A 55,851-nucleotide genomic window follows, 5' to 3' on the forward strand; every position below is an offset into this window, starting at 1 on the left:
CCTGACATAGAGAACCTTTACGCGCGGCGTTCCGGCAACGGCCCGCATCTGATGTTTGCCGGCCATACCGATGTCGTGCCGGTGGGCGATGAAACAGCCTGGACGCACCCGCCCTTTGCCGCCGACATCGCCAATGGCGAGATGTTCGGCCGCGGCGCCGTCGACATGAAGGGCGGCATTGCTTGTTTCGTCGCGGCGGTAGGGCGACATATTGCGCAGAAGGGCGGCCCGAAGGGTTCGGTCTCGCTGCTGATAACCGGCGACGAGGAAGGGCCGGCGATCAACGGCACGACGAAACTGCTCGAATGGGCGGCTGTCAAGGGTGAGAAATGGCATGCTGCGATCGTCGGCGAGCCGACCAATCCCGACGCGCTCGGCGATATGATCAAGATCGGCCGGCGCGGCTCGCTCTCCGGCACGGTCGTCGTCAACGGCCGCCAGGGACACGCCGCCTATCCGCAGCTAGCCGACAATCCCGTGCGCGGCCTGGTGACGCTGGTCGACGCCTTGCTTGACCCCGTCTTCGACAACGGAACAAGGGATTTCCAGCCGACCAATCTTGAGGTCACCTCCATCGATGTTGGCAACCCTGCCACCAACGTCATCCCAGCGAAGGCGGCGGCTACCTTCAATATTCGCTTCAACGACACATGGACCGTCGAGACGATCCAAGCCGAGATCCACAACCGCCTCGACCGGGCGGCGAAACGCAAGAAATACCGCGCCGGCAAGAAGACGCCGGTCGACTACGAGATCGTCTGGCGCGACGGGCCGAGCCATGTTTTCCTGACACGCGACGACAGGTTGATCGAGACGCTTGGCGGCTCGATCATGGCGGTGACCGGCAGAGAGCCGGCGCTCTCCACCTCCGGCGGCACCTCCGATGCCCGCTTCATCAAGGATTATTGTCCGGTGGTCGAATTCGGCCTTGTCGGCAAGACCATGCACATGGTCGACGAACGCGTGGCGATTGCCGACCTCGAGACGCTGACGCAGATTTATCTGCGCTTCGTTGAAGACTGGTTTGCGCAGGACATATCCTAGTGATGCTTTCAGCGGATGAAACCTACGCTTCGCTTGCCGGTGCCTGGCGGCTGATGCTCGGCAAGGCCGACGGATTTCGCCTGCTCGACCTTTCGGCGGACGGTTTCTGGAACTCCTTTTTTGCCATCGTCGTCGCGGCGCCGGCACTGATCGTCGGCTGGGTCGGTATTGCCAACGAGATCGGCGATCCCAACGCATTCGTCGGCCGTTTCAGCATGTTGATCCGCCTGGCCACCGTCGATATCGGCGCCTGGGTGCTGCCGCTCATAGGCCTCGCCCTGGTGGCGCCGCGGGTCGGCGTCGGCGGCCGTTTCGTCCATTATGTCGTGGCCAGCAATTGGGCCTCGGCGATCATCGCCTGGATGATGCTGCCATCGGCGTTGATCCGGCTTTTCCTGACGTCGGCCAACGAAGTCTCCGGACTCGTGTCGCTGCTGTTGTTCGCGCTGTCGATGGTCTTGACCTGGCGGATGACCAACGTTGCGATCGGCAGGGGTGCGGCCGCCGGCAGCGCCGTTTTTGCCGGCATGTTCGTGGCGTCGCTGATCGTCCTGTTCGGCCTGCAGGCGCTGCTCGGGATCAGCGTTCCGGATCAGCCAGGCGTCGGATAATCGACGCCGACGAGAAACAGCCCGTCGGGCGGCGCCACCTGACCGCAGGCGGCACGGTCGCGCGCCTCAAGCGCCGCCTTGAGGTCGGCAACAGTCCAGCCGCCTTCGCCGACACGTTTGAGCGAGCCGACCATCGAGCGCACCTGGTTGTGCAGGAATGACCGCGCCGAAGCGCGGACCTCAATGAAATCGCCCGCCCGGCTGACATCCAGCCGGTCGAGCGTGCGGACGGGGCTGGTGGCTTGGCACTGGGTCGAGCGGAAGGTGGTGAAATCATGCCGGCCAAGCAGCACCTTTGCCGCCTCGTGCATGGCACCGGCATCGAGCTGCTTCGGTACCCACCAGATCTTGCCCTTGTCGAGCGCCGCCGGCGCGCGGCGATTGACGATGCGGTAGAGGTAATGGCGGCCGATCGCCGAGAAACGCGCATCGAAGCCATCCGGCACGACGGCGGCCTTCAGGATGGCGATGCGCACCTTGGCCGCTTGCAGATGCGCGTTGACTGCGTCGCGCACCTTGTCGCCGGGCCATGCCTTGATCAGATCGACATGCGCCACCTGAGCGGTCGCATGGACGCCGGCATCGGTGCGGCCGGCGGCGCGCAGCGAAACCTGCTGACCACAGAACTTCTCGATCGCCTGCTCGATCGCCTGCTGCACCGATGGCTGGTTGGCCTGGCGCTGCCAGCCGGCGAAGAGACTGCCGTCATATTCGATGTCGAGGCGAAAACGCGGCATTCCCGGATCGAGGCGAAATCAGGCGGCAAGGGCTGAGCCGAAGGCCGAGGCGTAGACCAGCCTGCCGGTCTCCGGCGCCTCGCCCCAGGCAAGCGCCTGCAGGGCTTCGCCCTGATAGTCGCTGTCGAATTTCGCGGCACGGGCACGGCTGTAGCCGAAACGCCCATAATAGGCCGGATCGCCGAGCACCACGGCGAGCGTCTCGCCGGCAGCTTTCAGGCGGATATGAGCCTCGCGTACCAGGGCACCGCCGATGCCGGTGCCGTGGAACGACGGCTCGACCGCTAGAGGCGCCAGCGCCACCGCCGGGAAACTCTTGCCGCCATTCTGCACGAAGAGCCGTGAAAACAGGATATGGCCGACCACTTGCCCGTCTTCGTCCGCCACCAGTTCGACGACGGCATCACCGCCGGTGACCAGCGCGTCGACCAATCCGGCCTCCGTCTGCTGGCCGAACGCGTGTTCTTCGACAAGGCGGATCGCCTCGCGGTCCCGCGGCGTCGCCGCGCGTATGGACATCATGCTCATGACAATTTCATTCCTTTTTCGAGCTTGGCCCCGCGCAGAAACTCCTGCGCGGCAATGGGCCTTGCGCCCGCACGTTGAACTTCGACCAGCCTGATCGCGCCTGACCCGCAGGCGACCGTCAGACGGTCATCGAGAATTCCTCCCGGTTCGCCGGCGCCTTGCGAGAGCGTCGAGCGAAGCAGTTTCAGCCGTTCCACGCGGCCGCCGATTTCGGCCTCGCACCATGCACCGGGAAAGGGCGACAGGCCGCGAATCTGGTTGTGCACGTCGCCGGCAGGTCGCAGCCAGTCTATGCGAGTCTCCGATTTATCGATTTTCTTGGCGTAGGTCACCCCCACCTCCGCCTGTGTGGTAAATGTCAGCGTATTCCGCTCCAGCCGTTCGAGCGCTTGCACGATCAGCGCAGCACCGAGGACCATCAGCCGGTCGTGCAGATCGCCGGCCGTCATGTCGGGTCCAATGGGACATTTTTCAACCATTGCCACCGGCCCGGTGTCGAGGCCTTCCTCCATCCGCATCACCATAATGCCCGTTTCGGTATCGCCGGCCATGATGGCGCGCTGGATAGGGGCAGCGCCGCGCCAGCGCGGCAACAGCGATGCGTGACCGTTGAGGCAACCGAGCCGCGGCGCCTCGAGAATGGGTTTGGGTAGAAGCAATCCGTAGGCGACGACCACGGCGACGTCGGCGCGCAAGGCGCGGAACGCCTCCTGCTCCGCCTCGCTCTTCAGCGACACCGGCGACCGCACCTCGATGCCAAGCCGCTCCGCCTCGCGCTGCACCGGCGACGGCGTCAGTTCGAGCCCGCGCCGGCCGCCGGCGCGCGGCGGCTGCGTGTAGACGGCCGTCAACCCGTGCCCGGCCCCGGCAATCGCCCGCAGCGTCGGCACGGAGAATTCAGGCGTACCCATGAAGATGACACGCAGGGGCATTTCGTCGACGCCTACCCCACCATCTTGCCCGGCGCCTTGTCCCTGGCGAGCTTCTTGAATTTCTTGACCACCATGTCGCGCTTCAGCTTGGAGATGTGATCGATGAACAGCACGCCGTTGAGGTGGTCGATTTCATGCTGCAGGCAGGTCGCCATCAGCCCCTCGGCCTCGATCTCCTGCAGCTTGCCGTCGCGGTCGAGAAACTTCACCCGCACCGCCGCCGGACGCTCGACCTCGGCATAGTAATCCGGGATCGACAGGCAGCCTTCCTCGTAGACCGAACGCTGGTCGGAGCTTTCGAGGATTTCGGGATTGATGAAGACGTGCGGTGCCGGCGTCTCGTCCTCCTTGGCCAGGTCGATCACCAGCATGCGCAAGGGTTCGCCAACCTGGATCGCCGCGAGGCCGATACCGGGCGCGTCATACATGGTGTCCAGCATGTCGCCGGCCAGTTTGCGCAGATCGCCGTCGACACGCTCGACCGGTTTTGAAACCTGGCGCAGGACGGGATCGGGGAGGATGATAAGCGGCTTGATCGACATGGCGTCTCACCTAAGACCTCGCAGGAAAAGCGTCAACCGGGGCGCCTTCGGGTCGTTCACGTTTTGATCTGTGCCGGCAGACCGAATCATCTATGCTGTCGACATGAACGATCTGGCCACCATCCTGTCCGAACCTGTCGCCCGCCTCGGCGCCACCACGATCACGCTCGGCCAAGCCCTGGGTTTCGGCGCAATGCTGTTCCTCGGCCTGTTCGTGGCGCTCGTCGTTGCGCTCTGGCGATCGGCCAAGGCGCGTGCAGTGGCGGCCGCCGAAGCCGCCGACCACGCCCGCGACGCCGAGGTGCGGATGGCTGGTATCTTGGCAAGCCAGGCGGAAATGCAGGGCCGCATGGGCGCCATCGCCGAAGTGTTCGGGGCGCGCCAGGCGGAACTGACACAGTCGATCGGCCAGCGTCTCGATGCCATGACCGGCCGCCTGGGCCAGACCATGACCGAGCAGACGAGATCGACGCATGAGAGCCTCGCCAAGCTGCAGGAACGGCTGGCGGTCATCGATATCGCGCAAGGCAACATCCAGTCGCTGGCCGGCCAGGTCGTGCAATTGCAGGCGATCCTTTCCAACAAGCAGACGCGCGGCGCCTTCGGCCAGTCGCGCATGGAAGCCATCGTCGCCGACGGATTGCCGCACGGCGCCTATGAATTCCAGGCGACCTTGTCGAATGGCAGCCGGCCCGACTGCCTGGTGAAGATGCCGAACGGCGCACCGTCGCTTGCCATCGACGCAAAGTTTCCGCTCGAGGCGTGGAATGCCATCCGTGCCGCCGAAGGCGCCGACCTGCAGAAGTCCGCTGCACAGGCTTTCCGCCGCGACATCGAGGTGCATGTCCGGGATATTTCCGAAAAATACCTGATCCAGGGCGAGACGCAGGACACCGCCTTCATGTTCGTGCCCTCAGAATCGGTGTTCGCCGAAATCCATGAGAATTTCGAGGCCGTTGTCCAAAAGGCGCATCGATCGCGGATCGTCATCGTCTCGCCATCGCTTTTGATGCTGTCGATCCAGGTCATCCAGGCAATCCTCAAGGATGCCCGCATGCGCGAGCAGGCACACCTGATCCAGGGCGAGGTTATCCGGCTGATGGAAGACGTCTCCCGGCTCGACGAGCGGGTGCGCAAATTGCAGACGCATTTCGGCCAATCGGCCAAGGATATCGACGACATTCTGGTCTCGACATCGAAGGTGACCAGGCGCGGACAAAAGATCGAGGCGCTGGAGTTTGGCGTGCAGCCGGCGGAGGACACCGCTGGTTCGAATGGCAGCGGAGCAAAAGCGGAAAGCAGCCCGCGCGTCGCCGATTCGAAAACCGGGCAGTTGAGGCTAAGGGTCGTCGAAGGCGACGATTGAGAGCTACGCCGGAACCGGAGGCTTCGCCCGGGTCTGGCGCTACTGCTCCTCGATGATGGTTGTGCCTTCGAATTCCGGCAGCCAATGCAGCGCCGAGCGGTGCCAGATCTGCTTTCTCGGCACCAGTTGCTCGCGCTGCCGTGCCGTGCCGACCCTGATACCGTAAACCTTCGGTCCCTCGCCCGCCGACGTGGCGTAGAGATGCGAGCCGCACTCACCGCAAAATGCCTGGGCGCGCTTGGCGCCGCTCGAACCGGTCTTGATGTAGATCTTCGGCGTGCCCTTGGTGATCCTGTAATTGTCCTCGGACGCCGGCACGGTGACGCGAAAGGCCGTTCCGGTTAGCTTCTGACAATCGATGCAGTGACAAATGGTGGTCTTTTCCGGATCGACTTCGGCCTCGTAAGTGATAGCGCCACAATGACACGCGCCGTCGATTTTCATCTTCGTTCCTCCTGGAGCTTTTGCCCGCAATCATAACCGGGACTGCCCGATGGCGCAGCCATTTTCCTCAGGCCGGTTCCCCTCCGGACGCCGCCAAGGCCTTGCTCCGGCGTTCCCAGGTGCCGGTGGTCTGCGGCTTGACGAACAGCCGCGTCACCTCCGGCATCTCCGCTTTCAGCCGCGTCTCGAGGCGCTCGACACAGGTCTCTATCTCCGGCGCCGACAAATGATCCTCGAACTCGATGCTCAAAGCGGCGACGATCTCCTGCGGACCCATATGCAGCGTCAGCACGCCATTTGCCCGTTGCACCGCCGGGTCCTGCTGGACGATGGCCAGCACCTCTGTTTGCACCTCGGGCGAGGCCGGCTCGCCGAGCAGCAGGCTCTTGCTTTCGCGCGCCAGGAAGATCGCGGTCCCGCCCAGGATGAGCGCGATGCCGATCGACGCGGCGCCGTCGAGCTTCGGCATGTCCAGCAGTTCCGCCGCCGATATCCCGGCGAAGGCGACAACGAGGCCGAGAAGTGCCGCGCTGTCCTCGAAGAGTACGGTGTAGACACTCGGATCCTTGCTGAGCTGCACCGCCTCAAGCCAGCCGTGGCTGCCTTTTTGGTGGCGGAATTCCTTCAGCGCCACCAGCCAAGAGGTGCCTTCGAAGAGAAAGGAAAGGCCAAGGACAGCGTAGTTCACCTTGGCGTTGGCGATCGGCTCCGGCGCCATGATGTGCGTCACGCCTTCGTAGAACGATATGCCGGCACCCAGTGCAAAGACGAGGAGCGCGACGATGAAGCTCCAGAAGTACAGCTCGCGGCCATGGCCGAGCGGATGCGTGCGGTCGGCCGGCCGGGAGGCACGGTGCATGCCGTAAAGCAGCAGGCTGCCATTGCCGGTATCGACGAGCGAGTGGACGCCTTCCGAGAGCATTGCCGAGCTGCCCGTGAACAAGGCAGCGGCAAATTTGGTCAGTGCGATCGCAAGATTTCCGGCGAGCGCCGCATAGATCACTTTTTTCGACCCGCCATGCGCCGCCATGGTGTGCTGCCTTGGTTGATGCACCGAGATTGGCGGAGCGCCCGCCCACGCTCCACAGCTCTCACAACGCCCGAAGTGCCCAGTTGTTCACAAGGTCAGTTGTTAAAAAGGGCGGCGCGGGGCTATTCGACGACCTCGTCCGTCCAGACCTTGAAGCCAGCCAGCGCGCCCGGCCCAAAAATGTGGGTCAGCGGCACATCGGCGGCATCGCGTCCGGAGGCAATCAGGATGCGGCCGATGCGCGGCGCGTTATTGCGCGGGTCGAACGCGTGCCAGCGGCCGCCGAGATAGACCTCCATCCAAGCGGCGAAATCCATGTCCGACCACGGCTTTGGCAGGCCGATATCACTGATATAGCCGGTGCAGTAGCGGGTCGGAATGTTCAGGGCGCGGCAGAAGGCAACAGCGAGGTGAGCAAAGTCGCGGCATACACCACTCTGCTCGCGATAGGCCTCGGCGGCGGTGCGCGTCGGCCGTGCATTGAAATAGTTGAAGACGATGTGGTTATGGACGAAGTCGCAGACCGCCTGGACGCGCGGAATGCCGAGCGGGGTGCTGCCGAACAGCCGCCACGCTTCATTCGACAGCACGTCGCTCTCGCAATAACGGCTGGGCAGCAGGAACAGCAGCGTCTCCGATGGCAGATCGCGCACCTCGTGCTGCCACGCCGTCAGCTCGCGCGTCTCGAAGGAGCCGGGGTCGCGGATCACCGCGTCGGTGCCGAACGCAAAGCGCCCGGCCGGCGCAACGAAACGGTTGCACCAATTGCCGAAACTGTCGCGGTAGCTTTCGATCGGCACCGGCGGGTTCGACGTCAGGAAGTCCGGCCGCTCAAGATCGGATGCGCGCGAATAATGGACGTTTAGCATCGCGATCAGCGGTGTTTCCTGCGGGAAGTCGAAGCTCATCTGGCAACCGATGTGGATCCGCATTGTCGTCCTGACCGGCCTGCCTGATCATCAGCCGGCGAAACGCAAGGGCTGATGCTGCAGTGCGAAGAAGACCATGGCACGGACCGCTGCGGTTTACGAGGGAATTAGAAACCGGTTGACAGCCATCGGCCAGGGCGACTGCACGGCAGCGGCCTCTTGCAGTCGAGCGTTTTCTCTTGTTTCACTTCGCCAGACATCAACTGGAGGAACGAATCATGGCTAAGGGTGCGATGAAGGCAGGCAAGGAAGCCCGCAAGCCGAAGAAGGACGCGAAGAAACCCGCTCCGGCGCCGGCCCTGAAGGCACCGCCGGTGAAGGCGATGAAGCTGAAGGACAAGTAGGGCCGCAGCTACCGTTTCGGCTTATTTCGACCGGCCGCAAACGCGGCCGGTATGATTGTTCATTAAGCTCACGCGCATCCCCTATGGATGCGGCGAAGGCAATTTTTGCGCTTTTCAAGAAATCGGCCGGAAGCCATCGAAACGGAGCGTTCCGATGTCGTGGATTTTCCTGTTGTTCGCCGGACTGTTCGAGATCGGCTGGGCGATCGGCCTCAAATACACCGACGGATTCTCGAAGCCGCTGCCGACCGTCCTGACGGTAGCCTCGATGATCGTCAGCCTGACCTTGCTCGGCCTGGCGCTGAAGGCGTTGCCGGTCGGCACCGCTTACGCGGTGTGGACCGGCATCGGCACCGTCGGCACGGCGCTGTTGGGATATGGCTGCTCGGCGAGCCAGCGACGGCGATCAGGCTGGCCTGCATCGCGCTAATCGTCTGCGGCATCATGGGACTGAAGCTCGCGGCTTAGCCGATTCTGACGGACGAGCGCGTTCGGGGCCGCTGCAAGGCGGCCCTGATTCTTGAATTCGGCTGATCAGTGCCGGAAGGCGCTATCGCGCGGAGAAGCCGGGCGGCGTCCTGCCGGTGCGCTGCTTGCGCGCCGCATAGCGTGCGTCACGCTTAGCCTTGCGTTCGGCCTCGTCGGCAAGAAAACGGGCGATCCGCTCGTTCTCTTCAGCTTCCCGGATCTTCGCTTCGGCCTGTGCGGCTTCTTCCGCGGCGATGCGTGCCGCTTCGGCAGCTGCCTCGCGCTCGGCCTTTTCGGCCGCTTCGCGCGCCAGCTTTTCCTGCTTCAGCCTGGCCTTTTCGGCCTCGCGTATCGCGCGGGCCTCGAGGATCGCCTTGCGCTCGGCCTGTCGTGCCAGCACCGCTGGATCATCTGGCGCCGGCTTTGCCTTGAAGCGCTCCAGAAGCGCCTTCTTTGCCTCGTTTGCGGCATTGCGCCGCTCGAAAACGTCTTTTTCCCTATAGATAGCCAAGTCCACTTCCCTGAAGTCAATTTGCGAGGCTTACATACGCGCGAAAACCGAGAGTTCAAGCGCCAAAACGGTATGCCAGCCATGAAATTCTGATCTGTTGCAGCCGGGAGACGCCATTTCGATTGAATTCGGCTGAAACGGACATGCACTGTTCACCATCCGGCCCTCTGGCGGCGCGGCGGGCGGGTCGCTACCTCTAGCGCGAAAAACAAAACGCCAGGATGACACATGATGGAACTCGGTCTCTATACCTTCGCCGACGTCAGCCCGGAAACGGGGCCAGGCGCCATCGGTGCGCATGAGCGGCTGCGCAACCTGATCGAGGAGATCGAACTGGCCGACCAGGTCGGCCTCGACGTGTTTGGGCTGGGCGAGCATCACCGTCCCGATTATGCCGCTTTGGCGCCAGTCGTGGCCCTGGCCGCGGCGGCCGAACGCACCAAGCGCATAAAGCTGACCAGCGCGGTCACCGTGCTTTCCTCCGACGATCCGGTTCGCGTTTTCCAGCAGTTTGCGACGCTCGACCTTTTGTCCGGCGGCCGGGCCGAGATCATGGCCGGGCGCGGTTCGTTCATCGAATCGTTTCCGCTGTTCGGCTACGAACTCGAAGACTATGACGAGCTCTTTGCCGAAAAGCTCGAACTGCTGCTCGCCATCCGCGATCATGTCAAGGTGACCTGGTCGGGCAGTCTGCGCGCGCCGATCAACGACCGCGGCGTCTATCCGCGGCCCTTGCAGGACAAATTGCCGATCTGGATCGCCGTCGGTGGAACACCGCAATCCGTCGCCCGCGCGGGTGTGCTCGGGTTGCCGCTGGCACTGGCGATCATTGGTGGCGAGCCGGCGCGGTTCGCACCGCTGTTCGACATCTACAGGGATGCAGCCAGGCGCGCCGGCAACGATCCGGCAAGCCTTGCCACCAGTCTCAACGTGCACGGCTTCATTGCCGACACCACGGACCAGGCAGCCGACGATTTTTACGGGCCGCAGGCCGAGGTGATGAACCGCATCGGCCGCGAGCGCGGCTGGGGGCCGACATCGCGGGCGCATTTCGACCAATCGCGCGGCCCAAACGGCGCGCTGTTCGTCGGCAATCCAGAACAGGTGGCCGAGAAGATCATTGCCCAGCACAGAATATTCGGCAACGACCGCTTCCTGCTGCAAATGGCGATCGGCACCATGCCGCACGCCAAGGTGATGAAGGCCATCGAACTCTACGGCACCAAAGTGGCGCCGATCGTGCGCCGGGAAACTGCGAAGGCCGTTCCCGCCGTGGCGGCGCCGGTTGCCTGATTCCCGGTCACCTGATTCATTGCCAAGGCCGCGAGGCGGCCTTGCCGGTGACGCCAGCTAACGGAACCTTGAAGCGACAGAGGCGTTTTCGCCAACGGTCTGCACCAATCGCGGTGTGCCGCCGAGGGTCAGAATGAAAGCCGAACCCGACGCTTCGGGCGCAAGCGCTGCCGAAAGCCCGGATCCGCGCGTCGAGGCGCGGGCGGATGCGCATCTGATGCGTTCGCTGCTCGTCGGCATCTTCATCCTCATGGCGATCTACGCGCTTTACTTCGCCCGCGCCTTCTTCATGCCGGTCATTCTGGCTTTCCTGCTGGCGCTGACGCTGACGCCGATCGTTCGCTTCCTGCGCAAGCATGGCATGCCCGATGTCATTTCAGCGACACTGTTGGTGCTGCTTTCGTTCTGCCTCGTCGCCGTCGCGGGATATCTGCTCAGCGGCCCGGTCATCGACCTCATCAACAACACCTCGACGATCGGCCAGCAGCTTACCGAACGGCTGGCACAACTGCGCCGTCCGTTCGAACGGATCGTGGAGATTTCGCGCCAGATCGAGGGCCTGACACAGACATCCCAGGAGCCGGGCGTTCAGAGGGTGGCGACGGCGCCATCCGGTATTCTCTCGCAGGCCGCCGGCAATGTGCTGTCGGCCGGCGCCAGCGTTACCATCGTCTTCGTCCTGTCGCTGTTCCTGCTCGCCTCGGGCACGATGTTCTATGAAAAGATCGTCCAGTCCTTCCCCAGTCTCAGCGAAAAGAAGCGGGCGCTGCGCGTCGTCTACGACGTAGAACGTGAAATCTCGCATTATCTGCTTACTGTCACGGTCATCAATACATGTCTCGGCGTGGTCATCGGGCTCGGCCTGTGGGCGCTCGGCGTGCCCAACGCGCAGGTCTGGGGCGCGGCAGCGGCTCTGCTCAATTTCCTGCCATATATCGGGGCGCTGACCACCATCACGCTGGTTACGATCATCGCGCTGATAAGCTTCGACACGATTTCCTATGCGCTGCTGGCGCCGGCCTTCGTCCTTATGTGCGATGTCGTCGAAGGCCAGTTCGTGACGCCGACGGTGGTCGGCCGCCGTCTCGAAATCAACGCAGTGGCGATCCTCATCGCCATCGCCTTCTGGTCGTGGCTGTGGGGTTTTGTCGGCGCGCTGCTGGCGGTGCCGCTGCTGGTCGTCATCAAGGTGTTCTGCGATCATTTCGACGGTCTCAGCCATGTCGGCAATTTCCTGGCGGCGCAACACACGGCAGCGATCGAGGACGAAGAGATTCCCGAGGTGAAAAAGTAGCGGCTTAAAGGGTCAAAAGCGTCCCCCCGATGGTGCAGATCACGACCTTGCATCGGTCGCACGTCCGTTGTGCCCTCAGCGCTCCATCAACATTTTGAATTTGCCGCCTCGGCAACGGCTTCCTACATCCCTTCGGCCCACAGGAAACCCGCGCCGATGACCGTTCTTTCCGTTCTCGACCTGTCGCCGATCGTCGAAGGCAGCAACGCTTCACAGTCACTCGCCAATTCGCTCGATCTCGCCCGTCATGCCGAGCGGCTGGGTTACCGGCGCTATTGGCTGGCAGAGCACCACAATATGCCGGGCATCGCCAGCGCCGCCACCTCGGTGGTCATTGCCCATGTGGCCGGCGGCACCAATACGATACGCGTCGGCGCCGGCGGCATCATGCTGCCCAATCATTCGCCGCTGGTCATCGCCGAGCAGTTCGGTACGCTTAACGCTCTGCATCCCGGCCGCATCGATCTCGGCCTCGGCCGGGCGCCCGGCACCGACATGGCCACGGCACGGGCGCTGCGCCGTAACCTCGACGCTGGCGCCGACAATTTCCCGCAGGACGTCGTCGAGCTGATGGGCTATTTCCAGCCGGCCGAAGACGGCCAACGCATCCGCGCGGTGCCCGGCGAAGGCGAAAAGGTGCCGATCTGGATTCTCGGTTCCAGCCTCTACGGCGCGCAGCTTGCCGCCATGCTCAGCCTGCCCTACGCCTTCGCCTCGCATTTTGCGCCGGCCGAGCTCGACCATGCTCTGGAGATCTACCGCTCGCGTTTCCAGCCTTCGGAGCAGCTCGACAAGCCTTATGTGATGCTCGGCCTCAACGTCTTCGCCGCTCCTTCCGATGCCGAGGCGCGGCTGTTGTTCACCTCGCTGCAGCAGGCCTTCGTCAATCTGCGCACCGGCCGGCCCGGCCGATTGCCGCCGCCGGTCGAAGGATATGAGCGCGACCTCGATCCAATGGCCAAGACCATGCTCGGCCAAGCGCTTTCCTGCGCCGTCGTCGGCTCCCCGGAAACGGTCAGGCAAGGCATCGAGGCGTTTGTGCGCCGCACAGGGGCCGACGAGCTGATGGTCACAGCGCAGATTTTCGACCATGCGGCGCGGGTGCGCTCGTTCGAGATCCTGGCCGACGCTCACAAATCGCTGTCGGAAGCTGCCTGAGAGTTGGTTCGCCACTTGCCACTGTTGCGGGCAAGGCCGGCCTTAGGCAGGGAACATCGCGAACAGGTGTGCGAAGACATAGCGAACATTTCGCGCGTTTTACGCGGAGGTTTTCGATCCGTCATGCTCGTCCGTTAGCGGGAAACGCGGCGTCCACTAAATAACGATCACCTTGGTGCCGATTGTGGCGCGGTCATAAAGATCGATGATGTCCTGGTTCATGAGGCGAATGCAGCCCGCAGACACGGCTTTGCCGATGGACCACCATTCGGGGCTACCGTGCAGGCGATATCCAGTGTCACCCTTCTCGTTGAAAAGATAAAGCGCCCGCGCACCGAGCGGGTTCACGAGTCCGCCCTCCATATGGGCCGGTATGATGCGGCCTCGCTTCTGCTCGCGTACAATCATGGCGGACGGCGCGCTCCAATCCGGCCATTCGCGCTTCCTCGCAACGTGAGCAGTGCCATGCCACTCGAAGCCCGCCTTGCCGACGCCGATGCCGTAGCGCAGTGCCTGACCGTCTCCTAACACGTAGTAGAGGAACTTCGCTCCTGTATCGACAATGATGGTGCCCGGCGCCTCTTCAGTCGCATAAGGCACTGTCTGCCGACGGAACTTTTGGTCAACCTTGTAGATCGGAACCGGCGGAACGCGAAAACCGGCGTCGGTGAGGCCGCCATAGGCCGAGGGGAAAGTCTTTAATGCGCCGCCGGTGGTGCAGCCGAAGAATGCGACCATCCCAGCAAGTACCAGCCCGATTAGGATCGATCTCACGCGCATGACTCAAGCCGGCGCCCGTGTGGGCGATCAGCCGCATCTCGTCATATTCCTAAACCGACATGCTTCGATTGCCAAGATTTTCCTGACTGTCGGCTGGCTGATTGTTGGCCACTTGGCTCGATCGGCGCCGCGTCCTTCAATTGCTCGGTTTTCGAAAGACGAACGCCCGTAGTGGCTGCGAAGGCCCGGGGTCGGCAGGACAGAGGGAGCGCTGTCCGTCCGGCATTGCAAAGTTTCTGAACAGAGCCCAAGCGCTACGCGCTGACGCTCTGCGCGATCGCACCTGGCGGACGGCATGAATTGCGGATCATCAAGCGTCCCTTGAGCGTCAGTTTGCGCGGCGGCGCATCCCTGTTTCCGGCGAGCCGGTCGAGCAGCAGATTGGCCGCCTGTTCGCCAATCGCCTGCACCGGCTGGGCGACCGTGGTCAATTGCGGCCGGAACACATCCGACCACGGAAAATCGTCGAAGCAGGCGACCGAAATATCCTCCGGACAGGACAGGCCGATATCGCGAATGGCCTTCATGGTGCCGATCACCATCGGGTTGTTGGCCGAAAAGATGGCGCTCGGCCGGTCGTGCAGCGAAAGCAGCTGCATGGTTGCGTTGTAGCCATCGACTTCGTGGAAGTTGCCGAAGCGGACGAGTTCGGTCTCGGCCGGCAGGCCGGCGGCCTGGAGGGCCTCGCGGTATCCCGCCATGCGGTCATGCATCGGCGAGATATCGAACGAGCCGGAGATGTAGCCGATGCGCCGATGGCCGAGATCGATCAGGTAAGTGATGGCGTCGAACACCGCGCGCTGATTGTCGAGAACGACGGCATCGGTGTCGACACCCTGGCAAACACGGTCGAGCAGCACGACCGGCACATTGGCGTCGTCGACAATCCGTTTGAGGATCGCGCCGTCACCGACACGCGCGACGATCAGTCCGTCGACCATGCGGTCGAGCAGCAGCCTGATCTGGTCGTCCTGCGTGTTCAGGTGCTCGTCGGTGCAGCACAGCATGACGGCGTAGCCGGCCCTGTCGAAAGCCTGCTGGATGACCGAAACGACGTCGGTAAAGAACGGATTGGTGATGTGTGGGACGGTGAGCCCGATGGTGCGTGTGGTGCCCATCTTCAGGCTGCGGGCAATGGCGTTGCGCTTGTAGCCGATGTCGCGGATCGCCTGTTCGATGCGCTGGCTGAGCTCGGGGCTGACGGTCGCGGTGCCGTTGATCAGCGCCGATACGGTGGCCACGGAAACACGCGCGGCCTCGGCCACATGAAGCATAGTCGGAGCAGTGAATTTGCGCTGCTTTTTTCGTCCTGACGCTGTCATTTTCGAAACGTTTCACCACTCCACGGTAGCAATACGTACGGAATCTTATGATTTTGCGCAAGAATTGAAATGGAACAATCTCAGGCTCCAGATATTGCCTTGACATGATCGAAACGTTTAGATTAGCGTTTGAGGTGTTCGGTGACGACGGAGGGAGGCCGTCCTTGTCATGCAGCACGGCAATTCCATCCCTGCGCAAGGCGTTATGGCGGACGGCTCGGCTGTCGTACTGAGCGCCGAGCACATCTCCAAGTCCTTCGGCGGTATCGCCGCGCTTGTCGATGTCGGCTTCGAACTGCGGCGCGGCGAGGTCCATGCGCTGATGGGCGAGAACGGCGCCGGCAAGTCGACGCTGATGAAGATCCTGTCCGGCGTCTACACGGATTATAACGGAACGGTCAGTATCGATGGCCACCCGGTGCGCTTTACCGGCGTCCGCGAAGCCGAGCGCGCCGGCATCGCCATCATCCACCAGGAGCTGAACCTCGTCCCCGAACTCAGCGTCGCCGACAACATTTTTCTCGGCCGCGAGAAGCTGATCGCCGGACTGATCGTCGACCGCAAGGCGAGCAGCCGCGCCGCCGGAACGCTCTTGCAAAGGCTCGGCATCGAGCTCGACCCGGATGCGCGCGTCGGTGCCTTGCGCGTCGGCGAACAGCAGCTGGTCGAGATCGCCAAGGCGCTGTCGATGTCGGCGCGCATTCTGATCATGGACGAGCCGACCTCGGCGCTTTCGCCGGCCGAATGCCAGCGGCTGTTCCGCATCATCCGCCAGCTCGCCGACAGCGGCGTGGCGATCGTCTACATTTCGCACCGCATCGACGAGGTTATGCATCTGGCCAGCCGCGTCACCGTGTTTCGCGATGGACGCCACGTCCTGACGCAGGCGATGGACAAGCTCGACGAAGACGCCATAATTTCGGCGATGGTCGGGCGAAACCTGCTTGCTTCCTCCCAGGAACACCGCATTCCCGGTGGCAACACCGTCCTTTCCGTAAGCGAGCTGTCGCTGTCGAAGCCCAATCGCCATGGCTGGCGCACCGTGCTCGACGGCGTCAGCTTCGATCTTGCCGCCGGAGAAATTCTCGGTATCGGCGGATTGCTGGGCTCGGGCCGTACCGAAATCCTGGAAACCATCTTCGGGTCCAGCGGCGGCCGTGCCGGCGGTGAGATCTGGCTCGATGGCGAGGCAGTAGAAATCCGTTCGCCGCGCGACGCACGCCGGCTCGGCATCGCCCTGGTCACCGAAGACCGCAAGACGCAAGGCCTGCATCTCGAGGCCTCGATCACCGACAATGTCGCACTGCCGCTGGTCGGCGCGCTGGCGCGGTTCGGCCTGCGCTCGCTGGCCGGCGAGCAAGGGCTGGCACGGGACGCCGTCAAGGCGCTCGGAATTCGCTGCGAGACCGTCGAGCAGCCGGCCGGCACGCTGTCCGGCGGCAACCAGCAGAAGGTCGTCATCGGTAAATGGCTGGCGACGAGGCCGCGGGTGCTGCTGCTCGACGAGCCGACGCGCGGCATCGATGTCGGTGCCAAGCGGGAAATCTACGATCTCATCTTCAAGCTGGCGCGAGACGGGCTGGCAATCGCCGTCATCAGCTCGGAATTGCCGGAGCTGCTGCATCTTTCCGACCGTATCCTGGTCATGGCCGACGGCCGCCAGACGGGAATCCTGTCCCGCGCGCAAGCCAGCGAGGAGGCCATCATGCGGCTTGCGGCGCCGCGACGGACGATGACGAGGCCTGCCGCATGAGCATTTTGCATATCCTGTCCCGGACGAAGCTCTATTGGGGCCTGATCGCCATCTTCCTGATCGGCGTGCTCGGCTCGCCGATCAGCTCCAAGGGCAACAACATCTTCCTGTCCTACGGCAACCTGCTCGATGTGCTGCGCCAGGTGTCGACCACCGGGCTGATTGCCACCGGCATGACTGCGGTGATCATCACCGGCGGTATCGACCTTTCCGTCGGCTCGCTGATGGCTATCTGCACGGTCGTCTGTGCCATGCTGCTGACGGTCCCCGGCGTGACGCCGGCGGTGGTGCTGGGGGTGCCGACAGTTGCCCTGGCAGCCCTTTGCCTCGGCATTCTCGTCACTCGTTTCATCCTGCTGAACATCGAAAAATCCCGCGCCGGCGCGCAGGCCACGCACGACATCAGGTTGGACAGCGTTCGCGGGCTGGTGACGCCCGGCATTGTCGGGGTGATCCTGTGCAGTCTGGTGCTGTGGTTCCTGCTGCCGCAGGTGGGCTCAAAATTCGGCGTGCTCGGCGTGCTGCTGGTGGCGCCTTGCGTCGGCCTGCTGTTCGGCGCGCTCAACGGCTTCATCATCGTCGCCGGGCGGCTGCAGCCCTTCATCGTGACGCTGGCGATGATGGTCACTGCGCTCGGCATCGCCCGGCTGACAGCCGGCCAGAACAATGCGGTGCTGCCGGTCTACACCGGCTCGAATGCCACCGCCGATTTCGAAATGCTGCGCTCTCTGGTATTCGGCGTGATCCCGATGCCGGGCCTGTTCTTCCTCGGCGCCATCCTGATCTACGGCGCCGTGCTGCGCTTCACCCCGTTCGGCCGCTATGTCTATGCGATCGGCGGCAATGAGGAGGCGGCGCGGCTGTCGGGCATCGCCGCAGGCCGCGTGAAGATCGCCACCTATGCCGTGTCAGGGCTGCTGGCCGGCATCGCGGCGGTGCTCTATGTCGCGCAGTACCGGCAAGGCAAGCCGGACGCCGGCGCCGGGCTGGAGCTCGACGCCATTGCCGCCGTGGTCATCGGCGGCACCAGCCTGATGGGCGGACGCGGCAGCCTCACCGGGACGTTCTGCGGCGTGCTGATCTTCGGGCTGCTCTCCAACATCCTGCAACTGCACAACATCAATTCGAACCTTCAGCTGGTGCTGAAGGGGATGATCATCATCGGTACCGTGCTCGTACAGGAGCGCAGTGCCGGTGATCTTCTCTTCTATCTGCGACTGCCCGGCGGGCAAGCGCACAAGGAAACGGCCGCGGCAAAGCGGCCGTCGCAAGAGACCGCGTCTCTGAATATTGGAGGAAACAAGAAATGAAACGACGTGAATTGTTGAAGCTCGCCGGGCTGACAGCGGCACTCCTGACCACGACCGCCATGCTTGCCGGCGGCGCCCATGCGCAGGACAAGAAGTGGAAGATCGGCTTCTCGCAGGTGACGACCATCGAACCCTGGCGCGCCCAGTTCAACAAGGACATCCTGGCCGAAGCGGCCAAGCATCCGGAAGTCGAGCTGATCATCACCGACGGCGAGGACAAGACCGAGAAGCAGGTCGCCGATGTCGAAAACCTTATCCGTCAGGAGGTCGATGCGCTCTTGGTATCACCGAAAGAATCCGCCGGCCTGACCGGTGTCGTGCAGCAGGCGATCGATGCCAAGATCCCGGTCTTCGTGCTCGACCGCAACGTCGAAACCAACGACTACACGCAGTTCGTCGGCGGCGACAACAAGCTGATCGGCCGGGCTGCCGGTGAATATGCCGTCGAGCTGCTTGGCGGCAAGGGCAAGGCCGCCGGCAACGTCGTCGAGATCTGGGGCGGCATGGGCACCCAGCCGGCACACGACCGCCATGACGGCTTCCATGAATTCACCGATAAGGAGCCAGGCATAAAATACCTGCTCGACCAGCAGTCGGGCGACTGGAAGCAGGACCAGGCCTACAACATCATGGCGACGGCGTTGCGCAACAACGAGAAAATCGATCTTGTCTACGGCCACAATGATCCGATGGCCTATGGCGCCTATCTTGCCGCCAAGGACGTCGGACGTGAGAAGGACATCAAGTTCATCGGCATCGACGGCCTGCCCAATGAAGGCGTGCAGCTGGTCGCCAATGGCGAGCTGACGGCGACGTTCACTTATGTGACGCCGGGCGCCGAAGGGCTGCGGCAGGCGATCAAGTTCCTGAACGGGGAGAAGGTGGAAAAGACCATCACCCTGCCGACGCAGAAGATCACCAAGGAAAATGCCGCCCAGATCCTGAAGGACAACGGCCTCTGAGACGAGGCTTTCCTGCCGGGCGTTCAGCGCCCGGCAGGAACAACAACCAAACGCCGGCAGGCAGCAGATTAAGCCAGCTTGGCCAGCAGCTTCATGAAAATGGCCGCTTCCTTGGCGGAAAGCGGCGCCAGCGTTTCCTGCGTAATCTCACGGGCAAGCGGAATCAGCCGCTCGATCGCGTCGCGCCCCTCGGCGGTCAGATTGACCAGCAGGCGCCGTTTGTCGATTTCGTGTTTGCTAAGTTCGACAAAGCCACGCGCTTTCAGCCGGTCGATGACGCCCTTCACGGTGGCCGCATCCATGGCGATCAGGCTGCCAAGCTGGTTCTGCGAGGTCTCGCCGACGTCGCGCAATTTGGCCAAAGCGGCAAATTGCGGCGGCGTCAGATCGGCGATGTGTGCGGCGAAGATCGAGACATGGCGCTGATGCGCCTTGCGCAGGATGAAGCCGACCTGCTCCTGCAAGCGATAGTCGTTTTCGTCAGGCTCCTCGGCCTCGACCAGCTCGAGCAGATTGTCCTCGGCGCTCACCGCAGCCCATCCCATGCCTTAATGTCCTTGGCCGCCAGCCCACCCATGCGGTCGTGCACGCGCGGGCCGCAGGTCATGGCGAGGCAAAACAGGATCTCGTCGGGACGGGGGCCATCGCTAATGCCGATTTCCATGGCATCGAAATGGCTGCGCACATAGGCGGCGTTGATGTGGCCGAGCGGCACATCGAGCCGCGCGCCGAAGCCGCCGACCTTCTTCGCCGAGGGCACGATCGCCTTGGCGTCGCCGAGCCGTTCGCGCATGGCATAGCCGCCCGGCACATGCCACAGCGCGCCATGCTCCAGCTCGCCCGCCATGCCGACGATGGCGCCCTTGCCGTAACCGTCGATCTGTTTGACGTCGCCGCCCAATGCGGCAATAAGCCTGTCGGAGAGCAGCAGCCCGAGCGGCTTCAAATCCTCCATGGCGCTCTGCAGTTCCTCGACGTAACGGCCGGCGAACGGGTTCTTGACCACAGCCATTGCCGCGGCACGGCGCCGCGGCACCTTCGCCACCGGCCCGCCTTCGTGAAAAATCTCTTCGGTCAGCACGGCGATCTTGCGGATCGGAAACTCAGGCATGAGCAATTTCCCTCTCTAAAACTTTATTGGCGAGCGCCATCGGACCTGCGATGCGCGCCTGACCGCCGAGGAAAAGCGCCGCGGCGGCAATCAGGCCGCGCCGCCGAAACTCCTCGGCAACGGCAAATCCGCCTTCCAGCGCAATAGCGATTTCAGCGGCGGAAAGCAGCCCCACGCCCTGCGTCACCAAACGGTCGCCGAGATCGCTGTCAGGTGCGAGATCGCGCGCCCGTACGCGCCTAACGGCCGGATGACCGGGCAGGTCGACGGCGTTGGCGATCAAGGTCGCGGCGGCATCGGCTTCAGCACCCGTTCGCGCCAGCACCGTGACCGCGTCGGCGATGCCCAGCGAAAAGGAGCGGCCGCGCCAGCCGCTTGTCGCGACACCGCGGATCCCGTCTTCGGGGCGGATCGTGAGACGATCTACCAACCCATGACCTGTCCCGGCAATGGCAAGCGTCATCGACTGCCCGTGGCCGAGATAGATCGCGCTGTCGCCGCCATTGTTGACATAGGCGCGCTCGAGCCGGCGGCCGGCAAGCAGCGCGCCAAGCACTTCGTCGGCTACCGAGCCGGCGACGGCCGCCATCGGTGTGATGAATTGTTTCGCTAGCGGAACGACCGCCGCTTCCATGCGGCGCGCCGTCGGGCCAGCGAAAGCACGTGGCCGCGAGGCGGCCGGGCGCCGCAGTTCGGGCAACTCTTCGACCAGTTCGGGCAGGATTGTCTGGAAGCGCGCCACTGCCTGACGATATGCGGCGCTGCATTCACTCGCCTCGCCGAATGCCTCGACGATCAGGTCGATCGGCCCATGATTGAGGTGAAGCCTCCGGCCGTCCTCGAGCCAATGCGCCTGCGGGCCGTTCATCGCCCGGCCCCGTTTGCGGCCGCGCGACGCAACTGCGCCAGCGGCGGCCAGGGATTGTCACGGGGTGCGGCCGTGCCGCGGCGCGGATTGAGATATTCGCCGCCCTTGGCCAGGATATCGTCGACGCTGCGGATTTCGCCTTCGTAGCCGCCAAGCCTGACATAATCGTCGCGGCGCATGGTGAACTCGATCGGCGCCACCAGCGCCGGGGTCGGCACATAGCCGAAGGCGCCTTCCGGCACGCGGGTGACGTCGACCATCAGCGTGATGCCGCCGCCCGGCCAGACATAGACCGGCGCGCCGCCGACCGTCACATAGGTCGTCAAGCCCTGCACCGAGCGGGTCAGATTGACCGGGTTCTCGGTGACGCCGGCGCGCAGCGAGCCGCCGGCGCCGCCGACGAAAAGCACGGTGCAGAGCGCCGGCTCGCAATTGTCCTCGATCAGTTCGACCGACTTCCGCAGCCGCTCCGGGAACGGTTTCTGGACCGGCTTCAGTTCGTCGTCGAGCTCGTAATAGGCGAATTGCTCGCCGGTGGTCGAGACCATCAGCAGCGACATGCCGGGGCGCGCACCCTTTTTGGCGTTCCATTCACCAAGGATCGACAGCGGGTCGGAAATGCTGGTGCCGCCCCAGCCGAGGCCGGGCTCCGACACCTTGAAATAACGGCCCGGCGTCGAACGGCGGCCGATGATCTTGATGCCGGTATCCTGCCAGCCAAGCACCTTGCCGGCCTGATGCTCGGAGACGACGCCGGTGATGTGGTCATCGACCACCACCACCTCGTCGACAAGGCCGCGCCATTGGGTCGCGAACATGCCTATGGTAGCCGAACCGCAGCCGACGCGCATGCGCTGCTCGAGCTTGCCGTCGATGACCGGCGGCTTGCCGGCTTCGACGATGACGGTGGCGCCGCCGTCGATGACGAGTTCAACCGGTTTGCGGTTGCACAGGGCGAGCATGGCGTCGCAGGTGGCGCGCCCTTCAGCCTTCGAGCCGCCGGTCAAATGATGTACGCCGCCCAGCGACAGCATCTGCGAGCCGTATTCGCCGGTCGTGACATGGCCGATCGCCTCGCCTTGGGCACGGACCGTCGCCGTTTCGGGGCCGATATGACGGTCGGTGTCGATCTTCACCTTGACGCCGCAATAGGAGAAGATGCCCTCGGTGACGACGGTGACCAGATCGACGCCCTCGACCTCCTGGCTGACGATGAAGGGCGCCGGCTTGTAATCGGGATAGGTGGTGCCGGCGCCGATGGCGGTGACGAAGCGGCGGCCGGTGTTGACCAGTTCGCCGTCCCATGCCTCGCCTTCTTCGGCAAAGGGTACGATTGCGGCGCCGGTCTCGGCCGCGTGGTCGAGGATGGTCAGTGGATCCATCCGCACGATCCTGCCGCCAACATTGCCGTAGCGGTCGCAGGCGCCGGTGCGGCCATCGGCGATGTAGCACATGACCGGACAGGCATCGCAGCGGATCTTCTCGGCCACCAGCTTCTCGCCGGGATCGTGTGTCTCGAAGCGTTCGGCAAGCTCGCTCATCGGCGCGCCTCCTTGTCGAGGATGGCGGCGCGGATGCGGGTCGGCGTCGCCGGAATTTTGGTGACCAGCACACCGGTGGCGTGGCGGATGGCGTTGAGGATCGCCGGCGCCGTCGGGATCAGCACATGCTCGCCCAAACCCTTGGCGCCGAAGGGTCCTTCCGGATCCGGAACTTCTATCAGGATGGTCTCGATCGGTGGCACGTCGCCGATCGTCGGGATCAGATAATCGTGCAGGTTTTCGGTGCGGCCGGGGATGAATTCCTCCATCAGCGCCATGCCGATGCCCTGGGCGATGCCACCCTCGATCTGGCCCTCTGCCAGTAAAGGGTTGATGGCCTTGCCGACATCGTGAGCGGCGGTGATTTTTATAAGCTTCACGGTGCCGAGCCTGAGGTCGACCTCCAGTTCGGCGATCTGGGCGCCATAGCCATAGACGGCATAAGGCTTGCCCTGGCCCTTGGCATCGAGCGGCAGCGTCGGCGGGTCGTAGCTTTCCTCGGCGCGGAAGACAAAGCCTTCGGCGTCTACCTTCAGCGAGGAAAGATCGATGCGGCGCGTCGCTTCGCCTTCCCCGATGCTCAGACTTGTGCCGTCCAGCGCAATCGCCGCCTTTTCCGAGACATTGGCGAAACGCAAGATCTCATCGCGCAAGGCGCGGCCGGCCTTTTCGGCGGCCTTGCCGGTGACGAAGGTCTGGCGCGAGGCCGATGTCTTGCCGGCGTCGGGGGTGATCGCCGTGTCGGCGCCTTTCAGCCGCAGCTTTTCAAGCGGAAGACCCAACGCGTCGGCGCAGATCTGCGCGATGACAGTGTTCGAACCTTGCCCGATATCGACCGCCCCCTGATGCAGCACGACTTCGCCCGATGCCGAGATGCCGACCTTGATGGTCGACGGATTGGGCAGCGAGGTGTTGCCGCAGCCGTACCAGCAAGAGGCGACGCCGACGCCGCGTTTTTTTTCGCTGCTGCTACGGGCGTTGAACGCGTCGGCGTCAGTTAGGGCACGCCGCCAATGTGAGCGCAGGGCCTCGAGGCAGTCGGCGATGCCGACGCCCGACTCGAGCCGCTGGCCGGTGACTGTTTCGGATCCGTTCCGAAGGCAGTTCTTCAGGCGAAAGTCGAGCCGATCCATGCCGAGCTTGTCGGCTAGCTCGTCATAGAGGGTCTCCTGCATGATCGTCGCCTGCGGTACGCCGAAACCGCGAAAGGCGCCGGCAATCGGGCCGTTGGTGTGGATGGCGCGGCCTTCGGCGCGATAGTTCGGCGTGGCATAGGGGCCGGAGGCGTGCACCGGCACGCGGTTGGCGACCGTCGGCCCCCAGCTGGCATAGGCGCCGGTGTTGAAATCGCCGGCGAAGATCATGCCGGTGACACGGCCGTCGGCATCGGCGCCGATGCTCGCTCTCATCAGAGCCGGATGGCGCTTGGTGGTCGAGATCATCGATTCGGTGCGGCTGTAGGCGAGCGCCGCCGGCCGGCCGGTTTTCATGGCGACGAGGCCGATGAGCGGTTGCAGCGAGACGTCGAGCTTGGAGCCGAAGCCGCCGCCGGTGGCGGTCGGCACGATGCGCACCTGTTCCGGGGCAAGGCCGAGCACTTTTGCCGTGTCGTCACGGTCCATATAGGGCGCCTGCGTGCAGGCGACGACGACCAGCGTGTCGCCGTCCATGAAGGCATAGCCGGCTTCCGGTTCAATATAGGCGTGCTCGACATAGGAGGTGTCGATGGCGCCGGAAACGACGAAAGCCGCACCGGCGAGCGCGGCTTCGGGGTCGCCACGCTCGACGAAGCCGGAGGTGAGCAGGTTCGAGGGCCGGTTTTCATGGACCAGTTGCGCACCGCCGGCCTGCGCTTCGCCAGTTTCCAGAAAATGCGGCAACTCGGTCCAACTGACAGGGAAATCGGCAAGGTCGAGATCGAGGATAGCCTCGCGTTCGCCGGCGACCAGCGCCACCGCCTCACCGCGAAAGCGCGAAACCCCTTCGGCCAGCGCCGGCTGGTCGGCGAAGGGCGCGATGACGCCGAAACAATTCTTTCCCGGAATGTCGGCGGCGGTGAAGACGCCGGCAATGCCAGGACGGGATTTCACCCAGCTGCCGAGATCGCCAAAAGTGAAAGCGGCATGATAATGCGGCGAGCGGACCACCAGCACCGACAATGCGTCGGCCGGGAATGAATCACCGCCGAATTTTTCGCCGCCAGTGACTTTCGGAAGGCCATCGAGGCGGATCGGGGAGGAGCCGACGGCATGGCCAGAGGATGGCATGCGCTGATCGAGGCCGTCGGCGTGGCGCCAAGCATCCATCACCGCGGCGACGATCTTGCGGTAGCCGGTACAGCGGCAGAGCACGCCGCCCAGCGCATCCTGCGTTTCGGCCTCGCTCGGGCAAGGCGTCCTGTCCAGGAGTGCCGTTGCGGCGACCAGCAGGCCGGGCGTGCAGGCGCCGCATTGCGCTGCGCCATGTCTGAGGAACGAGGCCTGCAGCCCCGACAGCCGGCCATTGGCGAGGCCTTCGACGGTCGTCACCACGGTGCCGGAGGCGGAAGCCGCGGGAATCAGGCAGGCGCAGACCGGCTCGCCGTCGACCAGCACCGTGCAGGCACCGCAGTCGCCGGCATCACAGCCGATCTTAGTGCCGGTCAGCCGCAACTCGTCGCGCAGCACCGCGGACAGCCGCCGCACCGGCGACACACAAACGCTGACGGCGGCGCCGTTGACTTCGAAGGCGATGTCGGCGCGCTCCATGCCCATCAGGCCGCCGCCCTTTCGTCGGGAACAGCGCCCATCGCACCAAGCACGGCGCGGGCGACGATCTCGCGCGCAGCGTCCAGCCGATATTCGGCGCTGCCGCGCACGTCGCCGATCGGCGACAGCTCGTCCATCGGTGCGGATTGGATCGCAGTGGCCAGCGCGTGGCCGACGGGCCGGCCGCGTAGCGCCGCCTCGACACCCGCCAGGCGCCTGGCGACAACCGAGCAGGACCCCACGGCGACGGCCGCGTTCCTGACTATACCATCTTCGACAGCCAGGCGTGCGGCGGCCATGGCGATGGAGATGACGAGATAACGCCGCGCGCCGAGTTTCACGAAGACGGAGCTGCCGGCGGTCGCGGGTTTGGGAATGCGGATTGCCGTGACCATTTCGCCGGGCTGCAGTGCGGTGCGACGGTTGCCGAGGATGAATTCTGCAAGGGGCAGATGCCGGGTCGCCACAGCGGAACGCAGTTCGACTTCGGCATCGAGCACCAGCAGCGCCGGCACGCCGTCGGCGGCCGGCGAGGCGTTGCAGAGATTGCCGGCAATCGAGGCAACGTTCTGGATCTGCACCGAGCCGACTTCCCGCGCCGCCTGCTTCAGCGCGTCGAAAGCCGCCGGCAGAGGATGGCGGACGAGATCGGTCCAGGTGGTGCGCGCGCCGACGAGCCAGTGGTTTTCGGCTTCGGCAATGCCGCGCAATGCCACCAGGCCATTGATATCGAGGATATTGTCGCGGAAAGGCTTGCTGCCCTGTGCCGGATAGAAGTCGGTGCCGCCGGCGAGGATGCGCCATTGCCCTTCGCCCAGCAAAGCGAGGGCGTCGTCGACCGTGGTGGGTTTTGCGTAACGGATCACGCTTTGCCTTCCCAGAATGGGCTTCCCGAGAGGGGATCCTGCCGAAAGATTTTCCCGAGCATTCAAGACAGGAAATTCATTCGTATGCAAATGATATCAAGCCGGCAGGAATTGTCAAAGCCAGAGTTTGCACGGCTGTTGGCACCGGTGCACCCGGAACGCATTTGTTATGCCATGAGAGGTTGACGCAGCCGGCCATCTGGTCAAGTTTCTGCGTCCGGTCGCGTTTTCATTGGAGCCTAAGCTCAAGACCAAGAAAATAAGGAGGCTCCATGGCCGACGAAGCGCTTGTCGTTATCGACCTGCAGAACGATTTCTGCCCGGGTGGCGCCCTTGAAGTGGCCGGTGGCGACGAAATCGTGCCGTTGGTCAATGACCTGATCCGGCGGACCGAGCACGTCCTGCTGACGCAGGACTGGCACCCTGCCGGCCATTCGAGCTTTGCCTCCAGCCACCCCGGCAAGCAACCGTTCGAAACGATCGACGTGCCTTATGGCCACCAGACGCTGTGGCCGGATCACTGCATCCAGGGCAGCCTGGGATCGGATTTCCATTCGGGCCTCGCCTGGAGCAAGGCCGAGCTGGTGATCCGCAAGGGGTTCCGTCCTGCGATCGACAGCTATTCCGCATTCTTCGAGAACGACCGGACGACGCCGACCGGCCTTGCCGGCTATCTCCGGGATCGGAACATCGAGACGCTGACCCTGGTCGGCCTGGCGACGGATTTCTGCGTCGCCTTTTCGGCGCTCGACGCGGTCAAGCTCGGTTTTGAGACGTCCGTGCGGCTCGACGCCTGCCGCGGCATCGATCTCAACGGCTCCGTGGAGAGGATGCTGGGCCGGATGCGCGATGCCGGCGTGACACTGATTTGAACGTCATCCAGCCGAACCTGACAGACTTTTGAGGGGCTTCATGCGGTTTGCGGCGTTGACGGCAAGTGCTGCACTTATTGCAGCAATCTTTTCTCCGAGAGCGGTTCTCGCGGCCGAAGCGCACGAATTGCCGGGCGCCGCCATGTCGCTTTGGTGGGTGCTGCCGTTTGCCGGGCTATTGCTTTGCATCGCGACCGGCCCGCTGCTGTTCCATCATGCTTGGGAGCACCATTACGGCAAGATCGCTGCCTTCTGGGCAGCGTTGGTGATCGGGCCGCTGGCCATCGCCTTCGGCATCCCGTCCGCCACGCAGGCGGTGCTGCATGCGCTGCTCACCGAATACATGTCGTTCATCATCCTGCTGTTTGCGCTGTTCACCATTTCGGGCGGTATCTTCGTTGCCGGCAACATACACGGCACGCCGCTGGTCAATGCCGGGCTGTTGCTGGGAGGGGCGCTGCTTGCCTCGATCATTGGCACAACCGGCGCCTCGATGATCCTGATCCGGCCGCTCATCCGCGCCAACGACAACCGGCGCTTCAACGCCCATGTCGTCATCTTTTTCATCTTCCTGGTGTCCAACATCGGCGGGTCGCTAACGCCGCTGGGCGATCCGCCGCTGTTCGTCGGCTTTCTGCGCGGCGTCGATTTCTTCTGGACGACAGTTCACCTGCTGCCCGAGACGCTGTTCGTCGCCGGCGTGGTGCTGGCTGTTTTCCTGGCGATCGACATCATCATGCATCGCCGGGAGGAAGGCGCGCCGAAGATCAAGGATCCGACGCCCGACAGCAAGGTGCGCATTCGCGGCCTGGCCAACATCCCGCTGCTGGCCGGCGTAATCGCCGCGATCCTGATTTCCGCTGCCTGGAAGCCGGGAGTGAGTTTCTCTTTTCAGGGCGTCAGCCTCGAGCTGCAGAACCTGGTGCGCGACGCCGCCATCCTGATACTGGCCTTCACCTCGCTTGTCGTCTCGCCGAAGGAATTTCGCGGCGCAAATGCCTTCAGCTGGGGGCCGATCGCCGAGGTGGCGAAGCTGTTCGCCAGCATCTTCATCTGCATCGTGCCGGTCGTCGCCATATTGCGGGCCGGCCTCGACGGCGCGCTGGCGCCGTTGGTGCTGCTGGTCAGCTCGCCGACCGGCGCACCCGACAATCTCGCTTATTTCTGGCTCACCGGGGCGCTGTCGTCCTTCCTCGACAATGCGCCGACCTATCTGGTGTTCTTCGAACTGGCCGGCGGCGATGCGCAGCATCTGATGGCCGAGTTCGCCTCGACGCTGGCGGCGATCTCGGCCGGCGCGGTGTTCATGGGCGCCAACACCTATGTCGGCAATGCGCCGAATTTCATGGTCTATGCCATTGCCAGGCATCGCGGCATCAAGATGCCGAGCTTCTTTGGCTATATGGCGTGGTCGGGCGCCGTGCTGATCCCGACGTTCCTGCTTGCCGGCTTGCTGTTCTTTGCCTGATCATCCGACGCCGACATAGCGACGGACCGCCGAGGGATCGGCACGCAGTTCCTCGACATCGACCGTCTCGCGGTTGCGGCCGTTTTCGATGAAACAAACGCGGTCGGCGACCGACAGCACGGCATCGACGCGCTGCTCGACAAGAATTGTCGACACGCCAAGCGCACGCAGCTTCGATACGGTTTCGCGGATCTTGGCGATCATCGATGGCATCAGCCCTTCGGTCGGCTCGTCGAGCAGAAGCACCTGTGGTTCCAGGCACAGGGCGCGGGCCATGGCCAGCATCTGCTGCTCGCCGCCGGATAGCGTGCCGGAACGCTGCCTGAGGCGCTGGCGCAGCAGCGGGAAAAGATCGAGCACGTTTTCGCGCGTCGCCTTGCCCTTGTTGCGGGCCATCAGGCCGATCTCGATGTTTTCACCCACCGTCATCTCGGCGAACAGCCGCCGGCCCTGCGGCACGTAGGCGACGCCGGCCTTGGGCACCTCGTGCGCCGGCAAGCCGGTCAATTCCCGCCCTTCGAGCCTGATCGAGCCGGCGGCTGCCGGCACCAGGCCCATGATCGCCTTCAGCGTCGTCGTCTTGCCGGCGCCGTTGCGGCCGAACAGGCAAAGCACCTCGCCCTCGTTCAGAACCAGATCCAGCCCATAGAGCACCTGGACCTCGCCATAGAAGCAATCGAGCCCGGAAACGGTCAGTGCCTTGGACTGGACCTCAGTCATGGGTGGTCCCCAGATAAGCGTCCTGCACCGCGGCATTGGCGCGGATCTGCTCGGGCGTGCCTTCAGCCAAAATCCTGCCGGCGTTGAAGACGGTGATGCGGTCGGCGAGCCGCATGACCACCGGCATGTTGTGCTCGATCAAAAGCACGGTGGCGCTATCGGCGATCTCGCGCACCAGCTCGATGAAATTGTCGATCTCGCTGTCGGCCAGCCCTTGCGTCGGTTCGTCGAGGATCAGCAGCCGCGGCTTCAGTGCCAGTCCCATCGCCACTTCCAGCAACCGCTGGTGACCGTAGGACAATTGCCCGGCCGGCATTTGCGCGCGGTCGGCAAGGCCGGTACGCTCGAGCGCGGCCATGACGCCGGTGTGAACCGCGCCCTTCGAGCGGCCGTCGGTCAGCGTGCGCTGCACCGGCAGGGCAACATTGTCGTAGGCGCTGAGATTGGCAAAGACGCTGGTGATCTGGAACGTATAGGCGATGCCAAGGCGAACCCTGGCGTAGGCAGGCAGGCTGGTGATATCGGCGCCGTCAAAGATGATCGTGCCCGACGAGGACTGGATGCGGCCGCTGACCAGGCTGACGAAGGTGGTCTTGCCGGCGCCGTTAGGGCCGATGATGGCGCGAATCTCGCCCGGTATCAGCGCGAAGTCGACGCCGTCGACGGCACGCAAGCCCCCGAAACTGCGCGACAGGCCTTTGGTGGTGAGCAGCGGCATCATGGCAACCACCCGAGCCAGCGCTGGCGGATGCTGCCGAGAACGCCTCTCGGGAAGAACAGCACCAGCAGGATGAGCGCTATGCCGACGATCAGCAGATAGGCCGAGGTGTAGCCGCTGGCGATGTCGATGACATAATACATGAACAGCGTGCCGATCAGCGGACCGAGCGTGGTGGCGGCGCCGCCCAGCAGCACCCAGAGCAGCGGCAGGATGGAATATTGCACCGAAGCGAAGCTCGAGCCGACATAGCCGAACAGCAGCGCATAGGCCGCGCCGGAAGCCGCGCAGATGCTGCCTGAGATGACGACGGCGGCGAGCTTGTTGGAAAATGTATCGTAGCCAAGCATTTTGGTCCGCTCTTCGTTCTCGCGGATGGCGACCAGCACGCGACCGTAGCCGGAGCGGACTATCGCCAGGCTTATGAGCAGCACGATCGAGAACAGTGCCAGCGCGCTCATATAGCGCACGGTCGGGTTGGTGAGGTCGAGTGACGTGCTGCCCAGGACAAGGACACGCATCGGCTGCGGCACGACCATGCCCTGGTCGCCACCGGTCCAGGCAGCGAAATAGAGGATGACGAGATAGAATACCTGCGCGAACATCATAGTGACGATCATGAAGGCGACGCCGAAGGTGCGCAGCGCCAGCAGCCCGATCCCCAGCGCGAGAAGCGCGCCGCAGGCAAGCCCGGCTGCGAAGGCGGCCGGCACGCTCCAGCCGAGATGGATGACGGCAAGGCCGGCGCCATAGAGCCCGGCTGAAAAGAACATGGCATGGCCGAGGCTAAGCAGCCCGACATAGCCGAACAGCAGATTGTAGCCCATGGCGAAGACCGCCAGCACCATGATGCGGGCGAGCAGGCCGTGATGGTATTCCGGCAGGACGAAGCTAAGCCCGCAAAGCAGGGCGATGGCGCCGAGGTGCAGCGCATATGGCTTTGCCGGCGAAGCATCCTTCATCGCGATGTCGTCCCGAACAGGCCCTGCGGCCGGAACACCAGCACCATGGCGACGAGCAAGGTGGCGATGATCTTGGCCAGCGTCGGTGAGAAGAACACCGAGATGATGCCGTCGGAAAGGCCGATCAGCACCGCGGCGACGACCGTGCCGCGCAGCGAGCCGAGGCCGCCGATGATGACGACGATGAACGACAGCAACAGCGGGTCCTGCCCCATCAGATAGTGGGCCTGGCTGATCGGCACGATCAGCACCGCGGCGACAGCAGCCAGCATGGCGCCGAGCGCGAAAACACCGGCATAGACTCTGGTCACCGGGATGCCGAAGGCCTGCGCCGTCTCGCTGTCATATTGCGTGGCGCGCATGACGAGGCCGATTTTCGTGCGCGTCAGCACCAGCCAGGTCGCGACCAGCAGCAGCGCCGACGCGGCGATGATCGACAGCTTGTAGCCGGAATAACCGAACCACGGCAGGAGGATGCGGTAGCTGAACGGCGGCTCCACCGGCCGCGCCTCCGGGCCGTAGAAGGTCAGTGCCAATTGCTGGATGATGTAGAGCATGCCGATAGTGGCGACGATGGTGGCTTCCGGATTGTAGTTGAGCCGGCGCAGCACCAGCCGTTCGGCGAGCAGCGCGATCAGGCCGACGATCAGCGGCGCCAGCACCAGGGCGGCCAGGAAGCCGAGCGCCGGATGGCCGGATATCGCCGTTGAGATCGCCCAGGCAAGCACCGCGCCCAGCATGAAGAACTCGCCATGCGCGACATTGACGACGCGCATGACGCCGAACACCAGCGACAGGCCAAGCGCCGTCAGCGCCAGCACGGCGGAGGTGACGAGGCCTTCGAGAGCGGCGAGGAGCAGGTGAGGTCCGAAGTGCATCGGTTACACACCCATCGCAGGTGCGAGGCGCACCCCCCTCTGTCCTGCCGGACATCTCCCCCTCAAGGGGGGAGATTGGCAGTTCCCGCGAAGGCGGCCACCTACCGGCCTTTGCGATTGGCGAAAGCGCTGGTGACAGCCAATCTCCCCCCTTGAGGGGGAGATGTCCGGCAGGACAGAGGGGGGTGGGCCGAAGCGCACTGTGCTTAATGAAACCAAGCTCACAGCGTCTGCGTCGTGTAATCCCCCTCAGGCTCATAGAGGCCGTCCTCGATCTTGGTCTTGTGGACGACATTCAGCCGGCCGCCTTCGACCTTGGAGATGTTCTGGATACCAAAGCACTGGTGGATCTTGCCGTTGAAGGTTTTCGGTCCCTGCGGATGCTCGGGCCCCTCGGCGAACTCGGTCAACGCCTCGGTCGCCTCGACCAGCTTGGCGCGGTCTTCCGGGCCCTTGTAGCCGGCATCCTCCATCGCCTTCTTGACGACGTAGAGCGTTTCCCAGCAGCCGAACATGTGCGCGGCGGTGGAGACGTCCTTGGGGTCGCCGACGGCGGCACCATTGTCATCGATGCCGACGGCGGCGCGGTAGGCCTTCTGTGCGGGGGAATCATCGGGCTGCGCGTAGCGCGGCGAGCCTTCCCAGAAATGGCTACCGTCGAGGAATTCGAGGCCGGGGCTGTTGATGTCGGTGGCTTCGAGCGAATCGATGAAGCCGAACAATTGCGGCCGATTGGAGCCGTAGAACTCGCCGAGCTCCTTGACGAAGGTGAGCACCGCCGGGCCGACCATGACGTGGTAGATCACCTCGGTCTCCGCGGGGATCTGCGGGAAATATTTGGTGAAGGAGGATTCCGTCGGCGGAATCGCGATCTGCGCAATGACCTCGGCGCCTTGCGCCTTCAGCGCCGGCGGCAGGTAGTCGCGATGGTCATAGCCGAAAGCGAAATCGGGGAAGATCTGCGTCACCTTCTTGCCGGCATTGGCGGCAATCCACGGTGCCATCGACTGGATCTGGCTCTTCACATCGGTGATGCCGGGCTGGAAGACGTAGCGGTTCAATTTGGTCGAGGCGACGTGGTGGCCTTCGCTGACAACGAAATAGGGCATCTTGGCCTCGCCGGCGGCCGGCGCCGAGCCGATGACGACATGCGAAAACAGCGTGCCGTAGACGATGTCGGTCTTGTGCTGGGAGGCGAACTTGCCGACGACTTCGGCGCCCCGGCCGGGATCGGTGCCGTCATCCTCGATGATCACGTCGACCGGCCGGCCGTTGATGCCGCCGGCTTCGTTGATCGCCTTGACGGCAGCCGCTGTGGTCTTCTCGTACCAGCGGCCATAGGCGGCGCCGATGCCGGTGCGGTGCGACTGGAAGCCGATCTTGATCGGCGCCGAGCTCTGCGCCTGGCTGTAACGCACGAAACCCGGCGCGACGGCAAGACCGGCGCCGGCGGCAAGGCCCTTCAGCGCCGTGCGGCGGGTGAGAGCGGATCTGGAGAGATCGAAAAACCCATTCTTGTCAGTCACGGCAGTTCCCCTTGTTTTTGAGCTTTGACCAATGGCTGTAGCAGGCAGGCCACTCTTGTTAAGAGGGGCGAAAATTGCATGTGTACAAACTAAATCACCAAAGCTCTGACGTGGCAAGCGAGCTTTCCCCAAGGTTCGATTGGCGGGCATCGCACACCTCGTTCATCCGGCGCTCGGCGTCGCAAGCAGCCATAGGCCGAGGACGGTGTAGGCGATCATCAGCACGGTGAGCGGGAACTGGCTGAGCGCGGCGCAAGCCGGAATGGCGTGCAGCCGCCAGGCCAAGCCATGGGCGACAAGCACAGCAAGCATGTGGCCGGCTATGATGACGCCGGCCTGGAGGTTCCACAGCCACCACGCCGAACCGGCACCGGCGACGACGCCGGCTTCAATTGACATGTCGGCGGTACCGAACAGGTTCCAGCCCAGCGCAAACGGGTCGGAGAGACCGGCAATCGCATATTGGCCGTCGACCAGCAGCGCCGTCAGATAATGCGCGAAGTGGTAGGCGAGCGCGATCGGTACGATCGACCAGACCAAAAGCCCGGCGGCGTGACCGAGCGAATGCTTGCTGCCGGCAAGGTTCTGGCCAAGAAAGACGGCGAGCGCGAACACGGCCGCAAGCACGGCAAAGCTCAGCACAAGGCCGAAGCTGCCGATGCCGATCAAAGCGGTGCGTCCCGGAAACTCCAGCGGATTGATGCCGAACCAGCCTAGCCAGAAGAAGGTTTTCGACAGGCCGTCGAAGGACACCGACGACAGCGCAAGCAGCAGGAAAGCGACGCCGCTGCGCGGTAGCGGCGCGGCACCGAGCAGCTTGGCGCCCGGCCAGCAGAGTTTTAGCCGGCCGTCTGCGCTACGTTCGACGATGGCGAAGCGCGCCACCATGGAAAAGAACACGGTCAGGAACTCACCGCGCAGGGTCCAGTCGCGGTAGCCGAAGACCTGCATGGCGGCGAAGCTCAGCAGCCAGTAGAGGCCGGCGGCCCAGGCCAGCCGCGCCGGATCGTCGGGCGCAGGGTCGATCAGCTCGAACCAGGCGAAGGCGAAGAACAGCAGGAAAGCCGGCCAATAGCCGAGCCGTTGGGGGAGCAGATACGGCTGCGTTCTGCCGGACAGGCGCGAGGCGACGCGGCATGGCCCGTACCAGGGGTTGAGCCACGACCAGAGATCGCCGCCGAGCCCCTGCAACAGAGCCAGGCCAACCCAGAGAAGCGTCCATACGGTCAGCGGCATCGGATTGGAAAGCGGATCGCGGCTGCCGAACAGGCCGGCGGCAATCAGAATTGCAAAGCCGGCAAAGGATACCAGGCTGACGGCAGTCCGCGCGCCGTCGCCGAAGGTAAAAAGCGGCAGGCGTTTGCGCCAGAAGCGGTCGAGGGAGTCCGGCGGCAGTAGCGCCAGGACAAGGAAACTGGCGGCAACCGAGAGCGCGCCACCGACGACGTAGTAGCCGGTGGGGAGGAGCAGGACGTGGCCGCGGTCGGAGGCGTGGGCGAAGGCGGGCGTGGATGGGAATGCCAAGGAAGCGACGAGGCCGGGAAAGGGCCTGATTGCAGAAATGCAGCGCTCTACGGCGCCCCCCTCTGTCCTGCCGGACATCTTCCCCTCAAGGGGGGAGATCGGCGGTTCCGCCGTCGGCTCTCCTTCTGCAACTTTAGCGATTGGCGAAAGCAGCAATGAGGGCGCAATCTCCCCCCTCGTGGGGGAGATGTCCGGCAGGACAGAGGGGGGCGCGAAGGAACTCATACTACGCAAGAGTTCCCCTACCTCACACCTTCACCAACTGCTCCACGCGGTCCTTCTGGCCGAAGATGCGCAAATAGCGCTCGATCTCTTTCTCGTCGCCTGTCGACTTGGCCGGATTGTCGGAAAGCTTGACCGCCGGCCTGCCGTTGGCTTCGGTGACCTTGCAGACCAGCGAGATGGCGTCTAGCCGGTTGGTCTCGGTCGGCGCGCAGCCCTCGAAATCGTTGGTCAGGTTGGTGCCCCAGCCGAAGGACATGCGCACCTTGCCGCGGAAGTGGCGGTAGGTTTCCTCGATGGTCTCGACCTCCAGCCCATCCGAGAAGATGAGCAGCTTCTGCTTGGGGTCCTTGCCCTTTTCGCGCCACCAGGAAATGATTTTCTCGCCGCCTTCGATCGGCGGCGCGCTGTCGGGGCGGAAGCCGGTCCAGTCGGCGACCCAGTCCGGTGCATCGCGCAGGAACGCCGCGGTGCCGAAGGTGTCCGGCAGTACGATCAGCAGGTTGCCGCCGTAGTAGCGCTGCCAGTCCTGCAGCACGTTGTAGGGCGACTGTTTCAATTCCTTTTCCGAATTGGTGAGCGCGGCGAACACCATCGGCAGTTCATGCGCATTGGTGCCGAGCGCCTCGAGATCGTTGTCCATGGCGAGCAGCACGTTGGAGGTGCCAGTGAAGGCCTCGCCGATGCCCTCCTTCAACGCTTCGACGCACCAGCGCTGCCACAGGAAAGAATGACGGCGGCGGGTGCCGAAATCCGAGATGCGGATGCCGGGCAGCGCCTTCAGCCGCTCGGTCTTGGCCCACATCTTGGCCTTGGCGCGGGCATAGAGCACGTCGAGCGCGAACGGCCCGAACGCCCGCATGGCCGCGCGAGATCGAAGTTCATTGATAATTGCCAGCGCCGGGATCTCCCACAGCGTCGTGTACATCCACGGACCGCTGAAGGCGAGTTCGTATTGACCGTCGCGCTTGGAAAGCTCGTATTCGGGCAGCCGGAAATTTTCCAGCCAGGCGAGGAATTCCGGTTCGAATATCTGCTTGCGGCCATAGAAGGTGTTGCCGCCGAGCCAGATCATCTCTTTCTTAGAGAAGCGCAAGGTGCGGGCATGGTCGAGCTGCTCGCGCAGCTCCGTCTCATCGATCTCCTCGGCAAGGCGGACCGAGGTGGTGCGGTTGATCAGCGAGAAGGTGGCGTCGACCTTGGGATACATGCCCCAGATCATCTGCAGCATCAGAAGCTTGTAGAAATCGGTGTCGAGCAAGCTGCGGACGATCGGGTCGAGCTTCCAGGTGTGATTGTAGACGCGCCGCGCTATATCGGTCTTTGCCATCGCTCAATGCGCCTTCGCTGCTCGGTCTAGCTTTTGTCTAGCGCAATTCCGGACGGAAAACCGCTGCGCACTTTTCCTGGAATTGCTCCAAATGCCTCTTAGCATCGAATTTTTGAACGCGCCTCCCGCTTTGCGGGCTGGCCCGACAAAAAGAAGCCCCTGCGGCAAGCGGCGCCTACGGCAGTTTCGGCCTCAGGATGCGGTCTTGGCGCCGACCACCTTGAGCGCTGGACGCTTGCGGCGAATGCCGATGCGGCCTGCCACCGGCGCGTCGGCGCGGCGGTCGGCCTGCTCTTTCTCGGCAAACAGCCAGTCGATGAACAATTGCACGATCGGCGCCGACCGCATCTCGTTGCGGCAGACGATGTAGAAATCGTCGACGGCCGGCACGGAAAGACTGAACGGGGCGACAAGCAGGCCCCTGGCGAGCAGTCCGCTTGCCGTCACCGTGTCGCCGAGCGCCACGCCATGGCCGTGGACAGCGGCCTCGGTCGCCATGCGCGCGTCGCCAAGATGGTGGCGGCGGCCGCGCTCCAGGTCCAGCGCGTCAGCGGCGGCCAGCCAGGTATGCCATTCGCGGCCGTCGTCGCCATGCAGGAAGACGTGATCGGCGAGGTCGCGGACGGTGCGGATCGGGCGGTTGTTGATCAGCGTCGGGCTGACCACCGGGAACAGTTCGAGGCCCGACCATTTGCGCATCCAGCAGTCGGTCCAGCTGCCGTCACCATAGTGCACGCAGACATCGATATGCGGTGCGCGGACGTCCTTGGCATCATTGGATGGGATCAGCGTCAGCCTGATATCCGGATATTGCGACGTGAAGCTGCCCAGCCGCGGGATCATCCACAGCAACAGTAGCGCCGGCACGCAGGATACAGAGAGAACGCCGGTGCTGGCCGGCCTCGTCATGCGCTGCGTGGCGGCGGCAATGCCGTCGAAGGCGGTCGACACCGCCGGCAGCAACTCGGCGCCGTGTGGCGTCAGCTTCACCCGCTGACCGGCACGCTCGAACAGCTTGACACCCAACGATTGCTCGAGCGCCTTGATCTGATGGCTGATGGCGCCGTGGGTGACGTTGAGCTCAGCCGCCGCCTTGGTCAGCGAGGCGTGGCGCGCCGTCGCCTCGAAGGCGCGCAGCGGGTTGAGCGGTGGCAAACGCTTGGCCATTTGGACCCGAGGCTCTGTGAGATTTTCTCACAGATAACACACTAACAATATCAATTGATTTTTCAATGCAGCTACGGGACACTTTGCCCAGGCATTGCATCAAGACGTGAAATCTGCAGGCAGCCGACGGCTGCGGCTATCGGGACCGCTGTCCGCGCGCCGCACCAGCCATGGAGGACCGACATGGGTTACGACCGCGGCAAGCTCGAAGCGTTGCGCCGCAAATACGGCGAGAGCCATGGCGGCGAAATGTTCGACCCGAAATTCCAGCGTGTCGCCGACAAGATCTTCTCCAAGACCGGCACGCGACTGGCGCCCTATTCCGGCATCCCGACCTTCCTCGCGGCGCCCTATCGTGAAATCGCCGCCGACAATCCGGATTTCGGCGATCTGCAGGTGGCGATGATCGGTGTGCCGATGGATCTGGGCGTCACCAACCGGCCGGGCGCCCGTTTCGGGCCAAGGGCGCTGCGCGCCATCGAGCGCATCGGCCCCTACAATCATGTGCTGGAATGCGCACCGACGCATGAGCTGAAGGTCGCCGACATCGGCGATGTGCCGTTCCAGAGCCGCTACCGGCTAGAGACCAGCCATGACGACATCGAACGCCGCACCAACCAGATCGTCGACGCCGGCGTTCTGCCGCTTTCGGTCGGCGGCGATCATTCGATCAGCCATCCGATCCTGAAGGCGGTCGGCAAAAAGGCGCCTGTGGGCATGATCCATATCGACGCCCATTGCGACACCAGCGGCCTGTTCGACATGACCAAGTTCCACCATGGCGGGCCGTTCCGTAACGCGGTGCTGGACGGCGTGCTCGACCCGAGCCGCACCATCCAGATCGGCATTCGCGGCTCGGCCGAGTATCTGTGGGAGTTCACCTATGAGTCCGGCATGACCGTCGTGCATGCCGAAGAGGTGACCGGCCTCGGCATTCCCGCCATTATCGACAAGGCGCGCAGGATAGTCGGCGACGGCCCGACCTATGTCTCGTTCGATATCGACAGCATCGATCCTGCCTTCGCGCCGGGCACCGGCACGCCGGAGGTCGGCGGGCTGACGACGCGCGAAGTGCTCGAGCTGCTGCGCGGCCTGAAAGGCCTCAACATCGTCGGCGGCGACGTCGTCGAGGTGGCACCGCAGTACGACGCGACCAGCAACACGGCGCATGCCGGCGCGCAGGTGCTGTTCGAGATCCTCAGCCTGATCGTCTTCAGCCCGGCAATCACCAGCAAGGCGGGCTGACACGCTCGACCATGATCCCGAAAAGGCGGAACCGGTTTTCGGAGAAGATCATGGTCCACTAGAGAACCCAAAGGCGACCGCCGCGCTGGAGTCGGCGGTTGCACTCAAACAAACAAGCTTCCAGCAGGGGAATGACAATGACACTTCACATGAAGCTCAAATCATCCATCGCCGCCGTGCTGATGCTCGGCGCGACCGGTCTTGCTTTCACCAACCAGGCCGCCAATGCCGACGCGATCGACGACATCGCCAAGGCCGGCGCCATCAATGTCGGCATCTTTTCCGACTTCCCGCCCTTCTCCTCGGCCAGCGCCGACATGAGCATCAAGGGCTACGACATCGACGTGGCGCAATCCATCGCCGACCAGCTCAAGGTCAAGCTCAATCTGGTCAGCGTGACCGGCCAGAACCGCATTCCGTACCTGACCGACAAGCGGGTCGACCTGCTGATGAGTGTCGGCTATTCCAAGGAGCGTGAGCAGGTGATCGATTTCGCCGCCGCCTACGCGCCCTATTACATCGCAGTCATCGGCCCGGCAGCTCTTGCGGTCAAAGGCAAGGAAGACCTCGCCGACAAGTCGATCGCCGTCAATCGCGGCACGCTGGAGGATACCTCGCTGACCGAGGCGGCACCGGCCTCGGCCGACATCCGCCGCTTCGACAACTATAATTCCGTCATCCAGGCCTTCATTTCGGGCCAGACCCAATTGATGGTGGTCGGCAACGATGTCGGCGCCCAGGTGCTTGCCCGCCAGGAGGAACTGAAGCCGGAGCAGAAATTCCAGCTTCTCACCTCGCCCTCGCATATCGGCCTCAACAAGAAGGAAGACCGCCTGAAGCAGGCGGTCAATGACGCGGTTGCCAAGATGCTGGCCGACGGCAGACTGGACGAAAGCTCGAAAGCCTGGCTGAAGACGCCGCTCGATCCCGCCAATCTCAAGGATTGATGGCCGGTGAGCTATAGCCTCGACTTCGGCTGGCTTGCCGGGGCGACAGGGGCGATCGCGCGCGGCGCGGCCACGACGATCCTGTTGATCACTGTCACCACGCTGGCGGGAACGTTGCTCAGCATCCTCGGCGCCGCAGGGCGGCGGAACGGTCCGCTCCTGCTCAAGCGGGCGATCGGCGTCTATGTCGAGGTGATCCGCAACACGCCGTTCCTGGTGCAGCTATTCTTCATCTTCTTCGGGCTGCCCAGCATCGGCGTCAGGCTCGATCCGATGCTGGCAGCCATGCTGGCGATGACGCTCAACATGGCTGCCTATACGATCGAGATCGTTGGCGCCGGGCTCGACGCGGTGCCGCCCGGGCAGACGGAAGCGGCACTGGCGCTTGGGCTCAGGCCGCGCCAGGTCTTCATCAAGATCGTTCTGCCGCAGGCGCTCAAGGTGATCTATCCGGCGCTGACCAGCCAGATCGTCATCATGATGCTGGAATCCGCCGTGGTATCGCAGATCGCCGTTCGCGAGCTGACCTATGAAGCCGACATGCTGCAGGCGCGCACGTTCCGGGCTTTCGAGACCTATTTCATCGTGACGATGGTCTATCTCATCCTGTCGATTGGGCTGCGCCGGCTGCTGGTCGGCGGCGGGCGCCGGCTTCTCGGAGCCGGCGTGTCATGATCGAATTCACCTTCTGGGACATTCTGCGCAACCTGCTGCTGGCGGCGCGCTGGACGGTGCTCTTGTCGCTGGCCGCCTTTGTCGGCGGGGCCGTGGTCGGCATGATCGTGTTGTTCTTCCGGATCGCCAAGAATAAATGGGCGCGCCGGTTTGCCTCCGGCTACATCGCGCTTTTCCAGGGCACGCCGCTGCTGATGCAGCTCTTCCTGATGTTCTTCGGCTTGCCGATGCTGGGCCTGCGCATCGAGCCGTGGACCGCGGCGGTGCTTGGCCTGACCTTCTTTGCCAGCGCCTATCTCGCCGAGATCTGGCGCGGCGGCGTCGATGCACTGCCGCGCGGCCAGTGGGACGCCGGCGCCAGCCTCGGCCTGCACTATCTACAGGAACTCCGGCTGATCATCTTGCCTCAGGCGTTTTCGATCACCCGCGCACCGACCGTCGGCTTTCTGGTGCAGCTGATCAAGTCGACCGCGCTGACGTCGATCATCGGTTTCGAGGAGCTGGTGAGGACATCCAACGCGATCAACAATGCGACCTTCGAACCGTTCAAAGTCTATGGGCTGGTAGCGCTGATCTTCTTCGTCATGTGCTTTCCGCTGACGCAATACGCACGTTCGCTCGAGCAGCGGGCGGCGGCCCGCTGAGCGGGCGACCAGCAATTCAACGCCCGAATACCAGCGGCGGCGCGATCCTGTCACGCCGCAGCCAGCGCCCTAGCAAGAGCGCCGCAACCACCGCCAGTCCCGACGACAGGCCGATCCAGATGCCGACGCCGTTGAAGCCGAAACGGAAGGCCAGCAGCACGCCGAGCGGCAGCCCGACGCCCCAATATCCGATCGCGGCATAGATCATCGGCACCTTGGTGTCGTGCAGGCCGCGCAGCATGCCGCTGGCGACCGCCTGCGCACCGTCAAAAACCTGGAACAGCGCGGCAAAGGCGAGGAACGACACGGCAAGCGCCACCACCTCGGCATTAGCCGGATTGCCCAGATCGATGAAGGCGCCGATCAAGAGATGCGGCCACAGGATCATCACTAGCCCCATCAGCGCCATGAAGGAGACACCGACGACATAGGCGGTCCAGCCAGCCCGGCAGACACCTTCCGGATTGCCGGCGCCGTGGGCAAGTCCGACGCGCACCGTCACCGCCTGGTTGAGGCCGAGCGGCACCATGAAGGTGATCGAGGCGATCTGGATGGCGATCGCATGGGCGGCAAGCGAAGCCGCATCGATCAGGCCCATGAGAAAGGCCGCCGCGTTGAAGATCGTCACCTCGAACGCCAGCAGGCCGGCGATCGGCAGGCCGAGCCGCAGCAGGCCCTTGAAGCGCGGCCAATCGGCGCGCCAGAAGCGTCCGAACAGACGATAGCGCCGGAATTTCTTCTCAAGCATCACCACCGCCGCCATGCCGGCGAACATCAACGTGCTGGACAGAGTGGTGGCGAGGCCGGAGCCGGCGATGCCCATCGATTGGATGCCGAGATTGCCGAACATGAACAGCCAGTTGAAGAAGGCGTTGCAGGCGACGGCAACGAAGACGATGATCAGCGCCCAGCCCGGCCGCTCCAGCGCCGAAATGAACGAGCGCAGGACGATGTAGCCGAAAAAGGGCAACACCGCCCATTCGAGCCAGCGCAGATAGATGCCGGCCTGGTGCGCCAGCGCCGGTTCCTGACCCATGGCCAGCAACACGCTCTCGCCGTGCCAGAGAAGGGCCCATATCGGAATGCAAATGAGGATCGCCAGCCACAGACCCTGGCGCACGGTGCGGCGCAGGTCGCGCACCGAGTGCCGGCGACGGCCGAGCTCGGTCGCCATCATCGGCGAGGTCGCCAGCATCAGGCCGAGCCCGAAGATGAGCGGCATGAAGTAGAGATTGGCACCAAGCGCACCGCTGGCCAGCGTGTCCGGCCCCAGCCGCCCCATCATCATGACGTCGGTAGCGGTCATCGCGGTCTGGCCGAGATTGGTCAGCACCATCGGCCAGGCGAGCGCCAGCATCGCCCTGATTTCCCGACGCCAAAGGTTTTCCGGCGCGCGAGCGTCGGCTTCGATCGCAGACATTCTAGTTTTCCGCCTATCCGATTGCGGCACGTCGGCAAGAGCCGGAAGCCGCGTCTCAGCGCGGAAAATGGCCAAGATCGGCCGGATTCCGCATTACGACGGGTTTGTCTATCAAATGGGCACCGGTGGCAAGAGGCTGACTTGCGGAAGGGTTAAGCCAGTCGGTTCAATGCAGGCTATTGGAGAGGCTATGGAAGCCGCTATGGTCGCGGCAGAATCCATTTGAAAGGCAGCCTGATGAGCGCGTTTCCCGAAATCTATCTGGTTCGGCATGGCGAGACGGAATGGAGTGCGTCCGGAAAACATACCGGCCGAACCGACATACCGCTGACGCCGGCCGGCGAGGAAGCGGCAAGGCGGATCGCTGAGCGGCTCAAGGGCCTGTCCTTCTCGGCGGTGTGGTCGAGCCCGTCGCAGCGCGCCTTCAACACCTGTGCGCTGGCCGGCTTCGGCTCGTCAGGCGTGAAGAAGGACGATCTGGCGGAGTGGGATTATGGTGCCTATGAGGGATTGACCACCAAGCAAATCCTCGCCGAGCGCCCCGGCTGGCGTCTCTTTCGCGACGGCTGCCCGAGCGGCGAGTCCGCCACGGATGTCGGCTCGAGGGCGGACCGGATCGTCAGCCAGTTGCGCGAGGTCGGCAGCAATGTCCTGGTCTTCTCAAGCTCGCATTTCCTTAGGGTGCTGGCCGCACGCTGGCTCGGCCTGCCGCCGCAAGCCGGCGCGTTTTTCGTGCTGGATACCGCCAGCATAAGCGTGCTCGGTTATGAGCACGACCTTGACGAGCCGGTCATCCGGCGCTGGAACCAGAGATAGCAACCGATCCCGATTTATCGGATCGCGTCCAGCGCCTGCCTTTGCCTGTGCATTTCGAGAAACACGCGGTAGTCGCGATCGAACCGGCCGGCGGCAGCCGGATTGGGCTCTCGCGTCCTGCCGCCCTGTTGCATGGCGACGCAGGCAGCGTTCAAATCGGGAAAAAGCCTGGCCGCGGTGGCGGCAATCATGCCGGTGCCGAGCAGCACCGCCTCGTCCGCCAGCGGCTCGACCACCGTGCAGCCGGTTGCATCGGCATAGAGCTCCATCAACAGCGGGTTCTTGGTGTGGCCGCCGGTGACGTGCAGCGTGTCGATCAGATAGCCGTTCTCGTTCAGCGCTTCCAGCACATGACGGACGCCAAGCGCGATGCTGACGGCGGTGCGCCAGTAGAGCTTGCACAGACTGTCGAAGGAGGCATCCAGCGTCAGCCCGCTGATGACGCCGACGGCATGCGGGTCGGCGAGCGGCGAGCGGTTGCCGTGAAAATCGGGCAGTACGTGCAGCCTTGCGGCGAGGTTTTCGCCCTCGGCGGCACGCAACTCGGCGACGCGGTGGGCAATCCTGGCATGCATGGCGGCATCCGGCTCGCCGCCGGCGCCATGCCAGCGGATGATGTGGTCGAGCAGCGCGCCGGTGGCCGACTGGCCACCTTCCGACAGCCACAGGCCGGGAAGGGCTGCGCCATAATATGGGCCCCAGACACCGGCGAAAGGCTGCGGATCGGGCGACATCGCCATGACGCAACTCGACGTACCGGCAATCAGGGCCAGATGGCGGCCGATGTTCGTCGCGTCACCGGCGAAACCGCCGAGCACGCCAAGCGCGCCGGCATAGGCATCGATGACGCCGGCGCCGACCCGGCATTTTTCGGTGAGGCCAAGCTCCGTCGCGGCTTGCGCGCCGAGCGGGCCGATATCGGCACCGACCGGGCTTGCCTTTTCCGGCAGGTTGCCGTGCTCAAAGATATCGCCGAGCCCGACGGCTTCGAAGAAGTCGCGCCGCCAGCCGGTCGCTTCATGGGCTAGATAGGTCCATTTGGCGGTCAGCGTGCATTGTGAACGGGAGAGCGAGCCGCTTGCCTTCCAGGTGAGGAAGTCGGTGAGGTCGAATAGATAGCCGGCTTCGTTCCATGTTCCGGGCAGGTTGCGCTTCAGCCACATCAGCTTCGGCGTCTCCATTTCCGGCGACATGACGCCGCCGATATAGTCGAGCACAGCGTGGCCGCTTTCAGTGCATTCGTCGGCCTCGGCAATTGCGCGATGGTCGAGCCAGACAATGGTGTCCCAGCGCCTTTCACCAGTGACGGACACGCTGAGCTGGCCGCCATGCCGGTCTCGCACCACCAGCGAGCAGGTGGCATCAAAGGAGATGCCGACGATATCCTCGGCCCGCACGCCCGCCTTTTCGCGGGCAGCGCGGACGGCCATGCACACCGCCGACCATATATCCTGCGAATCGTGCTCGGCATGGTCGGCCTTCGGCTGTTGCATGGCGATCGGGTGCTCGGCGCGGCCGAGCAAGGCGCCACCGGTGTCGAGAATGCCGGCACGAGCGCTTCCGGTGCCGACATCGACCGCGCAAACGAAACTGTTGGTCAAGGTGTTCTTGCTCTCGCTCCCAGGCCTGCAATCAGATCGGGCAATTGCAGCATGTCAGCGAATATAAAGTCCGGCTCACTCGACGCAAGCCGCGCTTTCAATGCCGGGTTGCCGGTGTGCGAGCCGCCGGTGAAGGCAAGGACGCGCATGCCGGCCGCCCGCGCCGCTTCGATGCCGGCCGGGCTGTCCTCGACGACGAGGCAGTTTCGCGGGGCCGCTCTCATTTTATCTGCTGCATGGAGAAAGAGATCGGGCGCCGGTTTGCCCCGCGCCACCATGGCGGCGCTGAACAAATGCGGCTCCAGCAGCCCAAGCAACCCGGTGACGTCGAGCGCATAGCGGATGCGTTCCAGGGTGCCGGAGGAGGCGACGCAGCACGGTACGCCGAGCCTCGGCAGGACCTGTGCGATACCTGGCATCGGTTTCAGCTCCTCGCGGAATCTGCGCATCAGTTCGGAGCGCATCTCGGTCAGATGCTGGTCGGTGAGATCGAGCCCGAAGTCGCTTGCGAGGATTTCGCGGACGCTCTTCATGCTCTTGCCGAGGAAGTGCTCGTAGGCAATGTCCTCGCTGACGTTGCCGCCGGCAAGCGCGATCATCTCCAGCAATGCCGAGACGGACAGCATCTCACTGTCCACCAGCACGCCGTCACAGTCGAAAATGACCAGTTCAGGCGTCATCGCGCTGGATCGGCTTCAGAGGTCGCCGGCGAGATAGCGCGTCAGTGTCGCGCGCGCGCCGTCCGCCCACAGCAGTCTCAGCGCTTGGCCGAAGGCTTCAGCGAACGGCGGCGAGCGGCCGACATCGCCATAGATGTCCTCCATGGCAAGCCAGGCGGCAGGCATGTCCCTGGCCGCCTTGGCCGTCGCCTGCAACCGGCCCCAGTTCGGGTCGTTGGGCTCGGTGACGGCACCGGAATCCGTCGTGCCGAAGCAGTAGCGACACCAGAGCGCCGATTCCAGTGCAAGGCCGGTGACACTTTTGCCAGCCTTCAGCCGGTCGGCGATGGTCGGAATGATGAATTTCGGCTGGCGGTTGGAGCCGTCGAGGCAAAGCCGGCGTATGGTGTCGCCGATCTTCGGATTGGAGAAGCGGTGCTCGATGAGCTGGTAGTAATCTTCGAGGTCGGTGTCCGGAACCGGCGGCACGGTCGGGATGATTTCGTCATGCTCGAGCTTGTCGAGGAAGCCGCGTACCAGCGGCTCCTGCATCGCCTCATGGACGAAATGGATGTCCATCAGCCCGGCCGGATAGGCGATGGTCGCATGGCCGCCATTGAGGATGCGGATCTTCATCAGCTCATAGGGCGCGACGTCGCTGACGAACTGCACGCCGACCTTTTCCAGCGGCGGGCGGCCGTCGGTGAAACGGTCCTCCAGCACCCATTGCTTGAACGGTTCGCAAAACACCGGCCAATTGTCGTCGAGGCCGAACTCGCTGGAGAGAATGCCGCGCTCGCGGTCGGTGGTGGCCGGCGTGATGCGGTCGACCATGCCATTGGGAAAGGCAACGTTCTCGCTCACCCAGTTTGCCAAACCTTCGTCGATCAGCCGCGCAAGGCCGATGACGCCATCTGAGGTGACGTGGCCGTTATGGGGGATGTTGTCGCAGGACATGATTGTGAAGGGCACGATACCGTCGGCGCGGCGGCGCAGCAGCCCGGCGAGGACGAGGCCGAAGACGGTCTTCGGCGTCGCCCCCGGCTCAGCGTCGGCAACGATGTCGGGATGTGTCGGATTGAAGACGCCGGATGCCGGATCGATGAAATAGCCGCCCTCGGTAATGGTCAGGGAGACGATCTTGATCGCCGGATCGGCAAGCCGCTCGACGATTGCGGCCGCATCGCCCGGCACCAGGAAGTCGATCATGACGCCGGTGACGCGCGCGCTCATATGGCCGCTGTCCTGCTCGACCACGGTGGTCAGCCAGTCCTGCTCCTGCAACTTGCCGCGGCCGACCTTCTCGCCCTCGAAGACGCCGGCGCCAACAATGGCCCAGTCGTGGCCGACACCCGAATTGAACAGGTCGTCGAGATAGACGGCCTGGTGCGAGCGATGGAAATTGCCGACGCCGAAATGCACGATGCCGGCCTTGAGCGCGGCGCGATCATATTTCGGGCCGGCGACCTTGGGCGGCAGCTTGGCGAGGATGGAAGAAGAGAGTTTCACGGTCATCTGCTTTTACCCTTTAGCGGGACGGCTCTTCCCCCCGTGGAGGAGACGGGGGGAAGAGCGCCTTCGCCCCCTCAACTCATCCACTGGCCGCCATCGACATTGTAGGTCTGGGCGACGATGTACTCGGCCTCATCGCTGGCCAGGAACACCGCCATGCCGGTGAGGTCTTGCGCCGTGCCCATGCGGCCATAAGGCACGGCTTCGCCGACCAGCCTCTTCTTCTCGCCCCTCGGCCGGTTCTCGAACTTGGCGAACAAGGCATCGACATGGTCCCAATGCTCGCCGTCGACGACACCCGGGGCGATGGCGTTGACGTTGATGCGGTGTTTGATCAGGTCGAGCCCTGCCGACTGGGTGAGCGAGATGACCGCCGCCTTGGTGGCGCAGTAGACGGTGACCAGCGCCTCGCCGCGGCGCCCGGCCTGGCTTGCCATGTTGATGATCTTGCCGCCCTTGCCCCGGGCAATCATCGAACGGGCGGCGGCCTGCAACGTAAACAGCGTGCCGGCGACGTTGACCGAAAACAATTTGTCGTAGCTTGTCTTGGTGATCTCGACGATCGGCGCCAGGTCGAACAAAGCAGCGTTGTTGATCAAGATATCCAGGCCGCCGGCCCTGGCTTCGACTGCCTTGACGGCCTCATCGATAGACGCGAGATCGGTGACGTCGAGCTTTACCGCGTAGGCGTTGCGGCCGATTTCCGAAGCCGTCTTCTCGGCGGCTTCGAGATTGATGTCGCCAATCGCGACCGTCGCCCCTTCGCGCATGTAGGCTTCGGCAAACGCCCTGCCGATGCCGCGCGCCGATCCGGTAATCAGCGCCGATTTACCCCGGAGCCTCATTGCAGCATCGCCTTCCCGTCGGCGCCGAAACGATGCAGCTTGGCCTTTTCCGGCGTCAGGTAGATCGTGTCGCCGTGATGGGCGGCCAACTCGCCGTCGGCACGCACCGTCAGCTGCCCGACACCATCCGCCTGGACGTGCAAAAACGTGTCGGAGCCGAGATGCTCGGCAACCCCGACCGTCGCCTTCCAGTCGCCTGACGTCTTCGAAATGTTCATATGCTCCGGGCGGATGCCGACCGTCTTGGCGCCATATTTGGCGGCCGGCGCGCCTTCGATCAGGTTCATCTTCGGCGAACCTATGAAGCCGGCGACGAACAGGTTCTTCGGCGTCTTATAGAGCTCCATCGGCGAGCCGACCTGCTCGATATTGCCGGCATTGAGCACGACGATCTTGTCGGCCATGGTCATCGCCTCGATCTGGTCGTGGGTGACGTAGACCATGGTTGTCTTGAGCTGGTGATGCAGCTCGCTGATCTCCAGCCGCATGGTGCCGCGCAGCGCCGCGTCGAGATTGGACAAAGGCTCGTCGAACAGGAAGGCCGACGGCTGGCGCACGATGGCGCGGCCGATGGCGACGCGCTGCCGTTGGCCGCCGGAGAGCTGGCCGGGGCGGCGGTCGAGGTAGTTGGTGAGGTTCAGGATCCGCGCGGCGTCCTTCACCTTCTTGTCGATGGTCGCCTGGTCCTCGCCCGCCATCTTCAGCGGGAAGGCGATGTTCTTGGCCACCGTCATGTGCGGGTAGAGCGCATAGGACTGGAACACCATAGCCAGCTTGCGCTTGGCCGGCGCCTCGCCGGTGACGTCGCGACCATCGATGATGATGGTGCCGCCGCTGGTATCCTCGAGACCGGCGATCAGACGCAACAGGGTGGATTTGCCGCAGCCCGACGGGCCGACGAAGACGACGAACTCTCCGTCCTCGATGACGAGATCGAGGCCGGGGATGATGGACGTCGCCCCGAAGGATTTGGAGACGTTCTTGAGCGTGATGTTTCCCATGGTTTCCTCCCCCGAAGGGCTATCTTTTCGTTTTGCGTCAGGCGATGCCCGCTACTTTACCGCACCGAATGTCAGACCTCGGACCAGCTGCTTCTGGCTGAACCAGCCCATGATCAGTATCGGTGCGATCGCCAGCGTCGAGGCGGCCGAAAGCTTGGCCCAGAACAGCCCCTGCGGGCTGGAGAAGGAGCTGATGAAAGCGGTGAGCGGCGCGGCCTCGGTGGTGGTCAGCCGGATCGTCCAGAACGCCTCGTTCCAGGCGAGAATGATGTTGAGCAGCATGGTCGAGGCGATGCCGGGGACCGCCATCGGCGTCAGCACATAGATGATCTCGTTCCAGAGCGATGCGCCGTCCATGCGCGCCGCTTCCAGGATCTCGCCCGGGATCTCGCGAAAATAGGTGTAAAGCATCCAGACCACGATCGGCAGGTTGATCAGCATCAGCATGACCATCAGGCCGATGCGGCTGTCGAGCAGACCGGTATCGCGGAAGATCAGATAGATCGGAAACAGCACGGCGACGGCCGGCATCATCTTGGTGGAAAGCATCCACATCAGGATGTCCTTGGTGCGTTTGCCCGGCGAAAACGCCATCGACCATGCCGCCGGTATGGCGACGAGCAGAGCCAGGATGGTCGAGCCGACCGACAGGAACACCGAGTTCAGGAAGAATTTGAAATAGCCGTTCTGCGCCTGGACCTCGGAATAGCTCTCCGTGGTTCCCGACGGGAACAGGTTGAAGCCCTGGATAGCCTCCTGCTCCGACTTGAACGAAGTGATGATCGTATAGAGGATCGGGAAGAAGATCAGCAGCGCGACGATCCAGGCGGCCGCGGTAGCAATCGTCTTGTGCTGGGTGGTGACTGCACGTGCCATGGTCAGGTCCTCCCTATCGGCGATGTTGGCGGCAGGGTCGACCCCCACTCCGGTTTGCTGCGCAACCCACCTCTCCCCCGATCGAGGGGGTGGAGGAAGGGCGCGGTTTCGATGCAGGCCTTTCCTCTACCCCGGGCAGGGGGAGAGGTGTCCCGCGCAGCGGGACGGAGTGGGGGTGGTTCAGCGCACGTGCCATCTTATCCTCCCTTATTTATCCAGGTTCTTGCCGACAGCGCGCATGGCGAAGAAGGCAACGATGTTGGCGAGAATGACGGCAATGATACCGCCGGCGGACGCCTGGCCGATTTTGAACTCCAGCAATGCCTTCTGATAGACGAGGAAGGGCAGGTTGGTGGAGGCGTAACCCGGGCCGCCATTGGTGGTGACGAGGATCTCGGCATAGACCGACAGCAGGAAGATCGTCTGGATCAGGATGACGACGGTTATGGCGCGCGACATATGAGGCAGCGTCAAATAGATGAAGCGGCTGATGAAGCCGGCGCCGTCCATTTCGGCGGCTTCCTTCTGCTCGCCGTCGAGCGACTGAAGCGCGGTCAACAGGATCAGCGTAGCAAACGGCAGCCATTGCCAGGCAACGATGATGATGATCGCCAGGAGCGGATGCTGCCCGAACCAATCGATCGGCTGCCCGCCGAAGAAGCGCGCAATATCGGCGAAAACCCCGTACTGCGGATGCATGATCATGTTCTTCCAGACCAGTGCTGCCACCGGTGGCATGACGAAGAACGGCGAGATGACAAGGATGCGGACGATGCCCTGTCCCCACATCGGCTGATCGAGCAGAAGGGCGAGCAGAATACCGCCGATCACCGTGATCAAAAGCACGCTGACGACGATGGTGAGCGTGTTGAGGATCGACTGCAGGAATGCCGGGTTGGAATAGAACAGCGCGTAGTTCGAAAACCCGACGAAGCCGTCGCGCATCGGATTGAGCGGGTTGTATTGCTGGAAGGAAAACCACAGCGTGAATGCCAGCGGCACAATCATCCAGACCAGCAGCACCACCACGGATGGCGCCATCATGAAACGGGCAAGCGAACGGGTCTGCTGAGTAGCCATGACGGTCACCCTTCGAGGTCGGCCAAGTTTTTCAGCGGTGTGAAAGCTGGCCGCCCGAACTGGGATTCGGGCGGCCGTTGCCGGTCGCCATTGGCAACCGGCACCCGGAGGAGCTTACTTGATGTAACCGCCCTCGGTCATCGTCGCGGTGGCGGCGTCCTGCGCCTGCTTCAAGGCATCGTCGACGCTCGACTGGCCGGCAAGTGCCGCCGAGAAGAGCTGGCCGACGGTGGTGCCGAGACCCTGGAACTCAGGAATGGCGACGAACTGGACGCCGACATAAGGCACCGGCTTGACGGTCGGGTGCGTCGGATCGGCGGAGTTGATCGAGTCCAGCGTCATCTTGGCGAAAGGTGCTGCCTTCTGGTATTCGGGATTGGCATAGAGCGACGAGCGCGTTCCCGGCGGAACGTTGGCCCAGCCTTCCTTCGAGGCGACGAGCTCGGCATAGTGCTTGCTGGTTGCCCAGGCTACGAACTTTTGAGCGGCGTCGGCCTTCTGCGTGCCGGCGGGGATGGCTAGCGACCATGCCCACAGCCAATTGCCGCGCTTGCCGAGGCCATTGTCCGGCGCCAGCGCATAGCCGACCTTGTCGGCGACGGTGGAGTTCTTCGGGTCGGAAACGAAGGAGGCAGCGACGGTAGCGTCGATCCACATGCCGCATTTGCCCTGCTGGAACAGCGCCAGGTTTTCGTTGAAGCCGTTGGACGACGCGCCCTCGGGGCCGTCGGCCTTCATCAGGTCGACATAGAACTGCAGCGTGTTCTTCCATTCGGGCTGGTCGAATTGCGGCTTCCAGTTCTCGTCGAACCAGCGCGCGCCGAACGAGTTCGACATGGCGGTCAGGAAGGCCATGTTCTCGCCCCAGCCGGCCTTGCCGCGCAGGCAGACGCCGTTCACGCCGTTGGCGCGGTCGGTCATCTTGTCGGCGGCCTGCTTGATGAAGTCCCAGGTCGGTGCATCGGGCATCTTGAGCCCGGCCTTTTCCATCAGGTCCTTGCGGTACATGACGAAGGAGCTTTCGCCGTAGAACGGGGCTGCGTAGAGCTTGCCGTCGACCGACAGGCCGCCGGCTATGGCCGGGATGATGTCCTTGACGTCGTAATCGTCGCCGAGTTTGTCGAGCGGCAAAAGCCAGTTCTGCTTGGCCCAGATCGGCACTTCATAGGTGCCGATAGTCATCACGTCGTACTGGCCACCCTTGGTGGCGATGTCGGTGGTGACGCGCTCGCGCAGAACGTTTTCCTCGAGCGTGACCCACTGCAGCTGGACGTCGGGATTCTTGGCGGTGAAGTCGTCGGTCAGCTTCTGCATGCGGACCATATCGCCATTGTTGACCGTGGCGATGGTGATGGATTCGGCATGCGCGGCGAAAGCGAGCGCGCTGGCCGAGAACAGGCCTAAGGTGAACGTGCGAAGTTTCATCAAAATTCCTCCCATAAACCAAGATGAGCATTTGCCTTGGCTGTGAGCAATTACTCACTTGCGATGAATTATGTCAAGACGGATTCGTTGCTGCAGCGCAGCACGCCGGGTCTTGTGCAGCGGCAAGCCTGGGACGTTTGCGGCATGTCTGACGAAGGATTCGGCCGGGCTGATTGGGCCCGGCGCTTTGCTATCGGGCTTGCTGGGATTCAGCCTACTGGCAAGCGATTTCACTCAGGATCCAATCGCGGAAGGCGCGGATCTTCGGCACGTTGCGTCGTGCCGTCGGATAGACCAGCCAATAGGCGTGGCCGTCGTCACCGACCAGATCAAAGGGCTGGATCAGGCGGCCGTCGGCAAGTTCGGTCTTGAACAGCGCCTTGGTAACGATCGCCACGCCGTGGCCGGCAATCGCGGCATTGGCCTCGTAGGCCTGCGCGCCCATGCTGGTGCCGGGACGCCTGGCCAGATCCTCGACCGGCAGGCCGGCGGCGGCAAACCAGTCCCGCCACCAGATGTCACCCGGGTCGAGGATCGGCAGCCGCAGCAGGTCGGCCGGCTCCTTGACTCCGCCGATGCTTGCCGCGAGCTTTGGACTAAGGACCGGCGTGAAATCGGCCCTGAAAAGCATATGGGTCTCGACGCCCGGCCAGTTGCCACCGCCGGAGCGGATGGCGATGTCGATATCCTCTCTGGCAAAGTCGACAACCCTGTTCGAAGTATCGACGCGCACCGCCAGCGACGGATGCGCGACCTGGAACGAACCGAGATGCTGCGCCAGCCAATTGGAGGCAAATGTCAGCAGCGTCGAAACGCAAAGCAAGCCGTCGGCGCCGGTGCGCGCGGCGGCATAGGCGCCGCTCAACAGCGCGAACGCCTCGCTGACCGCGGGCGCCAGGCGCTGGCCGGGTTCGGTCAGCACGATCTGTTTTGGCTGGCGCAAGAACAGGGGCGCGCCGATGCGCTCCTCCAGAAGCTTGATCTGATAGCTTGCCGCCGCCTGCGTCATGCCAAGCTCCTGGGCGGCCTTGGTGAACGAGAGATGCCGCGCCACCGCCTCGAACACCCGGATCGCCTGAAGCGGAGGAAGCTGCGAAACCAGCTGTCGTGAATTGAGCTCCGGCATAAGCCCTCCTTATGGGCAGTGATCGACGTTTGATTGGCGGCACCGGCCGGTCCTACCGATATTCCGTATTGAAGATCAATTACGCCTAGGGATAGCGAAGGCTGACGATCATGACCACAATACAGGAAAAGCTGCTTCTTGCTCCAGCCCATGGCTGGTTTTCACGGTTGGCGCGGGGATTGGCAAGGCACGCGGCGCGGAAACGGGCCTATCTCGACGTCCGGGAGCTGCCGCCGCATCTGCAGCGCGACATGGGCTTTCTCGACGGCAACGATCCTTGCGGCCGGCACCAGTAGTGACGCTCGTTTTATCGGGGATTCAGATGCGTTTCGATTTCACATGATCGTTTCCGACCGCCAGCGGCTCGGAGATCATGCGCCCGCCAGCAAGGCGGCGGCGGTCCGCTCATCGGTGATGAGGCCGTTGACCAACCGCCGGTTGACGGCGGCGAAGATGCCCGGCAGCTTGCGGTCGCCCATGGCAAGCGCGATCACCAGCGACTTTTCGCGCGACGGCAGCGGCGCCGACGACACCCGATCATTGGTGATGCCCTCGATCATGCGGCCGTCACGATCGAATACCCAGCCGACGATCTCGGCGACGCCGCCGGCCTTCTGCAGCGCCTTTAATTCGCCCTCCGAAATGAAGCCGTCTTCGTAAAGCGGCGCTTTCGGGCCGAGATCGCCGATGCCGACAAAGGTGACGTCGGCCTCGGCCGCAAGCGCCAGCGTCGGCTGGATCATCGGCTGGCTGAGCAGCATCTCGCGCTCCTCGGGCGAGGAAGCGATGACCGGCAAAGGCATCGGAAACGAACGCGCCTTGACCCTGTCGGCCATGGTGAAGATGACGTTGTAGAAGGCCGCCGAGCCGTCCGGCGAGATGTTGCCGGTCAGCGACACCACTTTGTGCTGCGGGCATTCCATCGGCGGCAGTTGCTCGATCGCGGCCTTCAGCGTGCGGCCGGTGCCGATCGCCCTGACGGCGGGCCCCCGCGACCGCAGCCGCCGTTCGATCTCGGCCGCCGCCGCCTCGGCGACGCCGATGACGGTGGAGGAAGAAGAAGGGTCGCTCGGCACCACCTCGACCAGATCGAGCGCAAAGCGCGATTTCAGCCGTGCCGCAAGGTCGAGGCAATTGGCGATCGGATGGTCGACGCGCACCTTGATCAGCCCTTCGGAGACTGCGAGCGACACCAGCCGCTGCGCCGTCTGCCGCGAGATGCCAAGCGTGGCGGCGATCTGGTCCTGGGTGTTGCCTGCGACATAATAGAGCCAGCCGGCACGCGCCGCGTCGTCCAGCCTGTTGCCGCCGCTGTCCTGCCGCGAATTCAAGTTCCTGCCTCCCAACCCCGCCGAGCATAAGAGGCGGAGCGCAGTAGTTTCGCAGGGAATGAACTTGCGCGCAATTGCCTATTGTAAGAGCAATTGCTTAGTGATGAAACTTGGGTGTTTGGAGCGAAGTGACAGGTCGACCCAGTCTCGTTGCAACAGCAAGGCTGTCGAGGTCGCACCAATCACGGTTCTAAAGCGCGTTGCGTTCGATCGACCTCATGCGACGCGTTTTAGGTTCCTTTTTATGCATGTCGTCATCGCAAAACCGCTGCACACTTTGCGCGACATGCATTAGCGGGGACGCGGCGGTTTATCTCGCGCGCTAAACGCTTTAAGGAATTTTTTGAGAATGGAGCCTTGCATGACGCCGAAAGCGGTTTTCTGGGATATGGACGGCACGCTGGTCGACAGCGAGCCGCTGCACGAGGCGGCGCTGATTGCGGCGCTGCACAGCGTCGGCATCGCGCCGCCGGCCGACCTGCATGAGCGCGTGCTCGGCATCGCCGCATGGCCGGTCTACGAAATGCTGCGCGACGAGTTCGGCCTCGACCTGCCTTTCGACGACTGGATCGTGCGCAAGTACGATCACTATCTGCCGATGGCCGAAACGCTGACGCCACGCACCGGCGCGATCGAGATTTTCAATGAGCTGCTCGCGCTTGGCGTGCCGCAAGCGGTGGTGTCCAACTCCGACAGGCTGATCGTCGATGCCAATCTGCGCGCCGTAGGCCTCGTATATCCCGGCATGAAGACGGTCAGCCGCAACGACG

Annotated in this window: 54 protein-coding genes and 1 pseudogene (2 of these 55 running past the window's edge); 20 read left to right on the top strand and 35 right to left on the bottom strand. The window is 63.7% G+C overall.

Going from position 1 to position 55,851, the window contains the following annotated elements; translation table 11 throughout:
- A protein-coding gene (gene dapE / locus NKI52_RS05360; protein ID WP_352568525.1) for a succinyl-diaminopimelate desuccinylase crosses the window boundary here: on the top strand, positions 1-1,044 show its 3' portion. It extends 156 nt beyond the left edge of the window; only the last 1,044 of its 1,200 coding nucleotides appear in the window; its start codon lies beyond the left edge, outside the window; the stop codon is at positions 1,042-1,044.
- Positions 1,045-1,046: 2 nt separating this feature from the next.
- Positions 1,047-1,655 carry a hypothetical protein gene (locus NKI52_RS05365; protein ID WP_023677470.1) on the top strand — a complete coding sequence of 203 codons (609 nt, stop codon included), beginning with the start codon at positions 1,047-1,049 and terminating at the stop codon, positions 1,653-1,655.
- Here the strand turns inward: NKI52_RS05365 and truA are convergent.
- From truA to def, 4 genes are read right to left on the bottom strand one after another with little or no spacing between them, the layout of a single operon-like run.
- Complete coding sequence (truA, locus tag NKI52_RS05370; RefSeq protein ID WP_352568526.1) at positions 1,637-2,392, bottom strand: tRNA pseudouridine(38-40) synthase TruA; 756 nt, start codon at positions 2,390-2,392, stop codon at positions 1,637-1,639. The genes NKI52_RS05365 and truA overlap by 19 nt on opposite strands.
- An 18-nt stretch (positions 2,393-2,410) precedes the next feature.
- A complete protein-coding gene (locus NKI52_RS05375) occupies positions 2,411-2,920 on the bottom strand; it encodes a GNAT family N-acetyltransferase (RefSeq protein ID WP_352568527.1) in 510 nt (169 codons plus the stop codon).
- Entirely contained in the window at positions 2,917-3,846 is a 930-nt protein-coding gene (gene fmt, locus NKI52_RS05380) for a methionyl-tRNA formyltransferase (protein WP_352568573.1), read from the bottom strand. Before fmt ends, NKI52_RS05375 begins: the two co-directional genes overlap by 4 nt.
- 17 nt (positions 3,847-3,863) lie before the next feature.
- On the bottom strand, positions 3,864-4,394 hold the full coding sequence (gene def / locus NKI52_RS05385) for a peptide deformylase (RefSeq protein WP_023676950.1): 531 nt from the start codon (positions 4,392-4,394) through the stop codon (positions 3,864-3,866).
- A gap of 103 nt (positions 4,395-4,497) precedes the next feature.
- On the opposite strand from def, the gene NKI52_RS05390 reads away from it, so the two are divergent.
- Positions 4,498-5,760, top strand: coding sequence for a DNA recombination protein RmuC (locus tag NKI52_RS05390; RefSeq protein ID WP_352568528.1), 1,263 nt, complete (start codon positions 4,498-4,500; stop codon positions 5,758-5,760).
- A 39-nt stretch (positions 5,761-5,799) separates the two neighbouring features.
- On the opposite strand, the gene NKI52_RS05395 is transcribed toward NKI52_RS05390, so the two are convergent.
- The 3 genes from NKI52_RS05395 to NKI52_RS05405 all read right to left on the bottom strand — a co-directional run bounded on the left by NKI52_RS05395 (position 5,800) and on the right by NKI52_RS05405 (position 8,166).
- A complete protein-coding gene (locus NKI52_RS05395; protein WP_023676952.1) occupies positions 5,800-6,204 on the bottom strand; it encodes a GFA family protein in 405 nt (134 codons plus the stop codon).
- A gap of 67 nt (positions 6,205-6,271) precedes the next feature.
- A complete protein-coding gene (locus NKI52_RS05400; RefSeq protein ID WP_352568529.1) occupies positions 6,272-7,234 on the bottom strand; it encodes a cation diffusion facilitator family transporter in 963 nt (320 codons plus the stop codon).
- A gap of 122 nt (positions 7,235-7,356) precedes the next feature.
- Positions 7,357-8,166, bottom strand: a complete 810-nt coding sequence (locus NKI52_RS05405) for a transglutaminase-like domain-containing protein (RefSeq protein ID WP_352501143.1) — start codon at positions 8,164-8,166, stop codon at positions 7,357-7,359.
- Between the two features lie 215 nt (positions 8,167-8,381).
- Between NKI52_RS05405 and NKI52_RS05410 the strand changes: the two genes are divergently transcribed.
- Together NKI52_RS05410 and sugE are read left to right on the top strand one after the other, a co-directional pair.
- Positions 8,382-8,507 carry a hypothetical protein gene (locus NKI52_RS05410; protein WP_013528464.1) on the top strand — a complete coding sequence of 42 codons (126 nt, stop codon included), beginning with the start codon at positions 8,382-8,384 and terminating at the stop codon, positions 8,505-8,507.
- Between the two features lie 154 nt (positions 8,508-8,661).
- Positions 8,662-8,975, top strand: a pseudogene (gene sugE / locus NKI52_RS05415) (quaternary ammonium compound efflux SMR transporter SugE).
- Between the two features lie 82 nt (positions 8,976-9,057).
- Here sugE and NKI52_RS05420 read toward each other — a convergent pair.
- Positions 9,058-9,486 (bottom strand): DUF6481 family protein, encoded by a 429-nt coding sequence (locus tag NKI52_RS05420; protein ID WP_023676956.1) that lies wholly within the window; start codon positions 9,484-9,486, stop codon positions 9,058-9,060.
- A gap of 231 nt (positions 9,487-9,717) precedes the next feature.
- On the opposite strand from NKI52_RS05420, the gene NKI52_RS05425 reads away from it, so the two are divergent.
- The 3 genes from NKI52_RS05425 (at position 9,718) to NKI52_RS05435 (ending at position 13,231) form a co-directional block, all read left to right on the top strand.
- A complete protein-coding gene (locus NKI52_RS05425) occupies positions 9,718-10,779 on the top strand; it encodes an LLM class flavin-dependent oxidoreductase (RefSeq protein ID WP_352697433.1) in 1,062 nt (353 codons plus the stop codon).
- Positions 10,780-10,912: 133 nt separating this feature from the next.
- On the top strand, positions 10,913-12,073 hold the full coding sequence (locus tag NKI52_RS05430; protein WP_023676958.1) for an AI-2E family transporter: 1,161 nt from the start codon (positions 10,913-10,915) through the stop codon (positions 12,071-12,073).
- 156 nt (positions 12,074-12,229) lie between these two features.
- Positions 12,230-13,231, top strand: a complete 1,002-nt coding sequence (locus NKI52_RS05435; RefSeq protein WP_352634785.1) for an LLM class flavin-dependent oxidoreductase — start codon at positions 12,230-12,232, stop codon at positions 13,229-13,231.
- Between the two features lie 156 nt (positions 13,232-13,387).
- Here NKI52_RS05435 and NKI52_RS05440 read toward each other — a convergent pair whose 3' ends face one another.
- Positions 13,388-14,011, bottom strand: coding sequence for a L,D-transpeptidase (locus NKI52_RS05440; RefSeq protein WP_352634783.1), 624 nt, complete (start codon positions 14,009-14,011; stop codon positions 13,388-13,390).
- A gap of 254 nt (positions 14,012-14,265) precedes the next feature.
- The gene (locus NKI52_RS05445) at positions 14,266-15,285 is read right to left on the bottom strand and encodes a LacI family DNA-binding transcriptional regulator (protein WP_023676961.1); all 1,020 of its coding nucleotides are present in this window, start codon (positions 15,283-15,285) and stop codon (positions 14,266-14,268) included.
- Between the two features lie 217 nt (positions 15,286-15,502).
- Here NKI52_RS05445 and NKI52_RS05450 point away from each other — a divergent pair, with 217 nt between their 5' ends.
- The 3 genes from NKI52_RS05450 to NKI52_RS05460 are packed head-to-tail and all read left to right on the top strand — an operon-like array spanning position 15,503 to position 19,358.
- Entirely contained in the window at positions 15,503-17,086 is a 1,584-nt protein-coding gene (locus NKI52_RS05450; RefSeq protein ID WP_352691417.1) for a sugar ABC transporter ATP-binding protein, read from the top strand.
- Positions 17,083-18,396: an ABC transporter permease gene (locus NKI52_RS05455; RefSeq protein ID WP_023676963.1), complete on the top strand. Its 1,314-nt coding sequence runs from the start codon at positions 17,083-17,085 to the stop codon at positions 18,394-18,396. Before NKI52_RS05450 ends, NKI52_RS05455 begins: the two co-directional genes overlap by 4 nt.
- Entirely contained in the window at positions 18,393-19,358 is a 966-nt protein-coding gene (locus tag NKI52_RS05460) for a substrate-binding domain-containing protein (protein WP_254815861.1), read from the top strand. Before NKI52_RS05455 ends, NKI52_RS05460 begins: the two co-directional genes overlap by 4 nt.
- Before the next feature lie 68 nt (positions 19,359-19,426).
- On the opposite strand, the gene NKI52_RS05465 is transcribed toward NKI52_RS05460, so the two are convergent.
- Genes NKI52_RS05465 through NKI52_RS05490 form a run of 6 tightly spaced genes read right to left on the bottom strand, consistent with a single transcriptional unit; the run spans position 19,427 to position 26,491 of the window.
- Complete coding sequence (locus tag NKI52_RS05465; RefSeq protein ID WP_023676965.1) at positions 19,427-19,888, bottom strand: MarR family winged helix-turn-helix transcriptional regulator; 462 nt, start codon at positions 19,886-19,888, stop codon at positions 19,427-19,429.
- Positions 19,885-20,469 carry an amino acid synthesis family protein gene (locus tag NKI52_RS05470; protein ID WP_023676966.1) on the bottom strand — a complete coding sequence of 195 codons (585 nt, stop codon included), beginning with the start codon at positions 20,467-20,469 and terminating at the stop codon, positions 19,885-19,887. Before NKI52_RS05470 ends, NKI52_RS05465 begins: the two co-directional genes overlap by 4 nt.
- Entirely contained in the window at positions 20,462-21,337 is an 876-nt protein-coding gene (locus NKI52_RS05475) for a UPF0280 family protein (protein ID WP_023676967.1), read from the bottom strand. The genes NKI52_RS05470 and NKI52_RS05475 overlap by 8 nt, the downstream gene beginning before the upstream one ends.
- On the bottom strand, positions 21,334-22,878 hold the full coding sequence (locus NKI52_RS05480; protein ID WP_352588604.1) for a 6-hydroxynicotinate reductase: 1,545 nt from the start codon (positions 22,876-22,878) through the stop codon (positions 21,334-21,336). The genes NKI52_RS05475 and NKI52_RS05480 overlap by 4 nt, the downstream gene beginning before the upstream one ends.
- On the bottom strand, positions 22,875-25,631 hold the full coding sequence (locus tag NKI52_RS05485; RefSeq protein ID WP_352697251.1) for a molybdopterin-dependent oxidoreductase: 2,757 nt from the start codon (positions 25,629-25,631) through the stop codon (positions 22,875-22,877). The genes NKI52_RS05480 and NKI52_RS05485 overlap by 4 nt, the downstream gene beginning before the upstream one ends.
- Positions 25,631-26,491: an FAD binding domain-containing protein gene (locus NKI52_RS05490; protein ID WP_352697253.1), complete on the bottom strand. Its 861-nt coding sequence runs from the start codon at positions 26,489-26,491 to the stop codon at positions 25,631-25,633. The genes NKI52_RS05485 and NKI52_RS05490 overlap by 1 nt, the downstream gene beginning before the upstream one ends.
- Positions 26,492-26,763: 272 nt before the next feature.
- Between NKI52_RS05490 and pncA the strand changes: the two genes are divergently transcribed.
- Together pncA and NKI52_RS05500 are read left to right on the top strand one after the other, a co-directional pair.
- Positions 26,764-27,363, top strand: a complete 600-nt coding sequence (pncA, locus tag NKI52_RS05495) for a bifunctional nicotinamidase/pyrazinamidase (protein ID WP_352697255.1) — start codon at positions 26,764-26,766, stop codon at positions 27,361-27,363.
- Between the two features lie 40 nt (positions 27,364-27,403).
- Positions 27,404-28,831: a sodium:proton antiporter gene (locus tag NKI52_RS05500; protein ID WP_352697257.1), complete on the top strand. Its 1,428-nt coding sequence runs from the start codon at positions 27,404-27,406 to the stop codon at positions 28,829-28,831.
- On the opposite strand, the gene NKI52_RS05505 is transcribed toward NKI52_RS05500, so the two are convergent.
- The 8 genes from NKI52_RS05505 to gcvA (NKI52_RS05540) all read right to left on the bottom strand — a co-directional run bounded on the left by NKI52_RS05505 (position 28,832) and on the right by gcvA (NKI52_RS05540) (position 37,878).
- The gene (locus tag NKI52_RS05505) at positions 28,832-29,551 is read right to left on the bottom strand and encodes an ABC transporter ATP-binding protein (RefSeq protein WP_352697259.1); all 720 of its coding nucleotides are present in this window, start codon (positions 29,549-29,551) and stop codon (positions 28,832-28,834) included.
- A complete protein-coding gene (locus tag NKI52_RS05510) occupies positions 29,544-30,272 on the bottom strand; it encodes an ABC transporter ATP-binding protein (protein ID WP_352588619.1) in 729 nt (242 codons plus the stop codon). The genes NKI52_RS05505 and NKI52_RS05510 overlap by 8 nt, the downstream gene beginning before the upstream one ends.
- The gene (locus NKI52_RS05515; protein ID WP_352588621.1) at positions 30,269-31,231 is read right to left on the bottom strand and encodes a branched-chain amino acid ABC transporter permease; all 963 of its coding nucleotides are present in this window, start codon (positions 31,229-31,231) and stop codon (positions 30,269-30,271) included. The genes NKI52_RS05510 and NKI52_RS05515 overlap by 4 nt, the downstream gene beginning before the upstream one ends.
- A complete protein-coding gene (locus NKI52_RS05520) occupies positions 31,228-32,109 on the bottom strand; it encodes a branched-chain amino acid ABC transporter permease (protein WP_352455934.1) in 882 nt (293 codons plus the stop codon). Before NKI52_RS05520 ends, NKI52_RS05515 begins: the two co-directional genes overlap by 4 nt.
- A gap of 221 nt (positions 32,110-32,330) precedes the next feature.
- The gene (locus NKI52_RS05525; protein ID WP_352455933.1) at positions 32,331-33,635 is read right to left on the bottom strand and encodes an ABC transporter substrate-binding protein; all 1,305 of its coding nucleotides are present in this window, start codon (positions 33,633-33,635) and stop codon (positions 32,331-32,333) included.
- 162 nt (positions 33,636-33,797) lie between these two features.
- Positions 33,798-35,237: a hypothetical protein gene (locus NKI52_RS05530; protein WP_352697261.1), complete on the bottom strand. Its 1,440-nt coding sequence runs from the start codon at positions 35,235-35,237 to the stop codon at positions 33,798-33,800.
- Between the two features lie 169 nt (positions 35,238-35,406).
- Positions 35,407-36,711, bottom strand: coding sequence for a nicotinate phosphoribosyltransferase (gene pncB / locus NKI52_RS05535; protein WP_254815847.1), 1,305 nt, complete (start codon positions 36,709-36,711; stop codon positions 35,407-35,409).
- Positions 36,712-36,903: 192 nt separating this feature from the next.
- Complete coding sequence (gcvA, locus tag NKI52_RS05540; RefSeq protein ID WP_352634764.1) at positions 36,904-37,878, bottom strand: transcriptional regulator GcvA; 975 nt, start codon at positions 37,876-37,878, stop codon at positions 36,904-36,906.
- A gap of 183 nt (positions 37,879-38,061) precedes the next feature.
- Here gcvA (NKI52_RS05540) and speB point away from each other — a divergent pair, with 183 nt between their 5' ends.
- From speB to NKI52_RS05560, 4 genes are all read left to right on the top strand, one after another.
- Positions 38,062-39,123 (top strand): agmatinase, encoded by a 1,062-nt coding sequence (gene speB / locus NKI52_RS05545; RefSeq protein WP_352588634.1) that lies wholly within the window; start codon positions 38,062-38,064, stop codon positions 39,121-39,123.
- A 137-nt stretch (positions 39,124-39,260) separates the two neighbouring features.
- Positions 39,261-40,070: a transporter substrate-binding domain-containing protein gene (locus NKI52_RS05550; protein WP_352588638.1), complete on the top strand. Its 810-nt coding sequence runs from the start codon at positions 39,261-39,263 to the stop codon at positions 40,068-40,070.
- A 6-nt stretch (positions 40,071-40,076) separates the two neighbouring features.
- A complete protein-coding gene (locus tag NKI52_RS05555) occupies positions 40,077-40,745 on the top strand; it encodes an amino acid ABC transporter permease (RefSeq protein ID WP_352697263.1) in 669 nt (222 codons plus the stop codon).
- Complete coding sequence (locus NKI52_RS05560; protein ID WP_023722520.1) at positions 40,742-41,389, top strand: amino acid ABC transporter permease; 648 nt, start codon at positions 40,742-40,744, stop codon at positions 41,387-41,389. Before NKI52_RS05555 ends, NKI52_RS05560 begins: the two co-directional genes overlap by 4 nt.
- Positions 41,390-41,405: 16 nt before the next feature.
- On the opposite strand, the gene NKI52_RS05565 is transcribed toward NKI52_RS05560, so the two are convergent.
- Positions 41,406-42,809: an MATE family efflux transporter gene (locus NKI52_RS05565; protein ID WP_352568546.1), complete on the bottom strand. Its 1,404-nt coding sequence runs from the start codon at positions 42,807-42,809 to the stop codon at positions 41,406-41,408.
- 234 nt (positions 42,810-43,043) lie between these two features.
- Here NKI52_RS05565 and NKI52_RS05570 point away from each other — a divergent pair, with 234 nt between their 5' ends.
- Positions 43,044-43,625: a histidine phosphatase family protein gene (locus NKI52_RS05570; protein ID WP_352456011.1), complete on the top strand. Its 582-nt coding sequence runs from the start codon at positions 43,044-43,046 to the stop codon at positions 43,623-43,625.
- Positions 43,626-43,639: 14 nt separating this feature from the next.
- On the opposite strand, the gene NKI52_RS05575 is transcribed toward NKI52_RS05570, so the two are convergent.
- The 9 genes from NKI52_RS05575 to gcvA (NKI52_RS05615) all read right to left on the bottom strand — a co-directional run bounded on the left by NKI52_RS05575 (position 43,640) and on the right by gcvA (NKI52_RS05615) (position 53,750).
- Positions 43,640-45,226: an FGGY-family carbohydrate kinase gene (locus NKI52_RS05575; protein ID WP_352568547.1), complete on the bottom strand. Its 1,587-nt coding sequence runs from the start codon at positions 45,224-45,226 to the stop codon at positions 43,640-43,642.
- The gene (locus NKI52_RS05580) at positions 45,223-45,906 is read right to left on the bottom strand and encodes an HAD family hydrolase (RefSeq protein WP_352455927.1); all 684 of its coding nucleotides are present in this window, start codon (positions 45,904-45,906) and stop codon (positions 45,223-45,225) included. Before NKI52_RS05580 ends, NKI52_RS05575 begins: the two co-directional genes overlap by 4 nt.
- Before the next feature lie 15 nt (positions 45,907-45,921).
- Entirely contained in the window at positions 45,922-47,400 is a 1,479-nt protein-coding gene (locus NKI52_RS05585) for a mannitol dehydrogenase family protein (RefSeq protein ID WP_352455926.1), read from the bottom strand.
- Between the two features lie 71 nt (positions 47,401-47,471).
- Positions 47,472-48,242 (bottom strand): L-iditol 2-dehydrogenase, encoded by a 771-nt coding sequence (locus NKI52_RS05590; RefSeq protein ID WP_023676990.1) that lies wholly within the window; start codon positions 48,240-48,242, stop codon positions 47,472-47,474.
- Positions 48,239-49,243, bottom strand: coding sequence for an ABC transporter ATP-binding protein (locus NKI52_RS05595; protein WP_023676991.1), 1,005 nt, complete (start codon positions 49,241-49,243; stop codon positions 48,239-48,241). The genes NKI52_RS05590 and NKI52_RS05595 overlap by 4 nt, the downstream gene beginning before the upstream one ends.
- A gap of 51 nt (positions 49,244-49,294) precedes the next feature.
- Positions 49,295-50,119, bottom strand: a complete 825-nt coding sequence (locus NKI52_RS05600; protein ID WP_023676992.1) for a carbohydrate ABC transporter permease — start codon at positions 50,117-50,119, stop codon at positions 49,295-49,297.
- A 207-nt stretch (positions 50,120-50,326) separates the two neighbouring features.
- Entirely contained in the window at positions 50,327-51,199 is an 873-nt protein-coding gene (locus tag NKI52_RS05605; RefSeq protein WP_352697265.1) for a carbohydrate ABC transporter permease, read from the bottom strand.
- A gap of 114 nt (positions 51,200-51,313) precedes the next feature.
- Positions 51,314-52,624 carry an ABC transporter substrate-binding protein gene (locus NKI52_RS05610; RefSeq protein ID WP_352568548.1) on the bottom strand — a complete coding sequence of 437 codons (1,311 nt, stop codon included), beginning with the start codon at positions 52,622-52,624 and terminating at the stop codon, positions 51,314-51,316.
- A 214-nt stretch (positions 52,625-52,838) separates the two neighbouring features.
- Positions 52,839-53,750 carry a transcriptional regulator GcvA gene (gene gcvA / locus NKI52_RS05615; RefSeq protein WP_352568549.1) on the bottom strand — a complete coding sequence of 304 codons (912 nt, stop codon included), beginning with the start codon at positions 53,748-53,750 and terminating at the stop codon, positions 52,839-52,841.
- Between the two features lie 110 nt (positions 53,751-53,860).
- Here gcvA (NKI52_RS05615) and NKI52_RS05620 point away from each other — a divergent pair, with 110 nt between their 5' ends.
- Positions 53,861-54,046: a hypothetical protein gene (locus NKI52_RS05620; protein WP_254815832.1), complete on the top strand. Its 186-nt coding sequence runs from the start codon at positions 53,861-53,863 to the stop codon at positions 54,044-54,046.
- Between the two features lie 75 nt (positions 54,047-54,121).
- Here NKI52_RS05620 and NKI52_RS05625 read toward each other — a convergent pair whose 3' ends face one another.
- Positions 54,122-55,081, bottom strand: coding sequence for a sugar-binding transcriptional regulator (locus NKI52_RS05625; RefSeq protein ID WP_352697268.1), 960 nt, complete (start codon positions 55,079-55,081; stop codon positions 54,122-54,124).
- 361 nt (positions 55,082-55,442) lie between these two features.
- Here NKI52_RS05625 and NKI52_RS05630 point away from each other — a divergent pair, with 361 nt between their 5' ends.
- A protein-coding gene (locus tag NKI52_RS05630) for an HAD family hydrolase (protein WP_023676998.1) crosses the window boundary here: on the top strand, positions 55,443-55,851 show its 5' portion. It continues 224 nt past the right edge of the window; only the first 409 of its 633 coding nucleotides appear in the window; it begins with the start codon at positions 55,443-55,445; its stop codon lies beyond the right edge, outside the window.

It is taken from the genome of Mesorhizobium sp. M0590 (assembly GCF_040320905.1).
Lineage (GTDB): Bacteria > Pseudomonadota > Alphaproteobacteria > Rhizobiales > Rhizobiaceae > Mesorhizobium.

Coding starts and splice junctions, on each gene's coding strand:
- NKI52_RS05365 (WP_023677470.1), top strand. CDS start 1,047: ATGCTTTCAGCGGATGAAACCTACGCTTCGCTTGCCGGTGCCTGGCGG.
- truA (WP_352568526.1), bottom strand. CDS start 2,392: ATGCCGCGTTTTCGCCTCGACATCGAATATGACGGCAGTCTCTTCGCC.
- NKI52_RS05375 (WP_352568527.1), bottom strand. CDS start 2,920: ATGAGCATGATGTCCATACGCGCGGCGACGCCGCGGGACCGCGAGGCG.
- def (WP_023676950.1), bottom strand. CDS start 4,394: ATGTCGATCAAGCCGCTTATCATCCTCCCCGATCCCGTCCTGCGCCAG.
- NKI52_RS05390 (WP_352568528.1), top strand. CDS start 4,498: ATGAACGATCTGGCCACCATCCTGTCCGAACCTGTCGCCCGCCTCGGC.
- NKI52_RS05395 (WP_023676952.1), bottom strand. CDS start 6,204: ATGAAAATCGACGGCGCGTGTCATTGTGGCGCTATCACTTACGAGGCC.
- NKI52_RS05400 (WP_352568529.1), bottom strand. CDS start 7,234: ATGGCGGCGCATGGCGGGTCGAAAAAAGTGATCTATGCGGCGCTCGCC.
- NKI52_RS05405 (WP_352501143.1), bottom strand. CDS start 8,166: ATGCGGATCCACATCGGTTGCCAGATGAGCTTCGACTTCCCGCAGGAA.
- NKI52_RS05410 (WP_013528464.1), top strand. CDS start 8,382: ATGGCTAAGGGTGCGATGAAGGCAGGCAAGGAAGCCCGCAAGCCGAAG.
- NKI52_RS05425 (WP_352697433.1), top strand. CDS start 9,718: ATGGAACTCGGTCTCTATACCTTCGCCGACGTCAGCCCGGAAACGGGG.
- NKI52_RS05430 (WP_023676958.1), top strand. CDS start 10,913: ATGAAAGCCGAACCCGACGCTTCGGGCGCAAGCGCTGCCGAAAGCCCG.
- NKI52_RS05435 (WP_352634785.1), top strand. CDS start 12,230: ATGACCGTTCTTTCCGTTCTCGACCTGTCGCCGATCGTCGAAGGCAGC.
- NKI52_RS05440 (WP_352634783.1), bottom strand. CDS start 14,011: ATGCGCGTGAGATCGATCCTAATCGGGCTGGTACTTGCTGGGATGGTC.
- NKI52_RS05445 (WP_023676961.1), bottom strand. CDS start 15,285: ATGCTTCATGTGGCCGAGGCCGCGCGTGTTTCCGTGGCCACCGTATCG.
- NKI52_RS05450 (WP_352691417.1), top strand. CDS start 15,503: ATGCAGCACGGCAATTCCATCCCTGCGCAAGGCGTTATGGCGGACGGC.
- NKI52_RS05455 (WP_023676963.1), top strand. CDS start 17,083: ATGAGCATTTTGCATATCCTGTCCCGGACGAAGCTCTATTGGGGCCTG.
- NKI52_RS05460 (WP_254815861.1), top strand. CDS start 18,393: ATGAAACGACGTGAATTGTTGAAGCTCGCCGGGCTGACAGCGGCACTC.
- NKI52_RS05470 (WP_023676966.1), bottom strand. CDS start 20,469: ATGCCTGAGTTTCCGATCCGCAAGATCGCCGTGCTGACCGAAGAGATT.
- NKI52_RS05475 (WP_023676967.1), bottom strand. CDS start 21,337: ATGAACGGCCCGCAGGCGCATTGGCTCGAGGACGGCCGGAGGCTTCAC.
- NKI52_RS05480 (WP_352588604.1), bottom strand. CDS start 22,878: ATGAGCGAGCTTGCCGAACGCTTCGAGACACACGATCCCGGCGAGAAG.
- NKI52_RS05485 (WP_352697251.1), bottom strand. CDS start 25,631: ATGGGCATGGAGCGCGCCGACATCGCCTTCGAAGTCAACGGCGCCGCC.
- pncA (WP_352697255.1), top strand. CDS start 26,764: ATGGCCGACGAAGCGCTTGTCGTTATCGACCTGCAGAACGATTTCTGC.
- NKI52_RS05500 (WP_352697257.1), top strand. CDS start 27,404: ATGCGGTTTGCGGCGTTGACGGCAAGTGCTGCACTTATTGCAGCAATC.
- NKI52_RS05505 (WP_352697259.1), bottom strand. CDS start 29,551: ATGACTGAGGTCCAGTCCAAGGCACTGACCGTTTCCGGGCTCGATTGC.
- NKI52_RS05510 (WP_352588619.1), bottom strand. CDS start 30,272: ATGATGCCGCTGCTCACCACCAAAGGCCTGTCGCGCAGTTTCGGGGGC.
- NKI52_RS05515 (WP_352588621.1), bottom strand. CDS start 31,231: ATGAAGGATGCTTCGCCGGCAAAGCCATATGCGCTGCACCTCGGCGCC.
- NKI52_RS05520 (WP_352455934.1), bottom strand. CDS start 32,109: ATGCACTTCGGACCTCACCTGCTCCTCGCCGCTCTCGAAGGCCTCGTC.
- NKI52_RS05530 (WP_352697261.1), bottom strand. CDS start 35,237: ATGTCCGGCAGGACAGAGGGGGGCGCCGTAGAGCGCTGCATTTCTGCA.
- pncB (WP_254815847.1), bottom strand. CDS start 36,711: ATGGCAAAGACCGATATAGCGCGGCGCGTCTACAATCACACCTGGAAG.
- gcvA (WP_352634764.1), bottom strand. CDS start 37,878: ATGGCCAAGCGTTTGCCACCGCTCAACCCGCTGCGCGCCTTCGAGGCG.
- speB (WP_352588634.1), top strand. CDS start 38,062: ATGGGTTACGACCGCGGCAAGCTCGAAGCGTTGCGCCGCAAATACGGC.
- NKI52_RS05550 (WP_352588638.1), top strand. CDS start 39,261: ATGACACTTCACATGAAGCTCAAATCATCCATCGCCGCCGTGCTGATG.
- NKI52_RS05560 (WP_023722520.1), top strand. CDS start 40,742: ATGATCGAATTCACCTTCTGGGACATTCTGCGCAACCTGCTGCTGGCG.
- NKI52_RS05565 (WP_352568546.1), bottom strand. CDS start 42,809: ATGTCTGCGATCGAAGCCGACGCTCGCGCGCCGGAAAACCTTTGGCGT.
- NKI52_RS05580 (WP_352455927.1), bottom strand. CDS start 45,906: ATGACGCCTGAACTGGTCATTTTCGACTGTGACGGCGTGCTGGTGGAC.
- NKI52_RS05585 (WP_352455926.1), bottom strand. CDS start 47,400: ATGACCGTGAAACTCTCTTCTTCCATCCTCGCCAAGCTGCCGCCCAAG.
- NKI52_RS05590 (WP_023676990.1), bottom strand. CDS start 48,242: ATGAGGCTCCGGGGTAAATCGGCGCTGATTACCGGATCGGCGCGCGGC.
- NKI52_RS05595 (WP_023676991.1), bottom strand. CDS start 49,243: ATGGGAAACATCACGCTCAAGAACGTCTCCAAATCCTTCGGGGCGACG.
- NKI52_RS05600 (WP_023676992.1), bottom strand. CDS start 50,119: ATGGCACGTGCAGTCACCACCCAGCACAAGACGATTGCTACCGCGGCC.
- NKI52_RS05605 (WP_352697265.1), bottom strand. CDS start 51,199: ATGGCTACTCAGCAGACCCGTTCGCTTGCCCGTTTCATGATGGCGCCA.
- NKI52_RS05610 (WP_352568548.1), bottom strand. CDS start 52,624: ATGAAACTTCGCACGTTCACCTTAGGCCTGTTCTCGGCCAGCGCGCTC.
- gcvA (WP_352568549.1), bottom strand. CDS start 53,750: ATGCCGGAGCTCAATTCACGACAGCTGGTTTCGCAGCTTCCTCCGCTT.
- NKI52_RS05620 (WP_254815832.1), top strand. CDS start 53,861: ATGACCACAATACAGGAAAAGCTGCTTCTTGCTCCAGCCCATGGCTGG.